This is a genomic window from Streptomyces sp. NPDC059718, assembly GCF_042733315.1.
GTDB lineage: Bacteria > Actinomycetota > Actinomycetes > Streptomycetales > Streptomycetaceae > Actinacidiphila.
On record NZ_JBHWGA010000057.1, the window covers coordinates 1 to 56,327 of the forward strand.

Below are 56,327 nucleotides of genomic sequence, written 5' to 3' on the forward strand. Positions count from 1 at the left end.
CCCGGTGCCCGGAGACGGGCACGCCGGGTTCGGGAGGCGGCTCGGGGAAACCCACTGGTGGAAACACCAGCAGGGCGCCCCGAGTCGACCTCACCTACCGCGCGGAACTGCTTCAAGCGGTTCAAGTAGCGTTCGACGACGTTGCGGCGCTTGTAAGTCTCGGTGTCGAACGCGGACGGGCGTCCGCGTCACCCACGGCGCCCGCCGCCTGCACCTGCAGATCGCCGCCACCTGGCCCTGGCGCCGCGACGTGGCGTCACGACCTGGCGGCCGCCTTCACCCGGCTGCGGACCCTGCCCCGGCCCGCCACCCAAGCCGGCACGGATTGTTGCTGCCCACCCCACGCATCGAGGCCCCTTGGAGAACCCGGCCTCTGCGCGCCGGGTCCTGGGCATGCCCCGCGACCGCGCACGGCCGGCAGGACATCACCGACGCCGTCGTCCCGGCTCGGCCGGAGCCGACCCAAAAGCGGTGGCCAGGTCGTGCTCGGTGATCTCGTCGGCGGGGCGGTGGAGTGTCCAGCGGTGGACCCCGCCGTCCATGGGCAGCACCTCGACGACGGTTTCCCACGGCGGGCAGCCGGGTTCACCACAGCCGAATTGGCGGATCATGACGGCGGTGTCGTCGTCCAGGCCGAGCAGGATGCGCACAGCGTCCCTCAGTTCACGCAGGTGCGGACTCGGCCAGGCGATTCCTGGGCGTGGTTCCAGGTGCATGGGAGATACCCCTTTGGTTCCGGGAAGAGTGGCAGGTGGCGTGGACGGCGGGCTCCGTCGTGGTGGTTCAGTCCGGTGGTGTGCCGGTGGTGGCCCGGTTCCGGATCGGTGGCATAAGGGGTGGTCGGGCAGCACGGTGTTGCGTGGCCACCGTCATCTGCCAGGTCACAAGGAGGAGCAGCGTTCCGGTTTCGGCGAGGAGGCTGAGGAGGGCCTGTGGTGCGGGCTGCAGACCGCGCTCGGTGAATCCGAACACTCCGACGGTGCGCGAGGCGACGAACCCGCCGAGGGCCCCGAGCGCGACGCCTGCCGCGGCAGCCCTCAGCAGCAGGGGTGGCGTCCCCCACAGAAGCAGGGCTGCGAGGGCGAAGGAAGCGCCGGCCTGGAGGAGGAACAGGGGGCCGATGAGGTGGATGAAGCGGTACTCGTCGAGGTAGAGCTGGGCGTGGATGTATCCGCCGGCGGCGAGGGTTGCGGCAGTCGCCCACCGAAAGACGGGGATGAGCAGTCTTCGGGTGTTCATGCCAGCCTCTGATCCTTGATGGCCAGTTCGCGGTCGCCTTGCCGGTAGCCGACGCTGCGGATGCCCAGTGCGTCCTTGAGCTGCCGGGCGGGGACGACCTGCGGGGTGGGCGCGGGGGCGCGGCCCGGCTTGGGCAGGGGGTAGGCGGTGGTGGTGGCGGAGTGGAAGGTGATGTTGCCCTCTGTCTTGGTGAACAGCTGGTGGACGTGCCCGTTGAGACAGGTAACGGAGGAAAAGCGGCGCAGGACGGCGATGACCTTGAGGGCGTCGTCGGTGCTCCAGCCCCACTGCGGGTACATCGCGAACAGCGGGATGTGGCTGAAGACCACGATGGGGGTGTCCGACGACAGTCCGGCGACGTCCTTGCGGACGAAGTCGATCTGCTCGTTGCCGAGGTGGCCGAGCTTCTCCAGGCTCAGGGTGTTGACCAGGGCGATGAAGTGCACGCCGTGGGTGTCGAAGCTGTACCAGCCGTCGCCGAGCGTGCCCATGCCGAAGGTCCGCCGGTAGGCGCGGCCCGCATCGCCGATGGAGTCGTGCTCGCCCGGTACGGTGAAGACACGGTCTGTCTTCATTCCGGCCATCATCTGCTTGACCTGGTCGAACTGTCCGGTCGTGGACAGGTGGGTCAGATCGCCGCTGTGCATGACGAAGTCGGGCCTGAATCGCAGCGAGTTGACCTGGTTGATCGCTTCGGTGAACGATCCGGCCACGTCCGTGTTCGCAGGCCCCTGGAACCCGATGTGGCTGTCGGAGACCTGCACGAACCGCAGCGTGCCGCTTCCCGCGGCGGCGGAGGCGGCACCGGCCCCGGCGTTGGTGGCCCGGACGTCGGCGTTGGTGGCCCGGGCGTCGACGATGTGGCTGATCACCTCTCCACCGGCCACGGTCAGTACCACCGCGCCACCGAACCACCCTGCGTGGCGGATGAGTTGGCGACGCGTCATACCGTGTTCCGTATCGGACCGGCCCGTGTCGTGGTCCGGCGCTGCGTCGTGACTGTCGTAGGAGTCGGTCATCGGGTCACCTCCACGGTGGCGGTCATGAACGGATGGATGGTGCAGAGGTAGGCGTAGGTGCCGGGTTTGGTGAACGTGTAGCTGTAGGTGGCGTGGGTGGCCAGGGCGGCGGACTGCAACGGGCCGCCCGTTGCGGCGCTGGTGACGGTGTGGTCGTCGGTGTCCTGGTTGGTCCAGGTCACCGTCGTACCCACCTTCACCTTCAACGTGGCCGGGGAGAATGCGAAGTTCTTGATGGCAACGGCGTTCCCGGTCACCGGCGCGGCCGGCCCGCCCGCGCTCGAGTGACTCGTGGGCATACTCATGCTGGGCATCGGCGAGGCGCCGGGAGGGGTGCCCGCCGCCTTCCCCGGCCCTGTGGCACCGGGCATCCCGGCCGTTCGGTGCTGACCCGGACCGGGTGTGAGTACGCCGGCTCCGGAGGACGAGGGATGCGGCGACTGAGCGCATGAGCTGAGGAGCCCGAGCGCGCCGACGGTGGCGATGGTGGCGACGGCCAGCCCGGCCGCAACGCGTGATCGCCGGCCTGGTGTGCGGAAGTTCAGATGCATGGTGTTGGTTCCTGACTGGTCGGGCGGAGCGGAGGCTGCGACGGCAGGGCGCAGACAACCGCGGGGATGTGTGGTGGATGCCGTGTTCACGGCCTGTTTCGACCGCTGCACGCGGCCGGCGCCGAGCAGAGCCGTCGCCGTGGTGTGCGCCGGGTACGGGCCGAGGCCACGCGGTGGCGCCGGCTTCGATGTACGAGGGCACGGCGACCGTGGCCGGCGCCGGGAACGCATGCGTCGCATGGTGCGTCTCGGTCGCCTGCGATCCGTCCTTGGGCACGTGGGGAATCGATGAGGAACTGCGGGAAAGTCGGCTTCTGCCCGGCTCCACGGACGGCGAGGGCCATACGGTTCGACGTCCATGCACTTTGGTGAAGTCTTGGCATCGCCGCAGACCGGTCGGCCCGCCCGGGCGCTGTGCACGAAGGATCCCGGTGAACGTCGCGGCACCAGCCACCGGCACACCCCCCGCGGCACTCACACAGTGCTGCCCGCGGCTCCCGTGGCACTCACACAGTGCTGCCCGCGCCTCTCCGTGCGTTACAGAAAAAAGCTGTACATCTGCGCGCCAATCGACTTATGTCCCGGAGTTCCGAAAACGTGACCCAAAGACCGATCCGGATCGCTCCGCGCGCCGTGTATTTGGTAAAGGGACTCTTTCGACCGCAGAGGAGGAACCGCTGCGCACTCCCGTACGCGGAGCACGCAGGGCCCCTGTTTCCCTACGTGCTGCGAGCGACCTCAGGAGATCGGCAATGGGCGGAGGACGTGGTGCAGCAGACGCTGCCGCGGGCGTGGCAGCATCCCGCCGCATTCGATCCCGCACGCGGCCCGGCCCGGGCACGGCCGTGCACCCTCGCCCGGCATCCGGTCATCGACGCCTACCGGGCCCGGCAGGCCAGGCCTGCCGAGGCCGGCCGCGACGTACCGGAGCAAGCCGCCGAGACGGCACCCGGGTGATTGCCGACGCCGTGCCGACACCGGCCCCGGACCACCGCGCGGTGCCGCCGAAGACCCACTACCGGGGCCGGACCACGGTGAAGGCCGCACGGGTGCCGGGCATCGCGCCGGGCACCGTGAACCAGCGGACGTACCCCGCCCTGCACGCCCTGCGACCGGCGCACCGGGAGCGGGGGCTCGAGCCATGACCGTGGCGTGCAGGAGGTGGCGCCCATGAGTGCCACGCACCACGCCCTCCGGCTGGCGCTGGGGGGATACGTCCTGAGCACACTGCCCCCGGCAGAAAGGGAACAGGTGCGCGTCCACCTCACGCAATGCGACGAGTGCCAGGCCGAACACATCCGGCTGTCGGGACTGCCCGCGCTGCTGGCGACGGTGACCGCGGCCGAAGCCGCGGGCCGCACCGCGCCGGCCGCGGACGGGGAACCGTCCGACCGACTGGTGGCACGGGCAGCCAAAAACACGCTCGGCCCTTCGCCCGCGCGGCCTGCGGCGCCGGCCACGCCGGCACCACAGACGGGTGCCCTGGACAGGCTCCTGGGACAGGCCGCAGCCCGACGCCGCAGGACCTGGCGTCTGCAACTGGCCGGCGCCGCCGCCTGCCTGACGTTCATCGCAGCAGCGGCCGGCGGCACATGGCTGGCGGCCATCGGATCCCTCAGCAGTCAGGCGACGCCGCCCGGGCCGACCGCACCGGCCGCCTGGCGCACGTTCTCCGCAAGCGATCCCGCCACCGGCGTCTCGGCCACAGTGAAGGTCCACCCCTCTGCCTGGGGCAGCGTCCTCAAGATCTCCGCCAAAGGCGCCCCCGCCGGAACCACCTGCCGACTCCAGGCGGTCGGGCCCGACGGCACCAGAACGGACAGCGCCACCTGGCGCGCGGGCCAGTACCCACCCGGCACCACCATCCCAGGCACGGTCGCCATGCCCCCGGGAACCATCGACCACTTCGAGATGCTCGCAGGCAACGGCCGCAAACTGGTCACCATCCGACCCTGAAGCATCGACGACCACCACCATCACTCCGTGCCGCCGCCACGCCCGCACCACCTGCCATCGGGGAGACAGTGCCGGCACCGAGCCAGTTCAACGACCCGGTCACCAGGCTGCGGCCCCCTCCCATCACACGGCCTCGGCAGCAGTGGGCCGGCCACCACGGGCCGGCACCTCCCGGCGCAGTTCAACAGCCCGGGCGCCGGACTGCGGCCCCCTCCCATCACGCGGCTCCGACAGCGGCAGGCCGGCCACCACGGGCCGAGACCCCCCGGGACAGTTCAACAGCCCGGTCACCAGGCTGCAGCCCCCTCCCATCACACGGCTCCGGCGGACCGGCCACCACGGGCAGAAGCGACCTCTCGGGAGCCGGGCACCCTCACTGTCGGCTCCCGCGAACCGGCCCGGTCCTGGGTCGGCTCGATGCGTAAGTGCACCGACGATCGAGCGAGGGGAGGGAGCCACCGGTGTCCTGCCCGGCCGGATACGGCATCGATCAAGCTCTGACACCGGCGCATGGGCCCAGCCAGGTCGCCGTACCGATTCAACCCGCAAGAAATCACGTAAAAGGAGCGAATGGCCCGAACCGATGGGCATGCGCCGTCCGTGGAACTCAATGAGCGCGCCCATTTAAGGACCGGCCCACCGACCGCCCCGACGTTGCCGGCGGTCTCCCCCGTTCCGAGCTCCGCACCTCCACGGAAGAGCCAGAAGACCATGTTTGCGACCGATTCCCCCCGCCCGAGCTCGCTGCTCGACCAACCCTGCCGCCGCCAGGCGTTGCTCACCCTGCCCGCGCAGGAGGCGCTCGTCTCCGCCGCTCGTCACTTCGCGGCCGATCTGCTCGAGACTTGGAGCGTGCCCACAAGCGAGCGGGACTCTGCCGTTCTCATCGTCGATGAACTCGCCACCAACGCCGCCCAGTACGGCCGCGAGCGCATGACCCTGATGCTCGTCCTCGACCACGGCACTCTTCACATCGTGGTCACCGATTCCGGCACGACCGTAAAGCGCCCCCGCCGCGACATCGCCCCCGACGAACACGGCCGCGGCACCGGCATCGTCCAAAACCTCGCCCAGTCCACCGAAGTCCACCAAACACGCAGCGGCCGCGAGGTCCGCGCCTGCCTGAGGTGCCCGGCATGACCGGCCCGGACATTCCGCGCGAGCTGCGACACCGGGTCACCCGAGCACCCCGCACATGGGCCTCTCCGACCCAGGAGCCCCGCCCCGCCGACGGCCGCCCAGACCCGGCCCAGGTTCCCCTGCGGTCCGCGGCACATCCACCGGCCCTCGACCACGGCGGCTCCGACCACGACAGGGTGCCGTCTCGACGCTGCGGCGCCGGCCCTTGCGTACCGGCGCAGTGGTGACCATGGACCTCACCCCGAACAGCCATGAGGACATCGGCGCCCCGCCTGCGCGCGAGGCGTACACCAATGCGCCCGATCTGCACCGCGAGATACACCAGGTACTCGCTCTCGAGGCCGAACGCGACGGCCGCGGGGCACAACCCGTCACCGGCCCCCCGCTCAACGCGACCGCCGCCGAACGGGCCCGGCTCCTACGCCGAGCCGCCCTCATGGACCGAATCGCCCTGAACGACCCCCGCCCCGGCCCCCTCGCAGCAGCCGCAGAAACCGCCGCACAACTCCTCCTGCACGACCACCGCCATCCCGACCTCGTAGCCGGCCCACACCACCCCGACGCGACCACACCCACCCCCAACCGCCGCTTCTACGTCCGCCAGGAGTACGCCGCCTGGACCGCCGCCGGACGCCCCGGAACCTGAACCGACACCCACCCGAGAAGGAAGAAGGACACATGACCCGCAAGGACATCGACACCCGGCACGCCCCCGCAGCAGCCGGCCGACTCCACTCGCCCCGACTGCCCCGCCCGACCGCCACGCGTGAAGATCGCGCCCGGCAACAGGAACGATCACGACAGTCAAAGCCGATGAACGCACCGTGGCCGAACGCGAAGACGCACCCGCTGTTCCGGGTGCCCGAACGCAGTCGCTCCCAGGGGCAGCAGCTGGGGCTCCCATCCGGCCCAAACGCCCCCGCACACTCCGCGGGCCGGGCAGCCGGCGCAGGTGGCCATGCAGGTCACAGGCGGCGAACTGCGCCTCGCCACAAGCCCGCCTCCGGTCCGGCTCCCTGCGGTTGCGGCGGCGACGGGCGGGGAACTCTTCGCCCCATCGGCGGACGGGCAACCGTGCCGGACGCGCCCGCCCGCGGCAGCGGGCCGTCGTCCACGGCCGAAGGTGCGTGCCTCCCGCGATGTCTACCGCCCGCAAGACCCGGTCGCGAGCCGGACGCTTCCTCGGGCAGCGGCCGAGGCCCTGAGCGCGCCCGCAGAGCGCCGGGGCCATGGTCCTGGCAGCACGACACGATGCGCCGCGGACGCCCCCGTCCCCACCACCGCCTCGCACGAACAAGCGGCACGGATCGCCGAGACAGGCACGAAGGCCGACACGTTCGAAGGGGCGGTGTGACGATGTTCCGCAACGCGCTGGAACCCTGGCACCTGCTGATCCTGGTCGCGGTGCTGGTTTTGATCTTCGGCTCGAAGAAACTACCCGACACGGCCCGGGCGCTCGGCAAGTCCATGCGGATCCTCAAGAGCGAGACCAAGGCCATGAACGACGACGGCGCCTCAAACGAGCCGCGCCCCGAGCCTGAACCTGCACCGGGAACGGGAACGGGAACGATCCCGGACGCTCCCGAAGACAGCGCCACCGCCCGCAGCGCGCCAGCGGACAGCACGACCAGCCGCTGAGACTGAGCCCGGTCGTGCGCGCCCTCGGCACATCCCCGCACGAGACGCTGCCCCGAAGACCTGCCGGCCCGCTCACCTCTCGCGCTGCCGGGCCGCCCGCATCACTGTCCGCGGTTTCGCCCGGCGCCCGGGCCGAAGCAGTGCCGACCCGGACAACCGCCTCCCGGACGCGCCACCGGCCGCAACCGGCGCCACGGCGAGCCGTACTGACGCAGGGCCGGTAATCTCCGGTCCGCCGCACGAGATGAGGACGTGGCGTGCCCCAATCGGCCCGCAACAAGGAAAAGGATCCCGAGCGGCGGATGCCGCTCGCGGAGCACCTTCGTGAGATCCGTAACCGGCTCGTCAAGGCCCTCCTTGCCATTCTGGTCGTCACGATCGCCGCGGCCTTCCACTACAAGGGCATCGTGAACTTCTCCACCAGGCCGGTATTGGACTCGGTCGGCTGCCCGACGTCCTTCGCCGATCTGGCCAAGCGGACCGCAAACACCACCTGCGCGCGGATCACGATCAATGGTCTGCTCGCGCCCTTCACCCTGACGCTGAAGGTGTCCCTCATGGCCGGCGTCGTACTGGCCTCGCCGGTATGGCTGTACCAGCTGTGGGCGTTCGTTGCCCCCGGCCTGCACAAGCACGAGCGGAGATACGCCTACGCATTCGTCGGCGCGGGCGTCCCGCTGTTCTACGGCGGCGCCTTCTTCGCCTACAAGGTGCTGCCCACGACCGCGAAGGTATTGATCGGCTTCACCCCGCACGGGGTGGACAACCTGCTGCCGCTGGACGGTCTGCTCGACCTCGTCACCCGCATGGTCGTCGTCTTCGGCCTCTCCTTCGAGATGCCGCTGCTGCTAGTGATGCTGAACCTCACCGGAGTGCTGTCCGGCCGGCGGATAATCGGCTGGTGGCGCGGCATGATCATGGGAATCACGGCCTTTTCGGCTGTGGCGACGCCGAGCACGGACCCGCTGACCATGCTGGCGCTGGCCGCGCCGATCTGGGTGCTCTATTTCGCCGCCGTTGTCTTCTCCCTTCTCAACGACCGGCGCAAGGCCCGAAAACAGGAAGCAGAACCCGGCGACCACGAGATCTCCGACCTCGACCTCACACCGCAGGACATCGGCGAGGTGGAACCAGTGTCCACCAGCCAGACCCTGCCTGCGCAGCCGGACACCGACGACCGCTTCGACGGTGAGACGACGTGACCTGAGGGGCCTTCAGCAGGGACGAGGACTGGCGCGGTGGCCCGTGAAGGCGATGCCAATTCAGATAGGGGTCAATCCGGGCCGGAACAGGCCGAGGCCGGGTGAGAGGGCGTGCCGGTGCTGAGGTCAGACCTCGGTGGACATCCCGGTGCCGACCTGCTTCAGCCTGCAACCCGCAGCAGACACGCTTTCAGGAAGCCGGTCAGCAGGTGCCGGCGTCGGCCATAGTGGAAGAACTCACAGGTGGCCGGCCCGCACGCCGTCTGCGACGGCTTCGCCCAGGACTTCAACATCGGGGGCTCCTACTCGTACTCGACCGGGGGGTGAGGTGAACATCCGTGCCATCGGGTGTACAGCCGCGGGCCTGGTTCTTGGTCTGCTGCCGTTGCCGGTGGTCGCCGCGTGCGGCAAGGAACCAAAGCAGCACTTCCCGGACGCCTTCCCGGGCACGCACACCGATGTGAGTGCGCCTCATGCGTATCGTGACTTCGGCCTCGATGTGCCGCCGTCGGCAAGGTCGTGGGGTATTACGCGTGGTCTGCGGACGACGAGTACCCGATGGCGGCGGTGACGCGGATGCCCTGTTCCGCGGTGCCGGGCTTCGTATGCGGCAGCGGACTGCATAAAGCCTCCTCGCAGAAGACCGACATCACTGGTGCCCAGGTCTTCGCGCGGGACCACGGCCGGGCCGACGAGGACAAGGACGAGCGCTACCTCCGTGACACAGACGCCGTGGCCGTCGTGGTCCACCGGACGGGCACGGAATGCAGGGTGTACATCCACGCGTGATGAACGTGCGGTCGGGCTGAGGCCCAATGCCCAGCGCGAGTCAGCCGGTGAGCCGGCCACGTTGGTGGCCGATACAGCGCGCTGCCGTCGCCAGGGTCTGCACCGCTCCTGGGCCCCGTTGGCCGCTTTGGTGCCGGCAGCGTTACTGACGTCGGCTCTTCGGGGTGACAGCTCGTTGGGTTTGCTGACGGTTGGTCGCCGCCGGTTGTAGGCCGTGGTGTGTGCGGGTACGCGGATGGGGGCGGGTGACGACCGAGGGGCGTCAGCCCCGGGAGGCGCCATACAACGCGTACGTCGAGGAGGCCAAGCGGCGCCGCGGATGAGCGGCCTTCGGGACCGGGAAGGCCCCCACGGACTCACGCTGTCCCTGGGGGCCTTCCGTACGCGTCACCGGTTGATGCAGACGTTGCCGAACGCGGGGTTCAGGGCCGCAACAAGGTTGAGGCTGTTGCCGCAGATGTTGATCGGGATGTTGATCGGGACCTGGACATTGTTGCCGGAGAGAATGCCGGGTGACCCGGCGGCGAAGCCACCCGCGTTGGAGTTGGCGAGCGCGGTGCCGGCCGATCCGGTGGCGACCGCACCGGCGGCGGCGATGACCAGGGCGGCCTTTTTGACGCTGTTCATGAGAGCTGTTCCTCCTGTGGGGACGCGGCCCCCCCTCGAACCGGGGGGCCGCACCGTGAGCAACGCGGAGGCCGGGGCAGTGACACGGGAAGGTAGTGGAAAACCTTCGTATGGCGGAACCTGCATGTCGTGCAAGGGACCGGCCTCGGGGCGCGGCGCTCCGGGGACGGTGGTCACGGCCGGGCCGTGGCGTTGGCGCCCTGGCGGCAGCCGCTACTACAACCGGAGGCGACCAACCATCAGCTAGACCAACGAGCCGTCACCCCGAAGAACCGACCTCAGTAGGCGCGCTCGTCTGCGTTACACCGCTGGGTGGTCTTCGTCGGAGGCTTGCGGATGATGTCTTTGTCACCCGGCCCACAAGGCATGTAGGAGAAGCCGTCTGCCGTGTCCGGGTCATAGTGGACGACCGCGCCTTGCGTCTCGAGCATGGCTCGCCATGACTCCAGACGCTTGGCCCTGTCCTCGTCGAGTGACAGGCCGGCTCGCCGACGGGCTTCTACGCGCAGCATGATCACCGGGTACAGCTGACGATGCTCCCTGGATTGACGCGCCCCGCCCTGCACCACTTCACCCCCGCGCAGGCACGGGGCATCTCATCCAATCTGGAACGATCGGTCATTCCAAATGTTAGGCTCGATCACACCCTCCGCGCGCTTCGGGTGGCTCACCTTCCGGGCGCAACGAAGGGTCATTCCGTAACGACCGGTAAGGAAAGTGGTAAGCATGTCAGGGCTGCAGTCGAAGGTGATCGTTGCGACCGACGGTACGGCCGGAATGGGTGAGGCGTTCTCGCGTCGCGCCGCCTCGGACGCCCGACACCCGGCGCCAGGGCAAACACCCGGATCAGGCGGGACCCCGTTCACCACTCCAGGGACGCAACCACCTTCCGTCTCAGTATCAGGCTGTCCAGCCCAAAGGGGGAACTCCAATGTGGACGGAGTCCGCGATTCGGCGCTGTCCCGACGCCGACTCGGCCACGCCCCGCCCATTCGGGATAGATCGCAGGATCTACGATAAAATTATCTTGTGGCCGCATATGAGAATCTCGTCATGGCCAGTCAAGGGGATTCCGTCTGGATCACCCTGAATCGGCCTGAACGCCGAAATGCCTTGAGCTGGGAGCTGCTTCGCGAGTTGCAGAAGGCACTGACCGAGGTGGCGGGCTCGCCGGCGGTAGGGGTTGTTCTGGCGGCGAATGGACCGGTTTTCAGCGCCGGGCATGACTTCTCCGACGTGCTCGCACAGGACGCCAAGGGCATTCGGGAGCTGCTGCATCTGTGTACGGACGTCATGCGGCTTCTTCAGTCCGCACCGCAAGTGGTGGTGGCCAGAGTGCATGGTTTGGCCACGGCCGCAGGTTGTCAGCTCGTGGCATCGTGTGACCTGGCGGTGGCGGGTGAGTCTGCCGGATTTGCACTTCCCGGCGGCAAGGGGGGCTGGTTCTGCCACACGCCTGCCGTGCCGGTGGCCCGCTCCATCGGACGCAAGCGACTCATGGAGATGGCCCTCACCGGCGAGGTGATCGGTTCCCGCACCGCCCTGGAGTGGGGACTGGTCAACCGAGTGGTCCCCGACGGCGAACTGGACGAGGCGGTCGAGGAACTCCTCGCCCGGGCCAGTCGTGGCAGCGCGGCCAGCAAGGCGCTGGGGAAGCGAACCCTCTACGCACAGCTGGACCGTCCCGAATCCGACGCTTATGAGATCGCTTGCGAGGTCATGGCTGATGCCTCTCAGACCCCGGCAGCTCGCGAAGGCATTGCATCCTTCCTGGAGAAGAGGCCGCCGGTGTGGCCCGAGTGACGAATGAACGGAGCCCTGAGACGACGATGCAGGATTCCACGTCGGTGCCGATGCTCATCATCGGCGGGGGGCCGTTTGCGCTGTCGGCGGCCGCGCTCGCCGGTGACCGAGGCGTCGATGCGGTCGTGGTCGGACGGCCGATGGGGTTCTGGTCCGAGCACATGCCGCAGGGAATGCTGCTGCGTTCGGGCATCGACTGGCATCTGGACGCCACCGGCGTCTACACCCTGGAGGCGTATCTGCGGGAACGGGCCCTCTCACCCAAAGAGGTTGATCCGATACCCGTGGAGCTCTTTCGTGAGTATGCCGACTGGTTCCGCCGCGCCAAAGGCATCACCCTGAGGCAGGACCTGGTCACGCGCCTCACCCACCGGGACGGCACGTTTCACGCAGAGCTCGACAGCGGCGAGCGGATACGCGCCGATGTCGTGGTCGCCGCGCCGGGTATCAGCTACTTCACCCGACTACCCGATTGGGGCGGCTCGATCCCGTCCGGCCGCGCGTCCCACAGCTGTGACCTGGTCCGCTTCGATGCCCTGTCCGGGCAGCGTGTACTCATCGTCGGGGGCCGCCAGAGTGCGTATGAGTGGGCGGCTCTGATCGGTGAACACGGTGCGGCTCGCGTCGATGTGGTGCACCGCCATCCCATGCCCCGTTTCGCGTCGGTGAGTTGGACGTTCTTTGACGACTACCTCGAGGCCACCATGCGTGGTTCCGGATGGTGGCGCCGCTTGCCGATTCCCGTGCAGGAAGCAATCCTGGCGCAATGTTGGGAGGCCGGCCGCGGCACGCTGGAGCCGTGGCTGCCGGCGCGGCTCGATGCGGCCGACGTCCGGATCTGGCCGGAAACCACAGTGGTCCTGGCGGAGCCCACAGTGGACGGCGGACCGGTGCGGATCACGATGTCGAACACCCAGTCCTTGACCGTGGATCAGGTGATCTTCGCCACTGGATACGCGGCCGAACTGGCCCGCGTCCCGTTCCTGGCGGACCTGGTGGAACGCATCAAGATGCGAAATGGCTCTCCAGTGCTGGACGAAGCCCTCCAGAGCACCGTTCCTGGACTGTATCTCACCGGCTTCTCCGCGGCGCAGGATTTCGGGCCGTTCTTCGGTTTCGTCAAGGCCGCTCCGGCATCCGCCGCCCTGATCATGCGCGACATCCTGGCACGTACGGGCTGAAGTGACGCTCCAGTCTGCATCGAAGCTCACATGGGCATGGGCCCATCTCGAACACGCATATGTGCGAGCCGGTGCCGCGTCGGCGTTTCGCTGCGACCGTCGCCGACTGTGGGCCCACGGCCGGCCGACGACCGCAGAACCGCGGAACGCTTTGGTGACGGCTCGGTTGGGGGCGTTGGCCTGCGTGGGAGCCGCGAACTCCTCGGGGCCCCGCTGTGCCGCCGCCGGATCCATCCACATGACTTGCCAGAGGTGGCCGTCGAGGTCGAAGAAGCTGCGCGACTACACGAAGCCGTGCTCCTCGGCGCCATCCGCCTCAGAGCCGCCTGCGGCGAGCGCAGCGGCAGCCGACCGTGTCAACCTCGTCGCGGGATGACACGCTGAGTCCACCGGCGCAAGCGCCGACTGCTTCCACTGCTCCCGCGGACGGCCGAACCACACGTCGACACGTCTGAACTTCATACCCATGGCTCCACCCCCGGCGCGCACCGCAGCGTGCCACGGACGATGTCGCCCAGGGTGGCCATGATGGCGGTGGTGTTGCGGGCGCGGATCGGGCGGGGGTCCTCACCGAAGACGACGTCGCGGATCCCGTGGACGGAGTTCACGATGGTCCAGTGGTCGTGGGCCCAGGTGGCGAGCTCGGCGGTCAGGAGCTGCCCAGCCCGAGGAGGTCGTCGAGCAGGCCGTCGCCCGATGACCGGGAAGGCGACGACGATGGAGGCTGCGACGGCGGCGAGTCCGGGGCGCCCGGTGCCCGGCCCGGTTCGTGGCTCGCCGCGGTGTCGTGTGGCCGCGGCCTCTCCCCCGTCGTCGCCGAGGCCCGCCCCTCGGCCGAGGCCGAGCCCGACGGCGGCAGCGGGACCGTGCCCTGGACGTCCAGGCTCTTGGGCGTGCGCTCCTGGTACTTCTTCAAGGCCGCGGTCAAGTCGTCACCCAGTGCCGGGACGCCGGGGATCCAGCCCGTGTCGATGATGGAGAGGCCCGCGGAGACCGGTTGCGGGTCGGCCCGGTCGACGTCGTAACCGGCTCCGCGACGGGTGTCGTACAGCGGCGCGGCTGGCGGGATCGTGCCCCGGGACAGCGGCCAGACGACGGCGCGGAAGCGGCCGGGCCGGACGTAGGCGAGGAAGCCGTAACCATCCTTGCCGTCCACCCGTCCGCTGCCCTTGAGCGCGGCTTTGCCGTTCGGGGTGATGACGAGCCAGTCCAGGGCCGTCGATGTCAGGCGGGGACCGCCCGGGAGGCTGAAGGAAATCATCCCTTGGGGCGAACTGGAGTCGGTGGTCAGGTATTTGGCCAGGGCGGCGAAGGATGCGGTTCCCGAGTCCGCGCCGCCGGCCGGCATGCCGCGCGGTGAGGCGAGGGTTCCTGCCGAGGCCAGGAGGCCCCCGGTCGGGTCGTAGACAATGAGCATGACCTTCGCGGTGTCGCGGCCGCCGTCGTCGTCGGCGACGCTGACCGACGTGTCGTACATGCCGGGGTCGGAGAAGGCATGGCTGCGGTTGCAGGAGTGAGCCGCGGCGCCGAAGTCGTCCGCCTCGCCGCCGCCGTCCCAGCCGACGTGGCAGGTGTGGGTGTCGTTGCTCCCGGGATCGGTGAACGTCGCCCGGATCGCCGTCTGCCGGCCCGCGCGGGAGACCGACCACGGTGCGGGACGGGTCAGGTGCAGGGTGGGGGCGACGTTGCTCAGGCGTACGGTCGCACTGTCGCCGACCGGCGGGTTGACGCCGTCGGAAGCGGTCAGCGTCACCGTGAACGTGCCGTCGTCGGTGCAGGTGAAGGAGGACCGCGCCGCGTTCCGGGAGCCGAAGCGGCAGGTCGTTCCCGAGTCCACATCCGTGCCGGGGCTGTAGGACCACCGCACGGTCGGCGCCCCATGGTCGTCCGTGGCCGAGCCCCGCAGTGTCGCCGCGGATCCCTCGTCACCGCGCGCATCGGGACCGGCGTCCACGGTGGGCGGCGCGTCGATGGGGTGGGAGTCGCCGGAAGGGCTGGTCGGTACGGTCTGGGCGTCCAGGTCGAGATCGGCGTGCACCAGGTCGTGATCGGAGTACGTGGGGTGGACGCCGATGCCCGGCGGCTGGATGCCCTTCAGCAGGATGTAGTCGAACTTCTTGCGCGGCGGCCCCGCGTCCGCGGTGGCCTTGCAGTCGGACTGGGGGCCGATCTCCGGTGGGAACGGGCCGCACGCCGGGTCGGCGTCGTGGAAGTCAGCGGCGCCCATCATGCTCATCTCGGGCGACGAGGGTACGGCGTTGAAGTCGCCCAGCACGATGGCGCGGGAGTACCGGCCGGCGTCCGCCAGCAACTGCGAGAGCTGCTGATTCCGTGCGGCGCCCTGCCCCGCCTGCGCCAGATGGGTGGCGAAGACCCGTACGGAGCGGCCGTCGACCGTCGTGGTCACGCCGACGTACCCGCGAGGCTCCGTGCTGGGCGGGTTGGTCGGGCGGTACACGTGCGGCTGCGCCTGGGTGATCGGCGCTGCGGACAGCAGCGCGCTGCCGAACGAGCTTCCGCCGCCCTGGCCGGGGCCCGCACAGCGTCGGGCGATGCTGTACACGCTGTTGTGCTGCACGTAGTACTTGAGCCCGTACTTGAAGGAGAGGACGTCCGCCACAGCCTGTGTCTGCCGTACGCAGACTTCTTCGAGGGCGATCACCTGCGGCTTGTACCGGGCGATCTCGGCCGCGATCCGAGCGGGCTTGTCCTGTACCTGCAGGTTCCCGCAGTGGAGGATCGGATTGCAAACGTTGAACTGGGCGACCCGGTTGGGCCACTGCTTGTCGGCCTGCGCGGCGGCCTTCGCCCGCGTGGCGGATCCGGCCCGTGCGGGAGCCTCGGCCTGCGCTGACCGAGCCTGACCTCCGGCCTGGCCCCCGAGCTGATCGGTACGTGTGTCCGGCGCGGCACCGGCCTGGGGCGACAACGTCGCCATGATCGCTGCGAGGACCGCCAGGACGGCGGTCAGCCGCCCAGCTTGACGATCGATTTCCCTCCGCATGGACTCGTTCCCCCGAATGTCTCGTCAAGTACGTCCTGTCACCTGAATCTCACGCGGGGAATACACACCTGAGGGAGTGTCCATGTCAACAGTGGCATGGAAATGGGCACACCATCGCCATGTACGTACACAAGGCAACCATCCAACCGCCACGGCCCCGGAGTGTTCCCGGGAGGTCCGGTGAAAGAGCAGCTACGCACGCACGGTGTACGTCTCAAAGGCCCTGGCGCCGTAGGTCGGCGCGGGGCCGCTCCATGAGGACTGAACTGGTCGCAAGCAGGGACTGACACCCCAAACTGGCGATCAAACTGTCACCGGCAGCCAAGCAGGCCCAGTCTCCCTTGACCCGCCAGCGCATTGTTACCGCCCGCGTCTGCGCCGGCACGGTCACAGCTCTGAATGAAGCTTGCGGTTGGTACCGGATCGGTTGATGTCCAGGCTGAGAAACGACGTCAAAGGGGTGCCACTGTTCCAGAAGCCCAATAGGTCGATGTCGATGAGCGTCAACTGCTGCTTGGCTGCGAACTTTCGCGCTGGCTGGGTGTACTTGCAGGAAGCGACGAAGACCGGGACGTCCGCCTCGTGCTCGGCTCGGGCAGTGCCGTTGAACGTCTGGATATCCCGGCTGCCAACCGAACGGCGCCGGGCGTAGCGCTTGCACTGGATCACGAGTTTCCTGCCATCGGGCAGGTAGCCGATGACGTCGGCGCCCAGGTCGCCGGCGCCGCCTACACGGCGGACACTGGTGCAGCCGTCCCGGCGGCACAGCATGGCCACGTACTCCTCGAATTCCTGGTCGTTCATCCGCCAGACCGCATCCAGCGTTTGAACGGCTTGCAGTCGTGCCTGTTCGGCCAGCCGGATCCGTTCGGCGGCAGCCTCGCGGCGGCCCGCCCGCACCAGCCCGGCCACCACCACAGCTCCAGCCACAGCAGCCAACGCCACCGCCACCCAGATCACAACCATGACCCGCCCCCTCCCCCAGCGGCGCCGGTTGGCTCCGCGCCCTCACGCTCCTGTCCCCATCCGCCTCCCGGTCTATCCCGGGGAAGAGCAGGGCTTGCGCCGTCATCAGAGGAACGTCAGGGATGCGGCCCTGTGTGTGACCGGCCAATCTCCTGGATGCTCGCGTGTTTCAGTGCCTGCTTTCGTCGGGTGCGACGCCCGTCCAGATCCGGGCTTCGGGAATTGCCTCAGACCGTCACCGGACCGTTCCTCTTCAGGGATGCCCGCAACCCCAACTGGGGCAATCTACCGCTGACTTCATGCCCCCGTCCGCAGCGCCGGAGGGGCCTCGAAAGGCGGCGAGAGACTGCAGGTCCAAGGGCCCTACTCACTCTACTCGATGGCTTCGTTACCACTCTACGAGGGCAGAACAAGTCTGCCGTGGGAAGCTCGATAGGGGCTGTTCACACACGACAACAACGCACGTTGACTCGCGGGTAGGTAGTATCCGGCAGCAACACCCGATACTCGAGGAGCGGCTGTCGTGTCCAACAACAAGACCATTCAGGGCCGGTATGCGACGCGTCTCGCAGAGGACCTGGACAACAACGCCAACGAGCAGGAAAAGGTTCGCGTGCAGTTGGCGGAACTCCAGAACCGGCTGGCTCAGCTCGAACAGGAGCGGGCATGGCTGACCCAACTGCAGGGAACCGTGGCCGGTGCGCAAAGCGCGGCTGCGCCGGAGCAACCGGCAGGTGAAGCGTCTGCCGGCGATGAAGCCGACGAGCCGAAGGTGATGCCTTCGGCTCAGCCGGTGCCCCGTCCGCGCGGGCGGAAGAAGCCGGCGGGTGACCCGCCGGCCGGCAAAGCCAAGAAGAAGACGGCGGCCCCCAAGGCGGGCACGAAGCCCAAGGCAGCCACCTCGCGGTCGAGCACGGAGCCGACACTGCGCAGCCTTGTCGTGGACATACTGACCGCGAGCAGTGAACCCCGCATGGTCAGCGAGTTCGTCGATGCCCTGGCGAAGCAGCACCCCGATCGTGCCATGCCGAGTGCTCCCGTGGTGCGCAACACCCTGGAGTCGCTGGTAGCCAAGGGCCTCGCCGAGCGTGCCCGCCGGCAGGGCAGCGTCTTCTACACCCCCCTCACCCCTTCGGCCGCCGACGCCGGCGATGTGGCGGAGACCGCAGCGCCCGACACCGCAGAACCGGTCCCGGCAACAGCCTGACCTCAAGCACCTGTGGCAGGAGGCAGCGTGCCTCCTGCCACAAGCGTGGGGGCTGCCTGCACTCGTCTCTTTCGCTTCTTCTCAGCTCCCCTTGTTTGCCCGATAGTTGTGCCCCTGGATTCCGCCGTTCGCGGGGTGTGTTGGCGGGATGAGTCGCCCCCAGTGGCATGGAAGTTGGTTGGGTCTGCGGGACGTCATGAGCAGCGCACGGCCCGGGCAGGATGGGAGTCGCTGTGCAGTGGACGGACAAAGCAGAAGCCTTCGCCGCGGTCATAGGCAGCGCGGTGGCGCTTGTCGGTCTGGTCAGTGTGGTGGTGCAGCTACGGCATCTGACAGAGGGCTTGCGCTCCTCCGCTCGTCAGGCAACGTACGGCATCGGGGTCCAGATCAAGTTGACGCTGATCGAGTACCCGCACCTGCGGCCGTTCTTCTTTGACGATGCGCCGGTCCCGGCCAACCATCCGGACGCGAGCAGGATCGCCTCGCTTGCCGAGCTCTACTGCATCTACTTCCAGGAGATCTTGGAACAGTCTCACAACGTGAGTCCTCGGAACCGTGCGGCCTGGCACTCTCTCGTGCGTTCCATGTACGAGTCGAGTCCCCCCATACGCCTGCAATTCGAGCGGCGACTGTCCTGGTACGCAACCGAGCTCCGCGAGGTGGTGGAGCGTCTTCAGCAAGAGCAGGGGCAAGGCGTATCCGTCCCTGGTGGGTCGCAGCCTTCGGATGACTTCGCTGGTCCCCCGGGTCACACTGCCGGTCAGCAGGCCCCATGAAGGATCACTGTGTGGCAGGCGGTGGCCGGCGTTGGGAGATCGGCCTGCGGCAGCAGTGCAGGCCGGATCCCGCGGACGCTGTGCTTACGCAAGCTTGAAGGGGCGGTCCACAGTCGGCTGTCGCAGTAACAGCAGGCAGAGTGGGCCGCGCGAGGGGCCGGCATGACACCAGGTCCCCCGCGATCACTCGCGGGGACCTGGCCCTGCACGGAAGGGTTATCCGAATGGCATCCACGCACCGGCCATGCGGCCATCGGCGAGGTTACCCACGCCGACACGGCCAGGACTGCCGGGGGGGTGCCCGCGAAGGCCGGGCTGGCGGAGCATTGTCGGGAAGCCCGGATCCGGCATGGCCTGAGCCTCCGGCTCACGCCTACGTCCCGGAGACTCGTGGGGTGTCAGCGTGAGAAGCGACGACCTGCAGCCTGCAGCGCACCAGGCCACCTGCCCGGTCCGTGAGCATCCTGCCGCTGCCCCTCGCCTCCGGCCCGTGCTGCCAATCCGTGCCCTCGGCGTTCAGCGTCGCCGATCGTCAGGGTGCATGTGACGGGGGCGGCCACGCACGGCTTCGCCCGGTGCCGTGGCAACCGCCGCAGGCCGGCCTTTCCGCCGTCGAAGTGACGGTGGGAAGGCCGGCCGTGCCCCTCCATGACCGTTACGCCGCGTCCGGGACCGTGGCGGTGGCGCGTCGGGCCAGGAGTAGTTGCACTCCTACCGCGCCGGCCCAGAGCGCGATGCCGATGGCCGTGGGGAAGAGCCCGTCGAGCTGGTCGGAGATGAGGATGCTTCCGGCGGCGAGTGCGTAGCCCACACCACCGACGACGCCGGGAATCGCGACCACCACGTTGCCGACGGCTCGCGTGAGCGCTCCGGCCAGCGCGAGTGCCGCGACGCCAAGGCCGAACACGGGCATGGCGATGGTGTCGACCACCACCAGCGTGTCGGTGACCGGTGCGTCGCCGCCCACGGCGAGGCGGTCGGCCTCGCCCGCGGCAAGCAGGTGCAGCAGCAAGGCGACCGACGCCAGCACCGAACCCACGGCCGCAACCACGGCCGTACGCCGCGCCCACGGCGCGTCCTGCGGCCGACCGTGTCGTACGAGCGCGACCAGCCCGGCCGCGATGAGCGCGGTGCCCGCCAGCAGCAACGCCTGCGACGGGTACCAGGCCCCGTCCTCGAACATGACCCGCAAACGCTCCTTGGCGCCGCCGCCGGGCGCGTCGGCCTTGGGGTGTATGCCGCCGCCAATGAGGAAGGCGGCACCGCCGGCCAGCAGCAGCCACCCGGCGATCGTCGCCTTGACCCGGGGCGCGCGCACCGGAGTTGACGTAGTCGACATGGGACATCCTTTCGGACTGGGGAACCACTACCAGAACCGTAGGAATCCGGGCGCACAGGTGCATCGAGGCGTGCCCTCAAAACGAATAGGGTCAGCCCTCAGGCGGGAGCGGCGCCGTTGTGCGAGCATGCATGCGTGCGCGGGAACGCCGTCATCGTTGACGACCACGCCGAGTTCAGGGCGCTGGCCGCCGCACTCATGTCGGCGGCCGGGCTCGAGGTGGCGGCGTTGTGCCCGGACGGGCGGTCCGCGCTGGAAGCCGTCGCCGCGGTTCGTCCGGAGGTGGTTCTTCTGGACATTCAACTGCCGGACGTCAGTGGATTCGACCTGATACCGCAGATCACGACCTTGAGTGAAGGCGTCACCATCGTGCTGGTCTCCACGCGTGACGTGACTGACTATGGTCGGCGGCGCGTTGCGGACTGCGGTGCGGCCGCGTTCGTCTCGAAGGCCGACCTGTCGGTGGCGACTTTGGCCGCGGTACTCGGCGGGCCATGACCGAGCATCGCCGCCCCCGCATCGCCCCGTTGGGCCTCGGTCTGATCTCCGGTGCTCTCGTCGCCGGCGGCTTCGCCTGTGGCGTCTTCCTGCCCAATCTCCACAACGGGCTGATCGCGGCGACGTTCACGGCTGTCGGGGTGTTCGTACTCGACCGGCGGCCGGGACATCGTGAGGGGTGGCTGTTTCTCGCGACCGGGGTGGCGCACGCGGTCATGTTCTTCGGACGACAGTACGCGGCGGGGTCACCCGGCGTGGCGAACCCGGGCGCCGTGTGGCTGGGCTGGTTGGGTACTTGGCCGCTCGCACTGGTGCTGGCGCTGTTCTGCGTGACCCTGCTGTGCTTCCCGGACGGCAGTCTGCCCTCGCCGCGTTGGCGGGTCGTGGTGGTGGCGATCGCGCCTGCCGCCGTGGTGCTCTCGTTGAGCTCGGCGGTGTGGCCGGTCGAGTACGCGGACAACGGTCTTGCCGTCGCGCATCCGTTTCACCTCGCCGGCCACGAGACAGTCCAACGGCTGTGGAATGTGCTCGGGCCTGCGGCCTATCTGCTGTTCCAGCTTGTGTGGGTGATCGGCGCCGTCGTCCGCCTCCGCCACGCGCGCGGGGACGAGGCCCGGCAGTTGCGCTGGTTCGCGTACGCCGTGGTCATGGGCGCGCTGGCCATGGGCGTCGGGCTTGTCGCGTTCCGTACCCCTGCATTGGGGTTGCTGGCAGTGCCGCTGGTGGCCGTCGCAGCGGCCGTGGCGATAGTGAAGTACCGGCTGTACGACATCGACCTGCTGATCAACAAGACCGTGGTGTACGGCGCCATGGCCGCCCTTATCACCATGGTGTATGTGGCCGTGGTGGCCGGCATCGGTCGGCTCATCGGCATTGCCGACGCCAACGGCCCGTGGTTGCCTCTTGCGGCCACGGCAGTCGTCGCGGTGGTTTTCGAGCGGGTGCGGCGGCAGGTGCAGACGGGCGCGGACCGACTCGTGTACGGGCGGCGGCCCACGCCGTACGAGTCGCTGGCCCGACTGTCGACCCAGGTCAGCCGCGGCGGCCAGGACGCCGACCTGTTCACCGGTCTCGCCTCGACCATCGCCGACGGCGTCCGTGCCGCCGAGGTCACCTTGTGGGTGGGCGACGAGGCGGAACTCGTGGCGGTGGCCAACTGGCCTCCGGCAGCCGCCCCTGGTCTGCCCGCCGTCACCGCGCCGACCTCGCTCGTGGCATTGGCCGACGGCGGACGCACGCACGTGCGGCCCATCGATTGCCGAGGGGCCGTGCGCGGCGCAGTGACGTTGGCCAAGGCGCGTGGCGAAGTGCTGACCGTGGCCGAGGACCGGTTGCTGCAAGACCTGGTGGCACAGGCCGAGCTTGTACTGGACAACATAGGACTGGGCGAGGAACTGCGGCGCAGGCTGCATCAGATCTCGGTGCAGGCTGCCGAGCTGCAAGCGGCGGCCAAGCGCATCGTCAAGGCGCAGGACGAGGCACGCCGGCGCTTGGAAAACGATCTCCACGACGGGGCCCAGCAGCGCCTGGTCGTTCTCGCGCTCACCCTCCGGGCCGTCGCCGCGCAGGCGGCACACGACACGGTCCTGGCCGGCGCCATCGAGGACGCCCGCCGCGAGCTGACCCTCGCGCTCGCCGAACTGCGTGAACTCGCACGCGGCATCCATCCGGCGGTCCTCACCCGAGAAGGGCTCGGCGCGGCACTGGACGCCCTCGCCGATCGCTCACCGATCCCGGTCACGATCGACATACCGCTGGGCAGGCGGCTGCCGGGCGAGGTGGAGGCGACCGCCTACTTCGTCGTCAGCGAAGCCCTGACCAACGCCACCAAGCACTCGGGCGCCACGGCCGTCGTCGTCACGGCCCGGATCACCGGCGATCGGCTGTACGTGGAGGTGGCCGACGACGGCCGGGGCGGTGCGGACGGGCGGTGGGGCAATGGGCTCCAAGGCCTTCGAGACCGGCTGGCAACCCTCAACGGCCTGCTGACCGTGCAGAGCCCCGAAGGCAGCGGCACCCGGCTCCGAGCGGAGATCCCATGCGTGTGGTAGTCGCCGACGACGTCGTGCTCTTCCGCGAGGGCGTGGCCCGCATCCTGGCCGAGGCGGGCTTCGAGGTCACCGGCACGGCAGGCGACTCCGCCGAGCTGATGGCGCTGGTACGACACCAACCGCCGGCCGTCGCCGTCATCGACATCCGGATGCCACCGGGCCACAGCGACGAGGGCATGCAAGCTGCGATGCAACTCCGGCGCACGCACCCCGAGGTCGGGTTCCTGCTTCTGTCCCAGCACGTCGAAACCTCGTACGCCATGCGGCTGATGACCGAGTTCGAGTGCGGCGTCGGGTATCTGCTCAAAGACCGCGTCGCGGACCTGCGGACGTTCGCCAACGATGTGCGCCGGGTCGCGAACGGCGACTGCGTACTCGACCCCGAACTCGTCGCCCGCCTGCTCGGCCGCAAGCGCGTGCGCGATCCGCTGGCGGCGCTCACCGAACGCGAGCATCGGGTCCTGGAACTCATGGCCCGGGGCCGCTCCAACCTCGCCCTGTCCGCGGAGCTGCACCTGAGCCCCAAGACCATCGAGGCACACGTCCGGAGCATCTTCACCAAACTCAACCTGCCGCAGGACACCGCCGACCACCGCCGCGTGCTCGCTGTCCTCGCCTACCTCCGGGCCCACTGACCGCCCCGGCGGGACGCTCGCCCGGGCCTCGCCGCGACCCGACCGGGCAGGCCCATCCGCCCGGCGCGGACCGCGCCGGCGTTGGCCCGAGACGCCCCTCCGTGCCCCAGACGCCTATCCCGTCAGCGAGCGGCGCTCGCGGCGCCGGGTGCCATCGGGCCCGGGTTCCTAGTCGCCGTCGCCGCCCGTCCGGCTCATGCTCCGGCGTCGGCTCCTGTCCGATTGGCGAAGCAACTCGCCCGCGGCAAGCGTCACGGTCGCAACGACGCAGACCCAGCGGGGCCCGCCGCGCTCCGCCCACACCACGCATACGCAGCCGCCGACGACAAGCGCCAGCACGCCGAGCAACACCACAACGAACATGTACTCCCTCTCCAACAAAGGGCCCCGCCGACCCGTCACCTGGCAGACGCACCTCACGAGCCGTCGGTTCCCCTCCAACTCCCCGCCACGGGCCCGTCACCGTTCCAGCAGCCCCAGCAACGGCGGCCCAGACCAAGCGGCAGTAGGTGAGGCATCAGCCGTGCCGGCAGAAGGAGCAGGCGCGCCGGAAAGCGCAGCTTCGAGAGCACCAGCTCGATGCACAGGCGCGGATCCGCCGATGGGTGGGATTCCCCGGGCGGGCGCCAGCCACGGCGGGCGGTGCGCGGGCGACGCTGGTCTCGGCCACGGGGCCGGGCAAGACCATCACCACCGACACCGACCCGTACGGCTTGATCGGCAGGCAGAAAGCTGAACATGGCTGCGACGACCAGCGGCACGACAGCGAAGTTCACCACCAGGGCCGCGGCCAGGAAGCGCTGGTCCCCTAGGGAGCGCGGTAGTTCGGCGGCGGGGACCTGGAGGGAGGTCACGAACAGCAGCGCGCCGAGCACCGGGTTGATGGCATGCTCCAGCCCCGGGGCCGGTGGTGGGGGCCGGCCAGCCCAGCGAGCCACCGGCAGCCATCGCCGCGAGGTGGATGACGACCTGGTGCCGGTCCATCCGCTCGACCAGGCCACCGGACCCCCGCTGCGACACTCCGAATGCTCCCTCGTGCTTCCAACCACACCGGCTGCAGGCGCCAGCCGCTCACTCATCCTCACAGGTCACGCCACCCGACCCGGCACCGGCACCGGCACCGGCACCGGCACCGGCACCGGCAGGGTGGGTTGGGCTGATGGAGTCGGCTACCTACCTCGCACTGGACCGATGCGGCGCTGAATCATTGGTCATCAGCGGCTGGTTCTGCGTCGTGGGGCTCGAATTCGATGTAGTCGAGGGGGTCCTCGTCGCGGCGTCCGAGCGGGGGCAGGCCCTCGGTCGCGAACCGGCCTCGCAGCCACTCCAGCAGGGTCTTGGTGAGGTCGATGTCGAGCGGTGGGCCTTGGTCGGCATGGCGCGGTACAACGATCAATGGCCAGTCGTCCGGCGTGGCACCTTCGGTCAGCCAGCACAGTTGATCGCCGTCAATGGAGTCGGCGAAGGGCAGGAATCCCCCGGGCTCGGGATAGACAGCCAGGGGATGATACTCAGGAAACACGGCTCGCTGCCCCTGGTAGGTCTCCGCGTACCACTCGGCCCACGGTACGAGCGCGTACTGGCCCTCGCCGAAGGGCATGTTGAAGCGCAGCCAGCCGCACCAGGACCCGGCCCCGTACCGCTCCATCAGACGTACGTACTCGCCGGGCAAAGGTGTACCCAGCCGTTCGTACAGCCAGTCCCAGTTGTGCCTACCGAGCGCGGGTATTGTCGGCGGCGGGACGAGTGCGATCAAAGTCTCCAGCCCGCTGCCTGTGGTGAGTGCCGCCCGCTGCCGAGCGGTTGGCTCCGGTCGCCGAGGCGGCGGTGTCCACGCGGCGCGCTCCAGGTCGGTTTGCATGCCACTTCGGGCGGCCACCGGGCGCATGCCGTCGGTCACGAGCCGGGCCAGCGTCGGCACGAGCGGGGTCGCGAAGCGCCGCCAGGGGTCGCGGCCCGCGTTCTCGTCGTCCTGACAGTGCATGACGACCGGCCATTGGTCGGGGTCGTCGGATGCTGTGGTGTCCCAGTAGAGGGTATCGGCGGTCCGGGTGGCGCCGAAGGGAAGGACACCGGGGGCGTCACGTCGAGCCTGCTGGACCCAGGCCCCATAGTCGAACCAACCGCGGTTGACGCATGGCATGTGAAGCCAGAGCCAGGCGCCGATGTCGAGTGGGCCGTACGCGGCGGCGATGGCCTTGTAGTCGGTGGGCAGGCTCGTCCCCAACCAGGACTCGACTGCCGCCCAGTCGACAGGTACGGCGTAGTCGGCCGGCGGATCGCCGAAGATCTCGGCGAAGGCGTTGACGTGCGGGTCTGAAGCATTCACGGGTCTATAGGCCTTTACCGGGAGCGAACGGGTGTTGACCGGGAGGGCGGGGACGCACATGAGCTCCGTCCAACCTGCCGGAAGGTCAGGGTGGTTGGGCTGACCATGTGGTGAAGCGCCTGGTAGACGGGCTTTCGACCAAGAAAACCGTCTCCACCAGAAGCTTCGCATGCTTGTCTACCCATCGGGCGTCGGCGTGTCCAGGTCTGCCCTAGGCTTGCTGTCCACCCGTCTGCTGCAGCACCATCGCGCGATCGGCTCCCACTGGTGGCGTCCGATCCCCCGCTTTGCCCCTGGTCAACAGTTCCGAGGACCTGTCCGCCGGCCACGGGCGGCTTGGCTGGCCGGATGACCGACGCCACCAGCGCCACCGCGCTCCCCCATCCGCTTTCCCCGCCCGGAATGCCTCAGGATCGTGTCAGCATTCGGAGCAGTCGCCTCGCGCCGGCTTGTCCCGGCGGGTTCAGCTGCGCAGCCAGCCGAACAGTCCATTGCCACGGCGTTAGCGTTCCCACTCCGCTTCCGCCTCGGTTCGTTCCCGGTCAAGGCGGTCACGCTCACTGCGGCAGGACGGGCACTGCGCTCCGGGCACCAGGCCGTCGCCCTGCTCGTCGTCGTAATCGTCCAGATGGACGTCGATGCTGCAGGCCGGGCAGGGCCACATTGCTGCCCCGCGGCGGCGTTGTTCTCGCTTCCAGCCAGCCTCCTCGGCGGCGACGCGGGCTTGTTCGGCGGCCTGGCGGGCGGCACGCCGCTGCTCGTCGCGCCGGCGGTAGGCACGTTGGTCGTCGGAATTGGCCAGGGCGGCGGTGAGCGCCTCGTGGACGCTGTGGCCGAAGCGCCACCACACCGGGCGGTGTGGGCCGTCAGCGGCCAACTGGTCCCAGGTGGTGACCAGGACGGGCACCGTGACGTACTCTGCCGCCCGGACAGGATGACCATCACGTGCCGCGGCACCCTCACTCCCTCACGCCGCGCGCGCAGCGGATGCCGCCCCCGTGACCGTCCAGATCGCCATGCCCCACAGGCAGAGCGCGGAGATGAGGCCCACCACGAGGCGAACGGTCTTGTCCGGGCCGTTCGTGAGCCACACGGCCATGCCCGATGCTCCAGCCGCGATCAACAGGGCCGCCGGCACCCGCAGCCGGGGCTGCTCGAACACCGATGCAAGCGGGAGGAAGTGGAGCCCAACGACAATCGCGACCAGCGGGGGAATGAGCACTGGCACCCCGGCGCGAGCGCACACCACGGCGATGGCGACGATCAGCAGCCACTGGAGGCCGTTGATCTGGTTGAACCGCCGACGTCGGTCGGCGGGGAATGGCCCCCCTGCCGACGAGGGGAGAAAACGGCGCGCGGCAAGCATCAGCCCCAACGTGACGGTACAGCCGACCACGACCTCGACCAGTCGCGCCGTGCCGTCGAATGCGCTCGTGGCCAGCAGCCACCAGCCGAGCCCGAACAGCGCGAGGAACCCCACCCCTGACTTGAACATGATCGACACCCTAGGCGGAAGAGCAGCCCGCCGACCGGAGGATTCTCGAGTTGGCGCGCGCCTCGCCACCCCGACACCTCATATCCCGACAATCCCCTGGCTCAGCCGACGCTGCGGTCGGACCGCGACAGGGCAAACGTTGGCTGATGCGGCACCAAGGGCTGTCCCGTAACCGCTGGCTGGGTGCGGCGATCCAGTCTGGCTCGCCGGGATTCGACGACGGCGCAGGCGATCCGGATGGTCCTGTCCACCGACTTACGGCTTCCCCGGATGGCCCTGGCCCACCTCGCCCGGGCAGCTATCTCGGCCACCACGCCTGCAGAATGCCCGATTCGCACAGGCTGTCAGGGTGACCCGGCGACTGATACCAAGCCGCCAGCACGAGCCCGAGCAGTACCACTGTGGCAAAAACCGTCAATGCCAGGGGCGCCAGCAGGCCCCGGCGACCAGTCAACTTGCGCATCACAGCCCACAGCACGGTCGCGGCCGTCGCCGTACCGATCACCGCCACCACCAACCAGACGAACGGCTGGGCATGGCGACCGAGGTGGCAACTCGCCCAGGAGCTGAGCAGCAGCACCGCGGTCGCAGACCCAGATCCCAGAAATACCACCCAGCCGATCAACCAGGCGCCGGCGCTGTACTGCGGGCTGTTGGCCGCGGGGAAAGGCCGTACTTGCTCAGTACCCACGGATTCGCCTTTCGCCATGCCGGTGTGCGCCAGGAGCAGTCAGACCACGGCCGAGCCGCCCAGGGACGCGCGATGCTACATCCAACGCCCTTTACAGGTGACATGGTCTTGGCGTGGCTGGTGTGATCACGGCGTCGGAGCCCTTCTGGATAGCCCCGTACACCGGGCTGAGCCCGCGGCAGTTCGGCAAGCTGATCACGATGCTGCGTCGTGAGGGAGCCGATACTCCCCGGGCTGGTCGGCCCTGGTCACTGCCGCTGGAGGACCGGGTGCTGCTGGTGGCCGCGTACTGGCGGACCAACCTCACCCCGCACCAAGGCGGCGGCCAGTCCGGACCCACGCCCGCACGGAATGTCACAAGAAGGGCGAACGCGCGCGGGCGAGGTCATGGCTTGAGGAGGGTCTTGACGGCGCGGCGTTCGTCCATGGCCTTGTAACCCTCCGCGACACGTTCCAGGGGCAGGGTGAGGTCGAACACCTTGCCCGGGTTGATACGCCCCGCCAGGACGCGGTCGATCAGGTCGGGCAGGTAGCGACGCACGGGGGCGGGGCCGCCGCGCAGGCCGACGTGGGAGTAGAACAGCTCTTCCCCGTCGACGGCCACGTCGTGGGGGACGCCGACGAAGCCGACGTTGCCGCCGGGCCGGGCCGAGCGCAGGGCCTGCCGCATGGACTGGGCGGTGCCGACGCATTCAAGGACGGAGTCCGCGCCGATGCCACCGGTGAGGTCCCTGATCCGGGCGATGCCCTCGTCCCCGCGCTCGGTGACGATGTCGGTGGCGCCGAACTCCAGGGCGAGCTTCTGGCGGGTCTCGTGGCGGCTCATCACGATGATCCGCTCCGCGCCCATCTCCTTCGCCGCGATCACCGCGCACAGGCCGACCGCGCCGTCCCCAACCACTACAGCCGTGGAGCCGGGCTTGACCTGGGCGGCGTCGGCGGCGTACCAGCCGGTGCCCATCACGTCGGAGACGGCCAGCAGGCCGGGCCAGATCTCCTCGCCCGGCACCTCACCGGTGGCGACCAGGGTGCCCTGGGCGTTCGGGATGCGCACGTACTCGGCCTGGCAGGAACTCATGAACTCGCGGCTCAGGCAGTTGGACTGGAAGCCGTTGCGGCAGTTGGCACAGGTGTTGTCCGAGGTGGCGAACGATCCCACGACGAACTGGCCCGGCTTGACCGCGGTAACCTCGGCGCCGACCTCCTCGACGAAGCCGACGTACTCGTGCCCCATCGGGTGCGCCTCGTCCGTGGTGTCCAGGCCGCGCCAGGGCCACAGGTCCGAGCCGCACACACAGGTGACGGCCGTGCGGATGATCGCATCGGTCGGCTTGAGGATCTTCGGGTCGTCCAGGGTCTCGAAGCGCACGTCGCCGGGGGCGTGGATGACTGCTCCGCGCATCAGGAAAGTCCTTACGTTGTTGACGGGGGGCCTGGGACGGCCTGCGGGCCGCCATGGCCACAGGTGGACCGGGGGTGCGCACGATTGCGCCGTCGCCACGTGTGCATCGGCCGGCGGGGCACCCCGAGGATCGGCTGCGCCGCTCGGTGGTGCTTCTCCAGGAAACCGCCGATGCCGACGGCGAGGGAGTCACCAGTGAGGGGTGTACTGCTGGTACATCGCTCCCGTGACACGCAGGCCGTACGGTCGGGGATATGGACAACCGTGAGGAGGTCCGCGAGTTCCTGACCTCGCGGCGAGCGAAGATCACGCCGGAGCAGGCCGGCCTGCCTGCCGGGTCCCGACGGCGTGTGCCGGGACTACGCAGGAGCGAGGTCGCCACGCTGGCCGACATGAGCGTCGAGTACTACGCGAAGCTGGAACGCGGCAGCCTCGCCGGCGTCTCCCCCGCCGTCCTCGAGGCCGTCGCCCGCGCCCTTCAGCTGGACGACGCCGAACGTGCCCACCTGCTGCACCTGGCCCAGGCCGCCGACGGCTCCGACGCCCTCACCCGCCCCCGGCGCCGCACCACCCGGCAGTGGAGCCCGCACCGCAGCCTGCAATGGACCCTGGACGCGATCACGGCGGGGCCCGCGGTCGTGTGCAACGGCCGGATGGACATCCTGGCCGCCAACCCACTCGCCCGCGCCTTCTACCGCGACCTCTTCGCCAACACCGACAACCAGCAGAACCTGGCCCGCTTCAACTTCCTCGACCCGGCTTCCCGCCGGTTCTACCCCGACTGGGAGCTGTTCGGGGACATGGCGGTGGCCATCTTGCGCCGCGAGGCCGGCCGCGACCCCCATGACAAGGACCTGCACGACCTCATCGGGGAGCTGTCCACCCGCAGCGAGGCCTTCCGCACCCGCTGGGGCGCCCACAACGTCCGCCGCCATGGCACCGGCACCAAGCGGTTCTGCCACCCCTCGGTCGGCGACCTCACCCTCGCGTACGAGGCCCTGGATCTGGCCGCCGAACCCGGCCTCACCATGACCATCTACACCGCCGAACCAGGCTCCCCCAGCGAGGAAGGACTGCGTCTGCTCGCCTCCCTGGCCGCCACCGAGGATGTCCGCCCGGCAGCGCATCACCCCACCAGCTGAAGCTGCCGGCGATCCGGCGGCCAGCTGTGCTGCTTCGCGGCTGACGTCTCCCGCATGATCCGACGCAAAGGCTGAGGCTTCTGCCGCTGGACGGGTCGCACTCAGGTGATCATGCTGATCGAGGCGCCAGCCGACCACGATCCCAGCATGTGCGAGGTCGCGGGCCTGGTATCAGCGGGCAGTGCGCTCCGCGGCCGGCCGCTCGGGATGAACCTGGAAGCCGCGCAGTCTGGTTCCTTGTGAATGATCGCCACGGTGTGCTGGAACGTTCCGACACCCCGTCCACGCGGCAAACCCTCATCGGCCCCAATCCTCCGCGGCAAAGCGGTTCAGCCAGGCCCATGCCAGGAGCCACCGCGTGGCCCGTCGCCGTTTTGGACGCCGATCCGACGCGGGTACGGCGGTTCCCGCGGCTGAGACCACAGGGATGGAGGGAAAGAAGCTTCCACCCCTTCATGGCTGCTGACGGTGCTGTTCCGCGTCCGTCTTCGCCGGGCGCTGCGCCGGCTGGGGCGCGGTCATGTCGAGCAGGAGCAGGGCGTCGTGGTCGGGGGTGCCGGGTTCGGCGGTGTAGACGCCGACGCGCTGGCCGGGGGTGCCTTCCAGCTGCATGGACTGCGAGGTGAGGGTGACGGTTCCGACGCGGGGGTGGTGGAAGGTCTTCTGCGCGGGCTTGCGGCCGGTGACCTCGTAGCGTTCCCAGAGCCGGGCGAAGTCGGGGCTTTTGACGAGGAGTTCGCCGACCAGGTTGGTCAGGTCGGGGGCGTCGGGGGAGGTGCCGGCGACGGCGCGCAGCCGGGCGACGCAGGCGGTGATCTGGCGGTCCCAGTCGGGGAACAGGGTGCCGGCGGCCGGGTGGAGGAAGAGGTAGCGGGCGAGGTTGCGGTGCTTGGCCGGCCAGTCCTCCAAGCCTGCGTACAAGGCGAGGCCGCCGGGGTTCCACGCCAGCATGTCCATGCTGCGGCTGATGACGTAGGCGGGGTTGGGGCGCAGTGATTCCAGCACCAGCTTCAGGTGCGGGCGCACGGTGCGGCTCGGTGCGGGTGGTGTCTCGGGCGCGTAGCGGGCGGCCCGCGCGGCCAGATCGCGCAGGTGCTGGTGTTCCTGGTCGTCCAGGCGGAGCGCGCGGGCGAGCGCGTCGAGCACGGACGGGCTGGGGCGCGTCTCCTTGCCCCGCTCGAGGCGCACGTAGTAGTCGATGCTGATCCCGGCGAGCGTGGCCAGCTCCTCGCGGCGCAGCCCCGGGGTGCGGCGCAGCCCCGGACCGACGGTGAGACCGGCCTGCTGGGGGCTCGTCTGGGTGCGGCGGGCGCGCAGGAAACGGCCCAGCTCCGCGCCTTCGCTACCGCCGGTGGAGTGCTCGGATGCCATGGCACCAGTGTCACACCGGGTGGCCGCGGGGTGGGGAGCCCTGTCATTACCCCCGAACGGCTCGCCCTGCCTGCGGCCGCGGAAAAGCACGAGGGTGAAGACACGACTAGCTGCGTCCACAGGCCTCACCACCACGGGTTGAACGATCACGAGGTGGTCTGCGAGCGGAGTGGGCACAGCGCGTAAGACGACGGAGAGCGGAGAGAGCGGATGCGGTACCTCAAGCTGCGTGACCTGGAGGTTTCCCGGATCGGACTGGGTGCGATGGGCATGTCGCACGGTTACACCGGTTCCGGCACCGATGAGGCGGAGTCCGTGCGGACCCTGCACCGGGCGCTGGAGCTGGGCGTCACGCTGATCGACACCGCTGAGATCTACGGCCCCTACACCAACGAGGAGCTCCTCGGGCGGGCGCTGAAGGGTCGCCGTGAGCAGGTGGTGCTGGCGACGAAGTTCGGCCTTGTGTCACACGCGGGCGAGGGGGCATGGAATCCGGACAGCAGCCCCGCCAACATCCGCACGGCCGTCGAGGGCTCGCTCAAGCGGCTGGGCACCGACCACATCGACCTGTACTACCAGCACCGTGTCGACCCGAGCGTCCCAATCGAGGAGACAGCCGGCGCGGTGGGCGAACTGGTCGCCGAGGGCAAGGTCCGGTTCCTCGGCCTGTCCGAGGCCGGTCCGGACACCATCCGCCGTGCCCATGCCGTCCATCCCGTCACTGCGGTGCAGTCGGAATACTCCCTGTGGACCCGGGGCGTCGAAGAGCGGGTGCTGCCGGTACTGCGCGAGCTGAACATCGGCCTGGTGCCGTTCTCGCCGCTCGGACGCGGCTTCCTCACCGGCACGATCCGCTCCACCCACCAGTTCGACGAAGACGACTTCCGGCGCGGCAACCCGCGCTTCACCGGAGAGAACTTCCAGCGCAACCTGGCGATCGCCGACGAGGTCCAGGCCGTCGCCGCCGGGGTCGGCGCCACACCCGCCCAGGTCGCGCTGGCCTGGCTGCTCGCGCAGGGCGACGACATCGCGCCCATCCCCGGCACCAAGCGCATGGCCCGGGTCGAGGAGAACACCGCGGCCGACGGCCTCATCCTGACCGCCGGGCAGATCGCCAAGCTCAGCAGTCTGCCGGCCGCCGCCGGCGAGACCCACACCGAGGCCCAAGCGCAGTTGCTCGAGCGCTGATCCGCCGGGCACCGCCCCCGGCCGGGAACGCCCGGCAGGAATCTCCCACCGCAACACACTTTTCCAGGCAGGAGCAGCTTTCATGCGCGCAGCAGTGATGTACGGAGCCGGCGACGTCCGGATCGAGGACCGTCCCGACCCGAAGATCCAGCAGCCCACCGATGCCGTCGTCCGTGTCGTCCTGTCCTGCGTGTGCGGCAGCGACCTGTGGCCGTACGCGTCGATGCCTGCCGCCGGGACCGGCCGGCCGATGGGGCACGAGTTCCTCGGTGTCGTGGAGGAGACCGGCTCCGAGGTGTCGGGACTCCAGGCGGGCAACCTGGTCGTCGCACCGTTCACGTACTGCGACAACACCTGCGACTACTGCGCCCGGGGCCTGCACATGTCCTGCCGCAACGGCGGCCGGTACGGCTTCGACGACGTGGACGGCGGTCAGGGCGAGGCGGTGCGCGTCCCGCAGGCCTCCGGCACCCTGGTCAAACTGCCCGTCGACGCCGGCTCCGCTCTGCTGCCCTCGCTGCTCACGCTCTCCGACGTGATGGGCACCGGTCACCACGGCGCCGTCACCGCCGGTGTGCGCCGCGGCGACTCGGTGCTGGTCATCGGCGACGGCGCCGTCGGGCTCTGTGCGGTGATCGCCGCCAAGCGCCTCGGCGCCGAGCAGATCATCCTCATGGGCCGGCACACCGCCCGCACGGACCTTGGGCGCGAGTTCGGCGCCACCGACGTCGTCGCCGAACGCGGCGAGGAAGGCGCCGCCCGGGTGCGGGAGCTGACCGGCGGCGACGGAGTCGGCAAGGTCATCGAGGCGGTCGGCACCCGCCAGACCCTGGAGACCGCCCTGGCGGCCGTCGACGACGGCGGCACCATCAGCCGCCTGGGCGTCCCGCAGTACGAGGACGGCCCCGTCGGCCCGTCGATGATCATGCGGAACATCACCCTCACCGGCGGAGCCAGCCATGCCCGCGCCTACATCGAGCAGCTCCTGCCCGACGTCCTCAATGGCACCATCACCCCCGGCCGCGTCTTCGACCAGGACTTCTCCCTGGACCAGGTCCCGCAGGCCTACCAGGCGATGGCCGACCGCCGCGTGCTGAAGGCACTCATCACCCTCTGACCGTCCGTCCGTCCATCAGCCCGCTGTGGCTTCCGAGCGACAAGGAAGATCCCGTGCAGACCGTCACCCTCAACAACGGCGTGCAGATGCCGATCCTCGGCTTCGGCGTCTACCAGATCCCGCCGGAGCAGACCGAGCAGGCCGTCTCCGACGCCCTCGCCGCCGGCTACCGGCTCCTCGACACCGCGGCCGCCTACGGCAACGAGGAGGCCGTCGGCCGCGCCATCAAGGCAAGTGGCATCGCGCGCGAGGAGCTGTTCGTCACCACCAAGCTGTGGGTCCAGGACTCCCCCGCCCAGGACAACACCCGGCGCGCCATCGAGACGTCCCTGAAGACGCTGGGCCTGGACCACCTCGACCTGTACCTGATGCACCAGCCCTACGGCGACGTCTACGGCCAGTGGCGTGCGATGGAGGCCGCCAACCGGGAAGGCCTGGCCAGGGCGATCGGCGTGGCCAACTTCTACCCCGACCGGCTCCTGGATCTCACCTTCAACAACGAGGTCCCGCCCGCGGTCAACCAGATCGAGACGCACCCGTTCTTCCAGCGCACCGCCGACCACGACCTGATGCGCGAGCACGGCGTCCAGCACCAGTCGTGGGGCGGATTCGCCGAGGGCAGGAACGACCTGTTCGCCCACCCCCTCCTCTGCGAGATCGGCGCGGCGCACGGCAAGTCCGTGGCGCAGGTCGTACTGCGCTGGCTGATCCAGCGTGGCATCGTCACCATCCCGAAGTCGGTCAACCCCCACCGGATGGCGCAGAACATCGACGTCTTCGACTTCGAGCTCGCCGACGACCAGATGGCCGCGATCGCCGCCCTCGACACCGGCACGACGCTGTTCTTCGACCACCACGACCCCGAGATGGTCGCCTGGCTCAGCAAGCGCCGCCTGGACGGCTGACCGGCAGCAGCCCCATGCCCGAACCTCAGCTACCGCCAGTCGCGAGCCCCGACGCAGGCTCGGGGCATCCCCTGGCACCGCCCTTCCCGTCGGTTCACCGGGAGCTGTCCACCGTGATCACGCCACAGCACCGCACTGCCATGCCGAGCCGGCGCACCGTCCTGCGCCGGGCACTGCTCACAGGAGCCGCCGTTCTGACCGGAAGCCATCTGACGGGCTGCTCACCCTCCTCACCACAGCCGGAAACCTCCGCGCCCTCCCAGTCGGCTGCTACGACCGGAAGCAGCGGAAGGCGAGTCCTGCTGGTCTACTTCTCCCGGCCGGGCGAGAACTACTACCACGGCCGCCGCACCGACTTGAAGCTGGGCAACACCGAGGTCCTGGCGAGGAAGATCAGCAGCCGCATCACTTGCGACACCTACCGCGTCCAGGCCGCCGACCCCTACCCGCACGACTACGACGCGACCGTCCGGCGCAACGTCCGCGAGCAGGACACCGACGCCCGGCCGGCCATCGCCGGCCGCCTGCCCGCTCTCGACGGCTACGACACGATCCTGCTGGGCAGTCCCATCTGGAACGTCAGAGCGCCGATGATCATGACGACGTTCACCGAAGCCCTCGATTGGCGCGGCAAGACCGTCCGCCCGGTCACCACCTACGCCATGAGCGGCCTGGGAACGACCGCACGCGACTACGCCGCCTCCTGCCCCGGCGCCACCATCGCAGAGGGTCTTGCGGTCCGCGGCGAACAGGTCGAACGCGCCGATTCCGACATCGGAGCGTGGTTGCAACGCCTCGGGATTCCCCGCGCATGACCGCGCTCTCGGCGTGAGGGCTGCCCCCATGGGCCAGCGCAGTGGGGCTAACCAGTGGATACCAGCGACACGATCTCAGGGTCGAGTTGTACGTGAGGGCAGGTGAGAGCGCCTGATGCACGTCCCTCCTGGTGGGGCCGGGAGATCTGGTCGAAGAGCAGGTTCACTGCCGCTACGCCCATCTCCCGGTGGGGAACCCGTACGGCCGTGACAGGTGCCGCAGCCAGGGGCGCCAACGCGGTGGCGTCGTAGCCGACGATGGCAACGTCCAGGGGCTCTCGCGTGTTGTGCCCGGCGGCAAAGACCTGGGCCATGCCGATCGCCAGAATGCCGTTGGCGCAGAAGAGGCCATCCGGCCGTTCCTCGCGTGGCCTTTGGGCGATGTCCTCGGCGCAGGCGACTCCCGCGTTCAGGGTTCCGTTGGTTGCGCGAACGACCTCCAAGGCGATGCCGGGCGCGGAGCTGAGAGCCTCTAGGGCACCGCGGAGCTGGTCTTGGACCTGCCGGTCGTCGAGGTCGTCCGTGACGAAGCCAAGTCGTCTTCTGCCCTGGCCGATGAGGTGCTGCACGGCGATGCGCCCGCCGAGGGCGTGATCCGTGAAGACGGACGCCTGGGTGGTCGATGTCGCCTGTCGTGTGATGACGACACTGGGAACGCCGTGGGTGCGGATCCTGGCGAGTTCCGATTCGACGTCTCCGATGGGCGCGATGATGATGCCGGCCACTCGTTGCTGCTCGAACAGGCGTAGGTAGGACCGTTCGCGCTCCTCGGAGCTTCCATGAGCCATGAGGAGGTGCATGTTCTCCTTCGCGATCCGCTGCTCGATGGCGTGAGCAGCCTCGGATGCCCCCGCGCCGACGGGTTCGGCTGTGATGTACCCGATCACAGGGTTCGTTCCCGTGCGGAGCATGCGGGCTGCGTCGTTGGCGACGAAGCCGAGGGCCTCCACCGCCTGTTGAACGCGTTCCTGGGTGGCGCTGGTGAGTTTGTGCGGGTAGTGGAAGTAGTTCGAGACCGTGGAGGCGGACACGCCGGCTGCAGCGGCCACATCACGGATGGTCGGCTGGTTCAGCCGATTCTCCCGGGGTTCAGGGCGGCTTCCTGCCGCGTGGGGTGCGAGGCTCGCCGCTCGGTGAGGGGCGGCGAGCCTTGTGCGATGGCGTTGGTCGGGCTTCGTCGAGGTGCCGGGAAGCTACTGCCCCGCGTGTACGTCCCGGGCGACGAAGACGTAGGTTCCCGAGGGCACGTGGTAGACCGCCCGGTCACCCTCGATGCGCCGGAGGGTTGCGCCCTTCGCGACCTCGTGCGGTGTGCGGCCGCCCTTGGGAACCCGGACCTCGGCCGTGGTGTTCGCGGGCACGTCGACCTTCAGCCGGAAGGTGCCCTTCTTGAGGGACCACTCGGATGCCACCTGTCCTTGGGGCGTCTCATAGCTGCCTTGGACGTGGGTGAGGTCTCCGACGATGCGGGGGTCGATCACCAGGTACCGGTACCCGGCGGTGCCGCGGGCCTGGCGGATGCCCGCAAGGCCGCTGTGGAACCACTCCTCTATCTGCAGGAGGATCATGTGGTTCTTGGAGTTGCCCATGTCCCACTGCTCGGGATGGGTGGTGAGTCCCTGCGGGTTCGCGGTGGTCGGGGCCAAGAAGAACCCGTAGCTCGGGCGGGTGTCTTCCTGCAGCGCATCCCACAGGACGTCGTCGCGGCCCCCGTCCATCAGGGCCCTGACGATCGGGGCGAGGCCGATGGTGCCGCCGCTGAAGTGCGGTCCGCCGCCGAACGGCTGGAAGGCGTAGACGAGTTCGACCAACGCGTCCAGCACTCGCTGGCGTTCGCCCTCGGGGACCAGGCCTTCGTCGAGGGCGAGGGCCTGGGCGGCCTGGGTGGCACCGGTGGTGCCCGCGTTGCCCTGGCTGGTGTAGCGGCCGAGGGTCGTGTTGTAGAAGGCGTCGTTGAAGGCGGTCTTGATGTTGGAGGCGAGGCTCCGGTAGTCGAGGGCGTCGGCGTGACGGCCAAGGAGGTCGGCCATCTTCGCCATGCGGTCGGCGATCTGGTGGTAGCCCCACGTTCCGGTGATGCGGCCCGAGGTGTTCTCGGCGGCGATCCAATCGGCAAGGGCGGCGTCCACGATGTAGGCGTCGGCGCCGGTGCCCGCCTTCTGCGTCCTGATGTAGTTCATGAACGCCTGCATCTGCGGGTAGTACCGCGCCATGGTCTGGGTGTCGCCGTAGACCTCGTAGAGGAACCACGGCACGAGGATGATCCCGTTGCCCCAGTTGATCTCGTCGCCGAACCGGCCGGTGTAGCCCCAGTCGTACACGGGTGCCTTGAGGGCGACGTTGCCGATGTTGTCGCCTGCCTTGGACTGGCCCTCGGCCAGGTGGCGCTCCATGGTGCGCAGGTAGGCGTTGTAGCCGAAGTTGCGGTGCAGGGAGCCGAAGGGCTGGAGGTAGTCCGCGGGGTAGGCCAGTTTCTCCCGTCCGGGGCAGTCGGTGAAGGTGGACATCATGTTGCTCATGATCGAGTACCGCGACATGCGGTGGATGCGGTTGATGCGGTCGTTGGAGGTCGTGACGTTGCCGGCGGTGGGGGTGGCCGCGTGGAGCTGCAGGCCGGTGATGGTCGAGGCGGTGGGTGTGTAGCCCTCGGGTAGGCCGGTCACCTGGACCCACTGCATCCCGAAGTAGTTGAAGCGGGGGTGCCACGTTTCGCCGTGTCGGTTGCCGCGGGTGGTGTAGGTGGCGAACACGTTGGTGCCGCGGCTGCTGCCGCCGCCCATGATGGAGGCCTGGTTGACGGTGCCGTCCGCGGCCAGCGACTCGGCCGGCTTCATGGTGATGGTGGTGCCTGCGGGGACGGTGCCGTCCACGGCGAGCTCCGGCCAGCCGGCGATGTTCTGCCCGAAGTCGAACACCCACACGCCGGAGGTCGGCTGGGTGATGCTGACGGGGTGGATCCGGTCGGCGACCTTCACCGGCTCGCCGACGCGCCACACGAGCTCGGTCGTCAGGTTCGGGGGCGGCGCGATACCGGCGGGTGCCCATCCGGCGGCGCTGCCGTCGCGGCGCTTGGCCGTGGACGACAGGTCGGCGCCGGGGGCGTTCCATCCGGGCTGTTCGCGACGGGCGTCGTAGTCGGTCCCGGAGTACCAGTTGTCGGTGGTCGTCGGGCCGAGTGACGTCTTCCAGGAGTGGTCGGTGACGATCGTCTGGACCGAGCCGTCGGCCTTGGTCAGCTCCATACGGGCGATCAGCCGGGGGGAGACAGCGGCCCCGGCGCTGGGGTCGGTGCCGGCCAGGGAGTTCCCCGAGCCGGTGACGGCCGCGGCGGCCGCGTGCTGCTTGGTCAGGGCCGGGGTGAAGGTGATGCCGGTCCCGTCCGCACCGGCCGTGCCGATGCCGGTGATCGTGCGCGGCTCCAGGCGGTCGCCGCCGTCGCCGGTGTCGATGTTGATCGTGCCACCCACGTGGTAGCCGCTCACGCCGCTCAGCTTGACCGCGGTGTCCCCGGGTACGGCCGGGGCGGCCAGGGTGCCGCTGCCCTTGAACTGGCTTTGCCACCAGCCGTAGGGCGCGGTGCGGCTGGTGGCCGGGTTGGTGACGGAACGGGTGACCAGGGCCTGACCGTGGCCCACTTCGACGCCGAGGGTGTTCGCTCCGGTGCGGATGAGGGGGGTGACGTCGTACGCGCGGTATTCGACGGACAGCTGGTAGTTGGAGCTTCCCGGCGCGAGGACCTCGTCGGTGACGGCCTGTCCGTTGAGGCTGGCCTCGTGGAGGCCGACGCCTGCGATGTACAGCCGCGCCTGAACGACCTTGCCGCTGTGCCGGTTGTCCACGTCGAAAGCGCGGGCGAAGACCGGCAGAGGGTCGCCGACCTGCCGGCCGGGGTACTCGATCCACTGGGCCGGGTCCCAATCGGTGCGCTTGAGCAGCCCCATCTCCCAGGTTGCGGGGGTGCTCCACGGCGTCACCTCGCCTCGGGTGTCCCACAGGCGCACCTGCCAGACGACGCTCTGGCGGGACCTGAGGGCCTTTCCGCGCCAGGGGATGTCGGTCTGGGCATCGGAGTGGACCTTGCCGGAGTCCCACAGGTAGCGCCCGCGGGCCAGGTCTGTGGCGGTGGCTGCCGCGCGTACCTGGTAGGCCTTCTGGGTCCAGTTCGCCGGGGCGCTGGTGATCTGCCAGCCCAGACGGGGAGAGGGATCGTCGACGCCAAGCGGCTCGTCGGTGCGTCCGTCGATGCTGAGGTGTCCGACGGTCGCTTTGCCGCCGTGCGTGTGGGAGGTGGTGGCGGCCGCGGGGCTGGTGGCCCCGATCGGGAGGGCCAGTCCTCCCGCTCCGGCCACCATGATCCCTACGACGTGTCGGCGGCTCAGACCACGTGGTGCTTCGGACATCAAACAGACTCCTGTCGATTAGGGCATGTCACAAGTGGTGTACGGCGACTGGGGCTGCTCGGCGAGCAAGCCGCCTGAGGCCACCGCGTCGTGCGGAGTAGGAGGGCGATGGGGGTGGTGCTCCCCCGCGGTGGCGGGTCCGTGGTCACAAGGGGCCCGCGAGCCGTGCGGCCGCTGGCTGACGTGATGAGGCGGGCCAAGTCGGCGGCCGGCTTGGCTTGATGCAGAACACGGCGGGGGGCCTGGTCCCCGCCCGCGGGGAGGCGCGGAGACCAGGCCGATCATGGGTCAGCTGCGGCTGACGGTGATGTCGTACGTGCCGCCGGGGACGGTGAGCTGGGCGTAGCCGTCGGTGACGGTGCCCTGGTAGGCGTTGCAGCTTCCCGCCGTGCACACGGTGCGGCCGTTGATCTTGACGGTGGACTTGCCGGTGACCGGGACGGCGATCGTGCCGGTGGTGTTGCGGGGCGTGCTGGCGTGGAGGGTGAACTTCGAGGCGTTGGCCTTCGACTGCCAGTTCACCGCGATGTCGCCGTACTGGGTCGGGACGGAGCCTTGGGCCCACTTGAGGTTGCCGGTGTGGGGCTTGATGCTCCAGGTGGCGTAGCCGGCGTTGACCGGGGTGACGCCGAGGACCTGTTCGGTGAGCTGGACGGTCGGGGAGGCGGCCCAGCCGTGGGCGAGGCTGGCGGTGGCTCGGTTGACGCCGCCGTCGTTGTTCTTGAACTCCCAGAACGCGCCCGTGTAGAGGGGGTCGTTCTTGTCGACCATCGGTCCCCAGGTGCGGCGCATCAGGTCGAAGGCGCCGCCCGCGTCACCGACGGTGAAGCGGCCTGCGGTCTCCATGCCGTTGCCGAAGGGTTCGATGGTGTGGCCGGTCGGGTCGACCAGGCCGGGGCCCATGATCGCGCCGTGCGGGGTCCACAGCGTCTTCAGCGCGTTGAGCACACTGTCACGTCGGTCGGCGGGGACGAAGCCGTACTGAAGGGCCAGGGCGTTGGCGTCCTCGACGAGCACGTCGGGGTGGTCGATGCTCTGGCCGTAGGCGCCCAGCTGCGGGTTCCACAGCTTGGCGTTGACGGCTTCCTTGATCTGGTCGGCCTTGGCGTCGTGCTCGCCGGCGATGGTGGCGGAGCCGACCTGCCGCTCCAGCCAGGCCATCTCCTTGAGGAGGATGTAGTAGTCGATGCTGTACTTGGTGACCTCGCCGGTCTGACTGGCCTGCCAGTAGTCGCGGTCGTTGGACGCCACGAGGTGGTTGGCGGTCAGGGACTTGTCGTTGTAGGCGAGTTCGGCGCGCAGGGCGGGCAGGATCTTGGTGATGTAGTCCTTGTCACCGGTGTACCGGTAGTAGTCGATGGCGGCGCGTGCGCCGTAGCCGGAGTAGTTGTTGGAGTAGAACAGCGGAGAGCCGGCGGGGTTGCTGCCCTTGCGGAAGTCGGGTGAGCCGGGGATGGCTCCGTCGGCGCGCTGGGTGGCGAGCAGTACGTCGATCGAGGACTTGACGTAGCTGGCGCCTTCGTCGCCGAGGGTGCTGATCGCGGTCGGTCCCTGGACGAGCAGGTCGCCGGTCCAGATGCTGCGGTCGCGCTTGGCGCCGTCGTAGATCCGCTTGTCCGCCAGGCCGTTCAGCCCGGCGGGCTTGAGGTTCAGCTGCAGCGTGTAGGCACCGGAGTACCACATCTTGTTGAGCTGGTCGTCGTCGGACAGGAACCAGCCCTTGTAGTCGGCGGGGGTGGCCCGGACGCCCTGGAAGTCCACGCCGGCGGCGGAGATGGAGATGCTGCCGGGCGAGGTCAGGGTGAGCAGGGCGAAGCGGAAGCCGGGGTGGTAGTTGGCGGAGAGCCGGCCTGTGGCGGTGGGCTGCAGGGTGTCGATGCCGCCGACGCCCGCCAGCCCGCGGGACTCGTCCGAACTGGGCGCGCCCGGGGCGCTGACCGCCGCGGTCTGGGCGGGAACGTCTCCGGTCAGGGCGGGCTTGAAGGAGATGGTCTTGGCAGCGGCGTCGAAGGCGGTGACCGTGCGGGTCTGCGCGGTCGTACCGGTGCCGAAGGTGATCGTGTTGCCGGCCTCGAGGTTCGCCGTCGAGGCGACGGTCACCTGCGTGGCCCCCGAGGCTGCAACGGCCGAGACGGTGGTCGAGGCGGGCGTGCGGATGTAGCGGCGCGCCTCGGAGGCCGCCAGTGACAGCGTCGGATTGCCTTCGAGGGCGGTGACGTCGAAGTAGGGGGTTCCTGCGATGTCCTTGCCGAAGTCCAGGAGGACCGATGCCGGGGCGCCGCCGGCGACCGTGGTCAGGGTCGTTGCCTTCGGCTTGCCCTTGTCCTTGCCGTTCACCAGGGTCTTGGCGTGGGTGACGTCGCCCCGGGTTTCGACGTCGGCCGGCTTGACCTGGGGGCTGGACGGGGCCAGAACGTAGGAGTGCCAGTCAGGGTGCTTCGGCGTCGACGCCTCGGCCTGAACCCCGACCGAGCCCACGGTCGCGAGGACTGCCACGGCCACGACGAGGCGAGAGCGCCTCAGGCCGCGGGAGGTGCCGCCAAACTCCGGGCTGAATCGTTTCAACATGAGGGTGTGATCTCCCTTGAAAGAGGTGTTCAGAAAAGGTGCGCCCGAACGGCCGGGGCGGAGCCGTCGCCCCGGCCGGGGTCGGTGTCAGGAGCCGGACGTGTAGTCGGCGTCCATGGCCTGGAGAACCTTGTCCGGGGTGGACTGGGCGCTGAAGATCTCCTGCAGGCCGCTGAGCATGGTCTGCTGCACCTTGGGGTTGGGCCAGAGCTGGTCCATGAAGGGCACGGTCCGGTCGTCGTTGACGAACGTGGACAGCTCGGCCAGCGACGCGTCGGGGGTGAAGCCGGTGTCCGGCCGGGTCGGAAGGCCGCCTTGCGTCTTGACGAAGAGGTTCATGCCCTCGGGCGACATGACGAAGTCGACGAACTTCAGTGCGAGGTCCCTGTTCTTGGCCTTGGCGTTGACTCCGTAGCCGGTGCCCCCCGCGGCGGGCATGAAGAACTCCGAGGGGGTGTCGGTGGCCGGCAGTGCCTTGAGGGTGAACTTTCCGTTGGGGTTCTTGCCCTTGAGCAGGGCGATGACCCAGTTGCCCTGGACGATGCCGAGGGTCTTGCCGGTGGCGGCGAGTTCCTGGCTGGCCTCGTAGCTGGTCCCCAGCGGGTCCTTCTGGAAGCAGCCGGCCTTGTCCATCTGCTGGTACTTGGCCATGGCCGTAGTCCACGGCGAGTCCGCGAAGGTGGCCTGGCCTGCCTGCATCTTCGTATCGAAGTCGGGATCGGGGCCGTAGACGGTGGTGGCGGCCAGGGCGTACAGCACGATCTGGGTGACCCAGTTGTCCTGGATACCCAGAGCGAAGGCAGGGGTGCCCTTGGCCTTCGCGTCCTTGCAGAAGCCGAGCAGTTCGGTCCAGGTACCGGGCGGGGTGAGGCCCGCCTTGTCCAGGGCGTCCTGGTTGTAGACCGCGCCGATGCCGTTGAGCCCGAAGACCCCGTTGTAGGTCTTCCCCTCGTACTGGGACACGGTCTTGACCGCATCGGGCAGCTTGGAGGCCCACGGCCGGTCCGACAGATCGAGGAGGTAACCGGGCTTGGCCAGCACATAGGTGGCCGCCGGGTTGCCGTTGCCCGGCCAGACCGACATCACATCCGGACCGGTGCCGGAGGCCAGCTTGGTGCGGATCTGCTGCTGGTACTGGTCGGCACTGCTGACGGTGAGGCGCACGTCGATGCCGGGGTTGGCCTTCTCGAAGGCCTTGACGACAGGCTCGATGGACCCCTGGTCCTGCGAGGCGATCGTCAAGGTGGTGGAGGAGCTACCGCCCGCGGCGTTGGTACCGCCGCTACAGGCTGTCAGCAGGCCGGCAGCCGTCACTGCCGCTATCGCGGCGGACAGTCTGGTTCTGATCATGGTGTCTCCCGCGGGAAGTGGCGGCGATCACGAAGGGACCGGTGAAGTCAGCTCCGGGGCAACGGCGCTGATGACGTAGTGGCCGGATGCCAGTCGCAGGGCGGCTCCGGCCGGATGCGGTTCGACGGCGAGAACGCCCGGCCGGCCGGACGCGGGCGCTCCGCCTTCCCGGACGCTGCCGGGGTCGGGCGTGGGCATGTGCAGCGTGGCGGTGGCGCCGGGAGGAACGGTGCAGGTCACCGTGAGCAGCCCGTCGGCCAGGTTCCATCCGCAGGTGACGTGTCCGCGTGCGGTGTCCTGTTCGGCGCGGGCCCAGGTGAGCCGGCCTCCGGGCTGAGGGCGCAGGAGCAGTTCGCTGTAGGCGACCGAGGAGGGTGTCTGGTCGATGCCGGCGACGCGGCCGAAGAGCCAGTCGCCGATGCTGCCCAGGCTGTAGTGGTTGAAGGAGTTCATCGCGGCGGACTGGAATCCGCCGTGATCGGTCCACCCGTCCCAGCGTTCCCAGATGGTGGTGGCGCCGTGGCGGATCGAGTGTCCCCAGGAGGGGTATTCGTCCTGGTGGAGCAGGGCGTAGGCGAGGTCGGCCCGGCCGTGGTCGGTCAGGACCGGGCAGAGCAGGGCGGTGCCGACGAAGCCGGTGGTCAAGGTGGTGTTCCGCTTGTCGATGTCGGCGGCCAGGTGGCCGACGGCGGCTTCGACGAGAGGTTCGGGCAGGAGACGGAACGCCAGGGCGAGCAGGTATCCGGTCTGAGTGCCTCCTTCGATGCTCCCGTCGTCGTGGACGTAGGAGTCGATGAAGGCCGTGCGGATGTCGGCGTGCAGCTTTCGGTAGTGCGCTGCTTCCGGTGCGCGGCCCAGGACTTCGGCGGCGTCGGCGACGATCCGGGTGCTGTGGGCGAAGTACGCGGTCGCCAGCACATCGCGCGGGGTGGTGACGCCGACTTGCAGCCAGTCGCCGTAGGAGTTCCCGGTCCGGTGCCGCCAGCGGAGGTCGGGGTTGTGGCGGCGGATGTGTTCCACCCATGCGGCCATCGCGTCGAAGGAGCTTTCCAGTGCGCGCAGGTCGCCGTAGGTGCGCCACAGGTGCCAGGGGACGATCACGCCGGCGTCGCCCCAAGCCGGTGCGGCCTCACGGTCGAGGGTCATGACGGGGGCGACGTCCCGGAAGGCGCCGTCGTCGTCCTGTCCGTCGAGCACGTCGCGCATCCAGCGGGCGAAGAAAGCCGAGACGTCGGCGTTGCGGCTCGCGGTCGGGGCGAAGATCTGGGCGTCGGCGAGCCAGCCGAGGCGTTCGTCGCGTTGCGGGCAGTCGGTGGGGACGGCGAGGAAGTTGCCCCGCTGTCCCCAGGCGATGTTGAACTGCAGCTGGTTGACCGTGGGGTCGGAGCACTCGAAGGTGCCGGTCCACGGTGTGTCGTTGTGCAGGACGAGGGCGCTCACGTCGGCGGCGGCCAACTCGCCGGGGTAGTGGTCGATCTCTGCGTACCGGAAGCCGTGGAAGGTGAACTGCGGCTCGAAGATCTCGGTGCCGGTGCCGCCGGTGATGTAGATGTCGGTGGCCTGGGCGCGGCGGAGGTTGTCCAGGTACAGCTCGCCGTCGTCGAGGACTTCGGCGTGGCGCAGGACGATCCGCTGTCCCCGCTCGGCGTTGCGGATGGTCAGCTGGACGCGTCCGACCAGGTTCTGCCCGAAGTCCACGATGTACCGGCCGGGGCCGCGGTGGTGGACGGCGGTTGCCGGCAGATGGCGGGTGACGCGGATGGGGTGGTCGGGCTCGGCGACCAGCGTTCCGGGGTCGGCGTCGAGGACGGCGGCCGGGCGGAAGCCCGCGGGGTCGGGGCCGGGTGCGTCCCAGCCGGGGGTGTGGCGGCGGGCGTCGACGGTCTGGCCCATGAGCAGGTCGGCGGAGCGGATCGCGCCGTGCGCTTCGGTCCATTCGGGTCCGGTGGCGACCACCTGGCGGGAGCCGTCGGCGAAGTCCAGGACCAGCTGGGCGAGGAAGGCGGGGCGGTCACCGTAGTGTTGTGCGGCGCGGCGCGGGTCGAAGCCGACGTATCCGCTCCACCAGCCGTCGGCGACGATGGCGGCCAGGACGTTGGGGCCCTCGGTGACCAGGTCGGTGACGTCGTAGGTCTGGTACTGGAGCCGGCGATGGTATTCGGTCCAGCCCGGTGGCAGTTCGGTGTCGCCGACTCGGGAGCCGTTCAAGCGCGGCTCGTACACGCCGCGCGCGGTGGCGTACAGGCGGGCCCGCACGGGCCGGCTGGGTGCCTGGAAGGTTCGTCGCAGTTGCAGGGGCGGTGACTGCAGTGCCGAGCCTTCGGGGTCGTCGTCCTCGGGCGGATCGTAGTGGGGAAGGTTGACCAGGTCCCGGCCCACCCACTGGACGGTCCAGTCGTCCCGGTGCAGCAGGCCGGTCTCGAACCAGGACTGCGCGATGCCCCCGCGGGCTCCGGTCTCGTCCCAGACCTCGACGCGCCAGTGGTAGCGCGTGGCGGAGGTCAGGGCGGGCCCGTCCCAGCCGATGAGCAAGGTGTCCGACGAGGCGCGACGGCCGCTGTCCCACAGCAGACGGCTCGGGTTGTTCAGATCGGCGGAGCGCCTCACGACGGTGATGCGGTAGGCACTCTGGGCTGCCGCGCGGCGGCGGCTGTGGAGTTTCCAGGACAGTCTCGGGTGCCGCTCCCCCATCCCGAGGGGTTCGGTGCGCTGCTCTGTCTGCAGTGCGTAGGGGGTGAGGAGCTGCGGGTTCACTGCGTCGGTCATCCCTTCAGCCCTCCGGCGAAGCCGCTGATGATGCTGCGTTGCAGCGCGAAGTAGACGGCCAGGACGGGCACGATGCTGATCGCCAGGGCGGCGAAGACGAGGTTCCAGTCGGTGACGTACTGGCCGAAGAAGCCGGCGATCGCCACGGGCAGGGTCTGCTGGGTGCTGCCGCTGAGGTACAGCAGCGGGGTGAAGAAGTCGTTCCACACCGCGACGACGTTGAGGACGAGCGCGGTCATGGTGATCGGCTTGAGCATGGGCAGCACCACGTGGCGGAAGCTCTGTGTCGGTGTGCAGCCGTCGATGAGCGCGGCGTCCTCGAAGTCGTGGGGCAGGGCGCGCAGGAATCCGGTGTAGAGGAAGGTGGTGAAGGGGACCTGCAGGCCGGAGTAGAACAGGATCAGTGCCCAGGGGGTGCCCAGCAGGTGCAGGTCGCGCATCGTCTGGTAGAGCGGCAGCGCGGCGAGCTGGAAGGGCAGGATCAGTCCGAGCATCACCAGCAGGAACAGTCCGCGTGACCAGCGTGCGGTCGACCGGGCCAGCGGGTACGCGGCGAACGATGACACGGCCAGGATGACGATCACGCTGCCGGCGGTGACCAGCACGCTGTTCAGCAATGCGCCGCCCAGTCCGCCTTGCTGCCATGCCTGCGTGAAGTTGTCGAAGGTGGGCGAGGTGGTCGGCCGGATCGGCGAGGAGGTGTCCGAGACCGGCCGCACCGCCAGGTTGACCAGGACGTAGACCGGGAAGGCGACCACCAGGGCGACGGCGATCATGGCCAGCTCGAGCGCGAGGGTGCGCTTGCGGTAGCGGTTCACGAGGCGGCCCTCTCTCCGCGGGCCAGCACCACGTACTGCCCGGTTGACGCCACCGCCACAATGATCGTGAGGACGACCGCGAGAGCGATGCTGTATCCGAACTCGCCCAGGGTGAAGGCGTCTTTGTAGATCAGGGTGGACAGCGTGTCGGTGGCGTGGCCCGGGCCTCCGCCGGTCAGGGCGTAGACCTGGTCGAAGAGCTTGATCCCACCGATGATCGACAGCATCAGGTTGATGGTGAACGCCGGTGCCAGCAGCGGGCGGGTGATCGACCAGAACCGGCGGATCGGTCCGGCGCCGTCGATGTCGGCCGCCTCGTGGATCTCCTTCGGCACCGACTGCAGCCCGGCCAGGAAGATGACCATGGAGTAGCCGCAGAACTGCCACACGATGACCCCCACGACCGACCACAGGGCCAGTTGCGGGTCACCGAGCCAGTCCTGTCTGAGGGAGCCCAGGCCGACCGCACCGAGAAGGCTGTTGACGGCGCCGCTGGGGCCGAGCAGGTTGCGCCACAGGTAGGCGGTCACGATCGGGGTGATCACGGCGGGCGCGAAGAGCAGCACCCGAAGCACGTTGCGGGTCTTGATGAGACTGTTGACCCCCAGTGCCAGCAGGAGCCCGAACACGTTCTGGATGACGGTGACCAACACCGCGATCAGCACGGTGTGCCAGATGGCCTGCACCGCGTCCGGGTCCTCCAGCAGACCGGTGAAGTTGTCGAAGCCGACGAAGGAGAAGTTCGGGTCCAACCCGTCCCAGTCGGTGAAGGCGTAGTACACACCCCGGGCGCTGGGCACCAGGACGACGAAGGCGAACAGCAACATCGCCGGGACGGCGAACCACCACGGGGAGGTGGCGCGGCGCCGGCCGGGCAGGCGCCCGGGGCGTCTGGGGACGACAGCGGCCGGTGGCGGCAGCGGATCGCGCGAGGTAGCAGGCACTGGCGACGCCCCCCTTCTTAAACGTTTCAATCCGATGGGTAACGTTTCCCAAAACGTGCGACAGACCCTAGGGAGGGGGGCGACGTAACGTCAAGATGTCGGACGCGATGCACCGCAGTTGCCGAAGCCCGGGCAGGGTCTCTTCTGCTATGAGCTGCGGGAAAGTGCTGCTGAGCGGTACGGTTCGGCGACGGGAACCGCCCAGGTGTGCGATCTCATGCACTGGGCAACGTTTCCCACATGTGTCCTGGAGGGAGTCAGATGGAACCGCCCGCGCAGCCCAAGCGCGTCACGATCGTCGACGTCGCGCGGCATGCCCAGGTGTCCACGACCGCGGTGTCCAAGGTGCTGCGCAACGCCTACGGGACCAGCCCCCAGATGCGCGCGAGGGTCCGTCAGGCGATCGACGACCTCGGATACCGCCCCTACGCCGCGGCCCGGGGCATGCGCGGCCAGACCTACACGGTCGGCGTGATGCTGCCCGACATCCGCAACCCCTTCTTCCCCGAGATCCTCGACGGGATCACCGACGCCCTGTGGGACACCGACTACCAGGTCCTCATGGCCCCGGGACGCAACGGCGAGGAAGCGGAAGCCAAAGTCACCGAGGCCATGATCGACCGCGGAATGGACGGCATGATCCTCGTCGCACCCGTCTCATCGCGTCCCCACCTCGAGCGGGTCGCCGGCATGGTCCCGACCGTGGTCGTCGGCCGGCACGGCCAGTCCGCCGCCTACGACACCGTCTCCGACGACGACCTCGCTGGAGCCGCCCTCATCGTCGACCACCTCGCCGACCTCGGACACCGCCGCATCGCGCACATCGAGCACGACGAGACCGACCCCCGCCGCATCGCGGAGATGCCCAACGCCATCCGCGCCGACGGCTACCGGCGTGCCATGCGGGCCCGCGGCCTCGAAACCGAGATCAACATCGTCTCCACCACCTACACCCAGCAGGGCGGCTACCTCGGCGCACAGCAACTGCTCGCCCGCACCCCACGGCCCACCGCCATCTTCGCCGGCGCGGACATCGTTGCCATGGGCGTCCTCCAAGCCGTCTCCGAAGCCGGACTCAAAGTCCCCGACGACATCTCCATCGCCGGCTACGACAACACCACCTTCGCCGCCCTCGGCCCCATCTCACTGACCAGCGTCGACCAAGCCGGACGACACATCGGCACCAACGCCGCCCAACTCCTCATCGACCGCATCACCGACCGCACACGCCCCACCGCCCAGATCAAGTTCTCCCCCACCCTCGTCCCCCGCCACACCACCGCTCCCCCGCCCGACTGACCCACCCGCACTCCACCCGCCCCGCCACCGTTGCCCCAACTCATGGAGGCGGCCGGTGCACCGGCCGTTGAGAATCGCGACGATCGACACGCGGCCGGCGAGTTCGATCACGTGATCTTTGGACGGCGCTCGGGCGAGGTGGATGCTCGGAAGGTCGAGGCTCAAGGAGGAGGCATCGGCCGACCGAGGGTTTCTCGCCCGGCATACATGAACAGCCGGAGCTTTTCTTGAGCGTCATTGAAGTGGACGTCGATTCGCTCATTCATCTCCGCAGCGGCCCCCGGGGCCAGCCCTCCCGAAGAGGCGACCGTTTCATGTCTTTCCGCACAGTTCAATAGATCGCGCAGGCTGGCAATGCAGTCGTGGGCCCTATCAAACACCTCATCAGGCCCCTGCAGCCCCACGCCGTATGAAGCCACCACGGCGACTCTGTGCGCCTTCCGTCCCTCCATCCGCAGGCCGGCTACGCGCTCCGGCTCAAGAGGCACTTGAACGCAAGCCCTGTGGTAGTCAAGGGCCGCCCCCCGCGCCGTCAGAACCTTGCTGGCGAACTCCTGGTAGATCGCCATTCTGTGATCTCTGCTCCACCGGTGGTGCTCCAAACGGAGGTCAAGTTCCCGTTGGCCCGCTTGCCTGTGAGACTGCCGTTCTTCATGCCGTTCCAGAGCTTGCTGTTTCGCCCGTTCCGAGCGGAGGGCCAGGAACCCGGTAAGGCCACTTCCGATCAAGGTTCCGAGGATTCCTGTAAGTGAGAGAAGCAGCGAGTCCGCCATACTTCATGTTTGCGTCAGATGTCAGGCCGTTACGCCCGTGCAGCTGCTCGGCAACGCGTCGGAGGAGGCCGTGATCAGAAGGTTGGCCTGGCGGCCGAAGGGCTGATGTACTCCTTCGCGGATGTGTCCGTCTCCTCTTCCTCTCGGCAACGCTCGCGGAGAAGGACATCGACGTCGGCGAGCATGCGGACGGTACGGGGTTCCAGCCCCGAGAGAAGACGAAGGTTGTGGCTGGTCAACGTCCCCCGGGGGGCGCCACGGCCGCCGTTTACTCGCCATGCCGGCGAGGGACTGCGGACTCGCCGCCCATGCGGCGCGTTCGGCGTCACCGGGACGTACGCGCCCCCGACCGTCCGGGTAAACGGATCGTCGAGGGCGAGCGTGACGCGACAGGATGCTCCGCATGACATTGCCCACCCCCGAGCTGCACACCGCTCGCCTGCGACTGCGGCCGTTCACCGACGCCGACGCGGCGCCGCTCTACGCGCTGCACAGCAGCACCCACGTGCTGCGTTACTGGGACTCCCCGCCGTGGACCGAACCGGCCCGCGCCCAGCGCTTCATCGCGACCTGCCGGACGATCGAGGAGGAAGGCACGGGAGCCCGGGTGGCCGTCGACCGCATCTGCGACGGCGCGTTCATCGGCTGGTGCGGCCTGACCAGATGGAACCCGGACTTCCGCAGCGCGTCCCTGGGCTACGTCTTCGGCGCCGCCGCGTGGGGCCACGGCTACGCCACGGAGACCGCGCACGCCGTCCTGCGGTGGGCGTTCGACACCCTGGACCTGAACCGCGTCCAGGCCGAGACCGACACCCGCAACCTGGCGTCCGCCCGGGTCCTGGACAAGCTCGGCTTCGTCCGCGAAGGCACCCTCCGCGAGGACTGCGTCGTCAACGGCGACGTCTCCGACTCCTGGGTCTTCGGCCTCCTCCGCCGCGAGTGGCACCCGACGAGCACGCCGACGGCCGGCCGATAGGACCCGAGACTTGCCGGCTTTTCAGTCCACAACCTCCACCGAGGTCACCGTGACTCGCTCCGGCGAGCTCAACGACTTGGCTTGCCCCACCGATCCCGACCATCCGCACCGCTGGAGCATGGAGCGGCAACATTCTCATCTGTGTACTCGGGTGCTGTCGCTTCTCGTGCACATCGAACACGCTGCGGCCCGGGTGCCTTCCGAAGCACTGAACAATTGCTGTCGTCACCGGTGAACGAAGCCACCACGCACCTCTGGCACTGTTCGCCCGTGTCCCCGGGCAAGTGCCCCGGCCTCGCATGGACAGGGCATTATCCAAACCGGCCTCTCTCCTTCGGCGTACCACTGGGCCGGTGCCCGGGGAGTCCTGACGCGCCTCTGCCGTCCAGTCCATCTGCCAGGGCGGGTGGGGAAGGTCGTCCGTCACTGGCCGGGCTTGACCGTGGCTGCTTCACGCCGCAGGCGGCTGTACTCGGCCAGGAGACCGGCCGACTCCTCGGGATCCTCGCACTTCGCGGCGCGAGCTTCGAGGTCGTTCAGGCGTGCGGCAAGACGGGGGTCGCGGGCGATGGCGTACTGGGTCCACCACAGGCGCATGAACGCGGGCACAGGGGTGAGGTTGAAAGCGTCCCCGATCACCCGGCGCCAGTGGGCCTCGAAGTCCGGCAGGAGGTGCGGGGCGTGATCCTGAATGGCCAGACGCAGAGCTTGCGGAGTCTGTTCGGGCATCGGTGGCACCCGGGGCTTGTCTCCCCCGGATCCGTCCACATACACAGGCTGGGCGGTCATGGTGTGGGGGCTCCCGGTCTTCCTGCCTGGCGCTTTAGGTCGCGTCCTGGCCGACGTCGGAGGCCGGCTGCTGTGCGGCGCGCTGCTGCTGCTCAAACCACTCGGCGGGCACCAGGTAGGCGACGGTCTTGCCCTTGCGGGTGATCGCGGCGGCCTCACCCGCGATACGGGTGCGGTCGAGGATCTCGCCCATGGCCTTGCGGAGGTCGATTGTCGTGTACGTCCTCGTCTCCATGCTCACCACACTACCCGAACTATCATAGTTGTGATACTTGCCGTTTCCGGACCCGCCGGCCCCCCACCCCGCACCCGCCGTGACCAACGGTGGTTGCAGCCAGCGACGACAGCCGCGCCGATCGGGCGCGGGTGCCTGAGGTTCGCGGGCGGCGTCTTGGACCGGAGCTACAGGGTCCCTACCGGAAGGACCGACCCCAGGGACTTGCGGGAACACGGACTGTGCAGGGCGAGCCGTTCCGGGACCGAATGCGCATCGGCATCCCGCACACGAATGCAGCCCCGCCCCCTACCCCGACAATGTCGAGCTGCTCTGGGGAGGGCCGCCGCCATCAGGCGCATGGTTGCGCTGCCGAAAGATCGGGACAAGGATGCGCAGGGAGTTCGAGCGGTAGTTGCGGGTGCCGTCACGCGCGCCGGATGATCAGCACAGCCGCGTCGTCGATGTGGTCTACCGCAACCATGGCGTCGAGGATTCGATCAGCGGTCTCCTCGGCGTTCAACCCATCGTGGGCGGCTTGCGCCGCCAGCGTCGCGACTCGCTCCAGCCCGGCTTCCAGCGTCAAACTCGGGCCTTCGACCACGCCGTCGGTAACCATGATCAGCGCGGCATTCTTGTCCAGGGTGAAAGTTCCCTCGCGGTAGACAGCGTCGGGTAGGACTCCGAGCACCGGGCCGCCCGGCAATTCACGGATACTGTGGCTGCCGTCGTCGTATGCGTACAGCAACGGCACATGGCCCGCGCTGGAACCCGTGACCTGTCCGTCGCAAGGGTCGATATGCAACATGGTGCAGCTGGCAAATCGCGCCGCGTCCATCGTGATGAGCAGCTCGTTCGCGCGCGTCAGCACGGTTGCAGGGTCCGGTTCGCAGGCGGCGATGGCGCGCATGGAGGCACGCACCTGTCCCATGGCTGCGGCGGCGTTCACGTCGTGCCCCTGGGCGTCGCCGATCTCGAAGGCGACCGCGCCGTCGGGCACGACGAAGGCGTCGTACCAGTCTCCGCCTATATCCAGCCCGTCCCGGCTCGGTCGGTAACGGGCGGTGACTTCCAGGCCCGGGAGGTGCTTCGGCAGCGTCGGAAGCATGGTCTCTTGGAGCGCCACTGCCAACTCCACTCGAGCTTCTCGAGACCTGACGCGCCTCAGCGCCTGGCCCGCAAGGTCGGCCAGGGTGCTCATGAGGGCGCGCTCATCCGGAGACGAGCGATGCTCGCCGTCGTAGGTCACTGCCCAGCCCCCGAGCGGCTCACCGCCGACCGGGCTGAGGGAGGTGATCGAGACGGCGCAGCCGGATTCGAGCTGCTCGAAGTACGGCACCATGGCTCCGTGCGGCCAGCGGCGTGTGTACTCCTCCTGGTTGCGCATGAACTGTGGCTTGCCCGTTCGGATCGCATAGGGCAGTGGGCTCGGATCCTCCAGCGACACGCCGTTTACGGCGGCCACCAGCATCGGTATCCCGGCATCAGAGGAGACGCACAGGCGGCCTTCGGCAACGAGCGCCAACGCGGCGCCGGTGCCACCAAAGGTCGCGGCGAGGCGTGTCAGGAGGACCTGCTGTACCTCCCGCTCTGTGGCCGCAGTGATCAATGCGGAGGAAAAGGCCGTTATCTCGGCAGCTCGCTGTCGTGCAGCACTCAGCGCGACCAAGGCTTTGCGTCGGCGTGCTTCCCGCTTGGTGTCGTCGCGGATCACCCCGAAGACCCGCAGAGGGCCGCCATACCCCAGCTGGACTCTACGGGTCTGGCAAGCCAGAAGGTGCCAGCCATCACGCTCGGTGAAGAACCTCAACGTGATCCAGGGGGACTGGGCGGCGGTCGAACGCACGAGCCGCCGTAGAGCCGCCCGATCATCAGGGTGGACTCGCCGAACCACGCTGTACACCGATACGGAGGCCTCCGGGAACAGCATTGCCAAGGCGGGTGCGCCACCTAGCCACTCCAGCTGCTGCTCCTGGGGTGAATACATGCACACACCGAGGTTGGCGGCCTTGGCCGCCAACCGGAACGGGATCACAAGACTGCCCAGGTCGTTCCCCGCGTTCAACGAGTGCACCCACAGCAGTTTCTCGCCGTCCGCAGGATCCCTCGTCAGTCGCGCCTCGACCAGGCAGACCAGCCGTGCTGCACCCGGCCCAGGGAACTCCAGCACCCGCATCACGACGGTCATCGTCGTGGCGGCGTGGGTCACGAGGCTTTCGACCGCAGTCAGCTGGCTTTCGGGCAACAGATCACCCAAGTTGCGACCCACGCACTGCTCCGCCGGCCTGTCCAGTACCTTTGCCATGGCCGCGTTGAGGCTGTGGATGGCACCGTCCAAGGTCAAGAGAGCCGAGGGGGTAGCCCTTCGGAGGAGATGGTCCGAGGCGTCCATCAGTGGCTCCCTGACACTTAGCGAAACCGCTTCTTCACCCATTTTCGCGCATTTTGCTCCATGATCTCAGCAAACGGATTCTCCGACGGCGAACGTCGCGCAGCGACGTCAGGGAAAGACCTGCCGGGAGCGCGGCGTTACCGTGCCGTTTTCGGCGGGAGGCCGCGGCCGACAAGCTCATCAAGGTGGCCGAGCACCTCGTCGGTGGCAGATCGAGCGGCGAGACGTTTCTGGTCCGCGGTATGCAGCCGGCAACCGTCGCGGCAGTCCTCGGGATGCGGCCTCAGGATTGGATGGCGCTCGTCCGCGGATGCGCTCAATTGAGCACGATCTTCTTGCCGCCCGCCCGTCCGGCGGACATCCTGGGGAAGGCGGCTGTGCCGTCCCGCCACGGCGGCGGTTCCGACTCCTGCCGGCCGTGTTGGCCACTGCGGCATCCACGATCGACCGGGACGCCGCCCGCATCCTGCTGCCCACGGCAAAGAAGCACTTCCGGCGGCTGGTTCGGGTCTGGCACTACGGGGGACGCCGACCACCTCACCGACGGACCACCCGGCACCTCGCAGTTGTCCTCGACATCGTCTGTCCCAGCGGCGACACCCAAGGCTTCCAAGTCCTGCCCCGCCGCTGGGTCGTCGAGGTCCGACAAGCACAGTGAACACCGCCGGTCATCCGTTAAGTCGACACACCTTCTCCTGATCGCTCTGGTAGGCGGCGAGGAGAAAGAGCCAGACCTCGCTGACGGTCGGGAAGGGTGCGATCGCGTGCCTGAGTCGTTTGAGCGGGATCTCGCCGGCGACCGCGATGGTTGCCGAGTGCAGGAGCTCGCTGACGCCGGGGCCGACAAAGGTCGCTCCGACGAGGACTTCCCGGTCGAGGTCGACGACCAGCCTGGCGTGGCCCTGGTAGCCGTCGGCGTAGAGCTTGGCGCCCTGGACGGCGTTGAAATCGAGGTCGACGGT

Annotated in this window: 51 protein-coding genes and 3 pseudogenes (1 of these 54 running past the window's edge); 23 read left to right on the plus strand and 31 right to left on the minus strand. The window is 69.0% G+C overall.

The annotated features are described in order from the left end of the window. Positions 1 to 95: 95 nt before the first annotated feature. The 5 genes and pseudogenes from ACFV3E_RS39690 to ACFV3E_RS39710 all read right to left on the minus strand — a co-directional run. Positions 96 to 185, minus strand: a pseudogene (locus ACFV3E_RS39690) (IS5/IS1182 family transposase); the annotation flags it as partial. A 240-nt stretch (positions 186 to 425) separates the two neighbouring features. After that, positions 426 to 716, minus strand: a complete 291-nt coding sequence (locus ACFV3E_RS39695; RefSeq protein WP_500540350.1) for a hypothetical protein — start codon at positions 714 to 716, stop codon at positions 426 to 428. A gap of 67 nt (positions 717 to 783) precedes the next feature. Beyond that, positions 784 to 1,239 (minus strand): hypothetical protein, encoded by a 456-nt coding sequence (locus ACFV3E_RS39700; protein WP_500362234.1) that lies wholly within the window; start codon positions 1,237 to 1,239, stop codon positions 784 to 786. After that, positions 1,236 to 2,186 carry a metallophosphoesterase family protein gene (locus tag ACFV3E_RS39705; protein WP_500540352.1) on the minus strand — a complete coding sequence of 317 codons (951 nt, stop codon included), beginning with the start codon at positions 2,184 to 2,186 and terminating at the stop codon, positions 1,236 to 1,238. The genes ACFV3E_RS39700 and ACFV3E_RS39705 overlap by 4 nt, the downstream gene beginning before the upstream one ends. Before the next feature lie 68 nt (positions 2,187 to 2,254). Then, entirely contained in the window at positions 2,255 to 2,563 is a 309-nt protein-coding gene (locus ACFV3E_RS39710) for a plastocyanin/azurin family copper-binding protein (protein WP_500362236.1), read from the minus strand. A 1,011-nt stretch (positions 2,564 to 3,574) separates the two neighbouring features. On the opposite strand from ACFV3E_RS39710, the gene ACFV3E_RS39715 reads away from it, so the two are divergent. The 8 genes from ACFV3E_RS39715 (at position 3,575) to ACFV3E_RS39750 (ending at position 9,534) form a co-directional block, all read left to right on the plus strand. After that, positions 3,575 to 3,766 carry a sigma-70 family RNA polymerase sigma factor gene (locus tag ACFV3E_RS39715; RefSeq protein ID WP_500540354.1) on the plus strand — a complete coding sequence of 64 codons (192 nt, stop codon included), beginning with the start codon at positions 3,575 to 3,577 and terminating at the stop codon, positions 3,764 to 3,766. An 11-nt stretch (positions 3,767 to 3,777) separates the two neighbouring features. Beyond that, complete coding sequence (locus tag ACFV3E_RS39720) at positions 3,778 to 3,954, plus strand: hypothetical protein (protein ID WP_500540356.1); 177 nt, start codon at positions 3,778 to 3,780, stop codon at positions 3,952 to 3,954. Positions 3,955 to 3,961: 7 nt separating this feature from the next. Further along, positions 3,962 to 4,765: an anti-sigma factor family protein gene (locus ACFV3E_RS39725; protein ID WP_500540358.1), complete on the plus strand. Its 804-nt coding sequence runs from the start codon at positions 3,962 to 3,964 to the stop codon at positions 4,763 to 4,765. 711 nt (positions 4,766 to 5,476) lie between these two features. Further along, positions 5,477 to 5,905, plus strand: a complete 429-nt coding sequence (locus ACFV3E_RS39730; RefSeq protein ID WP_500540360.1) for an ATP-binding protein — start codon at positions 5,477 to 5,479, stop codon at positions 5,903 to 5,905. 229 nt (positions 5,906 to 6,134) lie between these two features. Continuing rightward, positions 6,135 to 6,551 (plus strand): hypothetical protein, encoded by a 417-nt coding sequence (locus tag ACFV3E_RS39735; protein ID WP_500540362.1) that lies wholly within the window; start codon positions 6,135 to 6,137, stop codon positions 6,549 to 6,551. 710 nt (positions 6,552 to 7,261) lie between these two features. Next, positions 7,262 to 7,543: a Sec-independent protein translocase subunit TatA gene (gene tatA, locus ACFV3E_RS39740; protein ID WP_500540444.1), complete on the plus strand. Its 282-nt coding sequence runs from the start codon at positions 7,262 to 7,264 to the stop codon at positions 7,541 to 7,543. Positions 7,544 to 7,845: 302 nt separating this feature from the next. After that, entirely contained in the window at positions 7,846 to 8,745 is a 900-nt protein-coding gene (gene tatC / locus ACFV3E_RS39745) for a twin-arginine translocase subunit TatC (protein WP_500540446.1), read from the plus strand. A 558-nt stretch (positions 8,746 to 9,303) separates the two neighbouring features. After that, positions 9,304 to 9,534 (plus strand): hypothetical protein, encoded by a 231-nt coding sequence (locus ACFV3E_RS39750; protein WP_500540363.1) that lies wholly within the window; start codon positions 9,304 to 9,306, stop codon positions 9,532 to 9,534. 387 nt (positions 9,535 to 9,921) lie between these two features. Here ACFV3E_RS39750 and ACFV3E_RS39755 read toward each other — a convergent pair whose 3' ends face one another. Further along, positions 9,922 to 10,161 (minus strand): chaplin, encoded by a 240-nt coding sequence (locus ACFV3E_RS39755; protein WP_500540364.1) that lies wholly within the window; start codon positions 10,159 to 10,161, stop codon positions 9,922 to 9,924. Between the two features lie 278 nt (positions 10,162 to 10,439). Then, a complete protein-coding gene (locus ACFV3E_RS39760) occupies positions 10,440 to 10,679 on the minus strand; it encodes a hypothetical protein (protein WP_500540365.1) in 240 nt (79 codons plus the stop codon). 511 nt (positions 10,680 to 11,190) lie between these two features. Between ACFV3E_RS39760 and ACFV3E_RS39765 the strand changes: the two genes are divergently transcribed. Beyond that, positions 11,191 to 11,964, plus strand: a complete 774-nt coding sequence (locus ACFV3E_RS39765) for an enoyl-CoA hydratase-related protein (RefSeq protein ID WP_500540366.1) — start codon at positions 11,191 to 11,193, stop codon at positions 11,962 to 11,964. Between the two features lie 50 nt (positions 11,965 to 12,014). Further along, entirely contained in the window at positions 12,015 to 13,145 is a 1,131-nt protein-coding gene (locus tag ACFV3E_RS39770; protein ID WP_500540448.1) for an NAD(P)-binding domain-containing protein, read from the plus strand. A gap of 458 nt (positions 13,146 to 13,603) precedes the next feature. On the opposite strand, the gene ACFV3E_RS39775 is transcribed toward ACFV3E_RS39770, so the two are convergent. From ACFV3E_RS39775 to ACFV3E_RS39785, 3 genes are all read right to left on the minus strand, one after another. Continuing rightward, a complete protein-coding gene (locus tag ACFV3E_RS39775; RefSeq protein ID WP_500540367.1) occupies positions 13,604 to 13,753 on the minus strand; it encodes a hypothetical protein in 150 nt (49 codons plus the stop codon). 41 nt (positions 13,754 to 13,794) lie between these two features. Further along, positions 13,795 to 16,149 carry an endonuclease/exonuclease/phosphatase family protein gene (locus ACFV3E_RS39780; protein ID WP_500540368.1) on the minus strand — a complete coding sequence of 785 codons (2,355 nt, stop codon included), beginning with the start codon at positions 16,147 to 16,149 and terminating at the stop codon, positions 13,795 to 13,797. Between the two features lie 387 nt (positions 16,150 to 16,536). Beyond that, complete coding sequence (locus ACFV3E_RS39785) at positions 16,537 to 17,115, minus strand: restriction endonuclease (protein WP_500540370.1); 579 nt, start codon at positions 17,113 to 17,115, stop codon at positions 16,537 to 16,539. 523 nt (positions 17,116 to 17,638) lie between these two features. Between ACFV3E_RS39785 and ACFV3E_RS39790 the strand changes: the two genes are divergently transcribed. Beyond that, on the plus strand, positions 17,639 to 18,322 hold the full coding sequence (locus tag ACFV3E_RS39790) for a hypothetical protein (protein WP_500540372.1): 684 nt from the start codon (positions 17,639 to 17,641) through the stop codon (positions 18,320 to 18,322). Between the two features lie 233 nt (positions 18,323 to 18,555). Beyond that, positions 18,556 to 19,098: a hypothetical protein gene (locus ACFV3E_RS39795; protein WP_500540374.1), complete on the plus strand. Its 543-nt coding sequence runs from the start codon at positions 18,556 to 18,558 to the stop codon at positions 19,096 to 19,098. Between the two features lie 655 nt (positions 19,099 to 19,753). On the opposite strand, the gene ACFV3E_RS39800 is transcribed toward ACFV3E_RS39795, so the two are convergent. Continuing rightward, entirely contained in the window at positions 19,754 to 20,437 is a 684-nt protein-coding gene (locus ACFV3E_RS39800) for a hypothetical protein (RefSeq protein ID WP_500540376.1), read from the minus strand. Positions 20,438 to 20,572: 135 nt separating this feature from the next. On the opposite strand from ACFV3E_RS39800, the gene ACFV3E_RS39805 reads away from it, so the two are divergent. Genes ACFV3E_RS39805 through ACFV3E_RS39815 form a run of 3 tightly spaced genes read left to right on the plus strand, consistent with a single transcriptional unit; the run spans position 20,573 to position 23,621 of the window. Next, positions 20,573 to 20,935: a response regulator gene (locus ACFV3E_RS39805; protein ID WP_500540378.1), complete on the plus strand. Its 363-nt coding sequence runs from the start codon at positions 20,573 to 20,575 to the stop codon at positions 20,933 to 20,935. Continuing rightward, on the plus strand, positions 20,932 to 22,986 hold the full coding sequence (locus ACFV3E_RS39810) for a sensor histidine kinase (RefSeq protein WP_500540380.1): 2,055 nt from the start codon (positions 20,932 to 20,934) through the stop codon (positions 22,984 to 22,986). Before ACFV3E_RS39805 ends, ACFV3E_RS39810 begins: the two co-directional genes overlap by 4 nt. Continuing rightward, a complete protein-coding gene (locus tag ACFV3E_RS39815; protein WP_500540382.1) occupies positions 22,974 to 23,621 on the plus strand; it encodes a response regulator transcription factor in 648 nt (215 codons plus the stop codon). The genes ACFV3E_RS39810 and ACFV3E_RS39815 overlap by 13 nt, the downstream gene beginning before the upstream one ends. A 168-nt stretch (positions 23,622 to 23,789) precedes the next feature. On the opposite strand, the gene ACFV3E_RS39820 is transcribed toward ACFV3E_RS39815, so the two are convergent. The 6 genes and pseudogenes from ACFV3E_RS39820 to ACFV3E_RS39845 form a co-directional block, all read right to left on the minus strand. Further along, positions 23,790 to 23,984: a hypothetical protein gene (locus ACFV3E_RS39820; RefSeq protein WP_500540384.1), complete on the minus strand. Its 195-nt coding sequence runs from the start codon at positions 23,982 to 23,984 to the stop codon at positions 23,790 to 23,792. 332 nt (positions 23,985 to 24,316) lie between these two features. Next, a pseudogene (locus tag ACFV3E_RS39825) lies at positions 24,317 to 24,605 on the minus strand (arsenic resistance protein); the annotation flags it as partial. A gap of 220 nt (positions 24,606 to 24,825) precedes the next feature. After that, positions 24,826 to 25,950, minus strand: coding sequence for an SMI1/KNR4 family protein (locus ACFV3E_RS39830; protein WP_500540386.1), 1,125 nt, complete (start codon positions 25,948 to 25,950; stop codon positions 24,826 to 24,828). 502 nt (positions 25,951 to 26,452) lie between these two features. Next, positions 26,453 to 26,857, minus strand: a complete 405-nt coding sequence (locus ACFV3E_RS39835; RefSeq protein WP_500540388.1) for a hypothetical protein — start codon at positions 26,855 to 26,857, stop codon at positions 26,453 to 26,455. Between the two features lie 60 nt (positions 26,858 to 26,917). Continuing rightward, positions 26,918 to 27,445, minus strand: a complete 528-nt coding sequence (locus ACFV3E_RS39840) for a hypothetical protein (protein ID WP_500540390.1) — start codon at positions 27,443 to 27,445, stop codon at positions 26,918 to 26,920. 298 nt (positions 27,446 to 27,743) lie between these two features. Continuing rightward, positions 27,744 to 28,136, minus strand: a complete 393-nt coding sequence (locus ACFV3E_RS39845) for a hypothetical protein (protein ID WP_500540392.1) — start codon at positions 28,134 to 28,136, stop codon at positions 27,744 to 27,746. Between the two features lie 113 nt (positions 28,137 to 28,249). On the opposite strand from ACFV3E_RS39845, the pseudogene ACFV3E_RS39850 reads away from it, so the two are divergent. Beyond that, a pseudogene (locus tag ACFV3E_RS39850) lies at positions 28,250 to 28,453 on the plus strand (helix-turn-helix domain-containing protein); the annotation flags it as partial. A 68-nt stretch (positions 28,454 to 28,521) separates the two neighbouring features. On the opposite strand, the gene ACFV3E_RS39855 reads toward ACFV3E_RS39850, so the two are convergent. After that, the gene (locus ACFV3E_RS39855; protein ID WP_500540394.1) at positions 28,522 to 29,538 is read right to left on the minus strand and encodes a zinc-dependent alcohol dehydrogenase family protein; all 1,017 of its coding nucleotides are present in this window, start codon (positions 29,536 to 29,538) and stop codon (positions 28,522 to 28,524) included. Positions 29,539 to 29,792: 254 nt separating this feature from the next. On the opposite strand from ACFV3E_RS39855, the gene ACFV3E_RS39860 reads away from it, so the two are divergent. Next, positions 29,793 to 30,680, plus strand: coding sequence for a helix-turn-helix transcriptional regulator (locus ACFV3E_RS39860; protein ID WP_500540396.1), 888 nt, complete (start codon positions 29,793 to 29,795; stop codon positions 30,678 to 30,680). 453 nt (positions 30,681 to 31,133) lie between these two features. Here the strand turns inward: ACFV3E_RS39860 and ACFV3E_RS39865 are convergent, their stop codons facing one another. Beyond that, a complete protein-coding gene (locus tag ACFV3E_RS39865) occupies positions 31,134 to 32,051 on the minus strand; it encodes a helix-turn-helix transcriptional regulator (protein WP_500540398.1) in 918 nt (305 codons plus the stop codon). 210 nt (positions 32,052 to 32,261) lie between these two features. On the opposite strand from ACFV3E_RS39865, the gene ACFV3E_RS39870 reads away from it, so the two are divergent. The 4 genes from ACFV3E_RS39870 (at position 32,262) to ACFV3E_RS39885 (ending at position 36,076) form a co-directional block, all read left to right on the plus strand. Beyond that, complete coding sequence (locus tag ACFV3E_RS39870) at positions 32,262 to 33,239, plus strand: aldo/keto reductase (protein WP_500540400.1); 978 nt, start codon at positions 32,262 to 32,264, stop codon at positions 33,237 to 33,239. 82 nt (positions 33,240 to 33,321) lie between these two features. Continuing rightward, the gene (locus ACFV3E_RS39875; RefSeq protein ID WP_500540402.1) at positions 33,322 to 34,356 is read left to right on the plus strand and encodes a zinc-binding dehydrogenase; all 1,035 of its coding nucleotides are present in this window, start codon (positions 33,322 to 33,324) and stop codon (positions 34,354 to 34,356) included. A 53-nt stretch (positions 34,357 to 34,409) separates the two neighbouring features. Further along, on the plus strand, positions 34,410 to 35,261 hold the full coding sequence (locus tag ACFV3E_RS39880) for an aldo/keto reductase (protein ID WP_500540404.1): 852 nt from the start codon (positions 34,410 to 34,412) through the stop codon (positions 35,259 to 35,261). A gap of 113 nt (positions 35,262 to 35,374) precedes the next feature. After that, complete coding sequence (locus ACFV3E_RS39885) at positions 35,375 to 36,076, plus strand: flavodoxin (protein WP_500540406.1); 702 nt, start codon at positions 35,375 to 35,377, stop codon at positions 36,074 to 36,076. Positions 36,077 to 36,123: 47 nt separating this feature from the next. Here the strand turns inward: ACFV3E_RS39885 and ACFV3E_RS39890 are convergent, their stop codons facing one another. The 7 genes from ACFV3E_RS39890 to ACFV3E_RS39920 all read right to left on the minus strand — a co-directional run bounded on the left by ACFV3E_RS39890 (position 36,124) and on the right by ACFV3E_RS39920 (position 48,922). Further along, positions 36,124 to 37,125, minus strand: coding sequence for a LacI family DNA-binding transcriptional regulator (locus ACFV3E_RS39890; RefSeq protein WP_500540408.1), 1,002 nt, complete (start codon positions 37,123 to 37,125; stop codon positions 36,124 to 36,126). Positions 37,126 to 37,269: 144 nt separating this feature from the next. Further along, the gene (locus ACFV3E_RS39895; protein WP_500540410.1) at positions 37,270 to 40,476 is read right to left on the minus strand and encodes a family 78 glycoside hydrolase catalytic domain; all 3,207 of its coding nucleotides are present in this window, start codon (positions 40,474 to 40,476) and stop codon (positions 37,270 to 37,272) included. Positions 40,477 to 40,764: 288 nt separating this feature from the next. Next, entirely contained in the window at positions 40,765 to 42,972 is a 2,208-nt protein-coding gene (locus ACFV3E_RS39900) for an alpha-L-rhamnosidase C-terminal domain-containing protein (protein ID WP_500540412.1), read from the minus strand. Positions 42,973 to 43,131: 159 nt separating this feature from the next. Further along, a complete protein-coding gene (locus ACFV3E_RS39905) occupies positions 43,132 to 44,394 on the minus strand; it encodes an ABC transporter substrate-binding protein (RefSeq protein ID WP_500540414.1) in 1,263 nt (420 codons plus the stop codon). A gap of 27 nt (positions 44,395 to 44,421) precedes the next feature. Further along, positions 44,422 to 47,160 carry an alpha-L-rhamnosidase gene (locus ACFV3E_RS39910; RefSeq protein WP_500540416.1) on the minus strand — a complete coding sequence of 913 codons (2,739 nt, stop codon included), beginning with the start codon at positions 47,158 to 47,160 and terminating at the stop codon, positions 44,422 to 44,424. Then, complete coding sequence (locus ACFV3E_RS39915; protein ID WP_500540418.1) at positions 47,157 to 47,978, minus strand: carbohydrate ABC transporter permease; 822 nt, start codon at positions 47,976 to 47,978, stop codon at positions 47,157 to 47,159. Before ACFV3E_RS39915 ends, ACFV3E_RS39910 begins: the two co-directional genes overlap by 4 nt. Next, positions 47,975 to 48,922, minus strand: coding sequence for a carbohydrate ABC transporter permease (locus ACFV3E_RS39920; RefSeq protein WP_500540420.1), 948 nt, complete (start codon positions 48,920 to 48,922; stop codon positions 47,975 to 47,977). Before ACFV3E_RS39920 ends, ACFV3E_RS39915 begins: the two co-directional genes overlap by 4 nt. A 261-nt stretch (positions 48,923 to 49,183) precedes the next feature. On the opposite strand from ACFV3E_RS39920, the gene ACFV3E_RS39925 reads away from it, so the two are divergent. Next, complete coding sequence (locus tag ACFV3E_RS39925; RefSeq protein WP_500540422.1) at positions 49,184 to 50,221, plus strand: LacI family DNA-binding transcriptional regulator; 1,038 nt, start codon at positions 49,184 to 49,186, stop codon at positions 50,219 to 50,221. A gap of 161 nt (positions 50,222 to 50,382) precedes the next feature. Here ACFV3E_RS39925 and ACFV3E_RS39930 read toward each other — a convergent pair whose 3' ends face one another. Further along, positions 50,383 to 50,790 (minus strand): hypothetical protein, encoded by a 408-nt coding sequence (locus tag ACFV3E_RS39930; protein WP_500540424.1) that lies wholly within the window; start codon positions 50,788 to 50,790, stop codon positions 50,383 to 50,385. Positions 50,791 to 51,397: 607 nt separating this feature from the next. Here ACFV3E_RS39930 and ACFV3E_RS39935 point away from each other — a divergent pair. After that, positions 51,398 to 51,970 carry a GNAT family N-acetyltransferase gene (locus ACFV3E_RS39935; protein ID WP_500540426.1) on the plus strand — a complete coding sequence of 191 codons (573 nt, stop codon included), beginning with the start codon at positions 51,398 to 51,400 and terminating at the stop codon, positions 51,968 to 51,970. Between the two features lie 423 nt (positions 51,971 to 52,393). On the opposite strand, the gene ACFV3E_RS39940 is transcribed toward ACFV3E_RS39935, so the two are convergent. From ACFV3E_RS39940 to ACFV3E_RS39955, 4 genes are all read right to left on the minus strand, one after another. Continuing rightward, positions 52,394 to 52,759, minus strand: coding sequence for a hypothetical protein (locus ACFV3E_RS39940; RefSeq protein ID WP_500540428.1), 366 nt, complete (start codon positions 52,757 to 52,759; stop codon positions 52,394 to 52,396). A 34-nt stretch (positions 52,760 to 52,793) separates the two neighbouring features. Further along, complete coding sequence (locus ACFV3E_RS39945; RefSeq protein ID WP_500540430.1) at positions 52,794 to 52,994, minus strand: type II toxin-antitoxin system Phd/YefM family antitoxin; 201 nt, start codon at positions 52,992 to 52,994, stop codon at positions 52,794 to 52,796. Between the two features lie 406 nt (positions 52,995 to 53,400). Beyond that, positions 53,401 to 55,365: a SpoIIE family protein phosphatase gene (locus ACFV3E_RS39950; protein WP_500540432.1), complete on the minus strand. Its 1,965-nt coding sequence runs from the start codon at positions 55,363 to 55,365 to the stop codon at positions 53,401 to 53,403. A 668-nt stretch (positions 55,366 to 56,033) separates the two neighbouring features. Next, a protein-coding gene (locus tag ACFV3E_RS39955; protein WP_500540434.1) for a dihydrolipoyl dehydrogenase family protein crosses the window boundary here: on the minus strand, positions 56,034 to 56,327 show its 3' portion. 1,185 nt of this gene lie beyond the right edge of the window; 294 of the gene's 1,479 nt are visible here — the last part of the coding sequence; its start codon lies off the right edge, out of view; its stop codon occupies positions 56,034 to 56,036.

Bases quoted from the DNA above. Each gene is read 5' to 3' on its own strand.
- ACFV3E_RS39695 (WP_500540350.1), bottom strand. From the start codon at position 716: ATGCACCTGGAACCACGCCCAGGAATCGCCTGGCCGAGTCCGCACCTG.
- ACFV3E_RS39700 (WP_500362234.1), bottom strand. From the start codon at position 1,239: ATGAACACCCGAAGACTGCTCATCCCCGTCTTTCGGTGGGCGACTGCC.
- ACFV3E_RS39705 (WP_500540352.1), bottom strand. From the start codon at position 2,186: ATGACGCGTCGCCAACTCATCCGCCACGCAGGGTGGTTCGGTGGCGCG.
- ACFV3E_RS39710 (WP_500362236.1), bottom strand. From the start codon at position 2,563: ATGAGTATGCCCACGAGTCACTCGAGCGCGGGCGGGCCGGCCGCGCCG.
- ACFV3E_RS39730 (WP_500540360.1), top strand. From the start codon at position 5,477: ATGTTTGCGACCGATTCCCCCCGCCCGAGCTCGCTGCTCGACCAACCC.
- ACFV3E_RS39735 (WP_500540362.1), top strand. From the start codon at position 6,135: ATGGACCTCACCCCGAACAGCCATGAGGACATCGGCGCCCCGCCTGCG.
- tatA (WP_500540444.1), top strand. From the start codon at position 7,262: ATGTTCCGCAACGCGCTGGAACCCTGGCACCTGCTGATCCTGGTCGCG.
- tatC (WP_500540446.1), top strand. From the start codon at position 7,846: ATGCCGCTCGCGGAGCACCTTCGTGAGATCCGTAACCGGCTCGTCAAG.
- ACFV3E_RS39750 (WP_500540363.1), top strand. From the start codon at position 9,304: ATGGCGGCGGTGACGCGGATGCCCTGTTCCGCGGTGCCGGGCTTCGTA.
- ACFV3E_RS39755 (WP_500540364.1), bottom strand. From the start codon at position 10,161: ATGAACAGCGTCAAAAAGGCCGCCCTGGTCATCGCCGCCGCCGGTGCG.
- ACFV3E_RS39770 (WP_500540448.1), top strand. From the start codon at position 12,015: ATGCTCATCATCGGCGGGGGGCCGTTTGCGCTGTCGGCGGCCGCGCTC.
- ACFV3E_RS39780 (WP_500540368.1), bottom strand. From the start codon at position 16,149: ATGCGGAGGGAAATCGATCGTCAAGCTGGGCGGCTGACCGCCGTCCTG.
- ACFV3E_RS39785 (WP_500540370.1), bottom strand. From the start codon at position 17,115: ATGGTTGTGATCTGGGTGGCGGTGGCGTTGGCTGCTGTGGCTGGAGCT.
- ACFV3E_RS39800 (WP_500540376.1), bottom strand. From the start codon at position 20,437: ATGTCGACTACGTCAACTCCGGTGCGCGCGCCCCGGGTCAAGGCGACG.
- ACFV3E_RS39810 (WP_500540380.1), top strand. From the start codon at position 20,932: ATGACCGAGCATCGCCGCCCCCGCATCGCCCCGTTGGGCCTCGGTCTG.
- ACFV3E_RS39815 (WP_500540382.1), top strand. From the start codon at position 22,974: ATGCGTGTGGTAGTCGCCGACGACGTCGTGCTCTTCCGCGAGGGCGTG.
- ACFV3E_RS39820 (WP_500540384.1), bottom strand. From the start codon at position 23,984: ATGTTCGTTGTGGTGTTGCTCGGCGTGCTGGCGCTTGTCGTCGGCGGC.
- ACFV3E_RS39840 (WP_500540390.1), bottom strand. From the start codon at position 27,445: ATGTTCAAGTCAGGGGTGGGGTTCCTCGCGCTGTTCGGGCTCGGCTGG.
- ACFV3E_RS39855 (WP_500540394.1), bottom strand. From the start codon at position 29,538: ATGCGCGGAGCAGTCATCCACGCCCCCGGCGACGTGCGCTTCGAGACC.
- ACFV3E_RS39860 (WP_500540396.1), top strand. From the start codon at position 29,793: ATGGACAACCGTGAGGAGGTCCGCGAGTTCCTGACCTCGCGGCGAGCG.
- ACFV3E_RS39865 (WP_500540398.1), bottom strand. From the start codon at position 32,051: ATGGCATCCGAGCACTCCACCGGCGGTAGCGAAGGCGCGGAGCTGGGC.
- ACFV3E_RS39870 (WP_500540400.1), top strand. From the start codon at position 32,262: ATGCGGTACCTCAAGCTGCGTGACCTGGAGGTTTCCCGGATCGGACTG.
- ACFV3E_RS39875 (WP_500540402.1), top strand. From the start codon at position 33,322: ATGCGCGCAGCAGTGATGTACGGAGCCGGCGACGTCCGGATCGAGGAC.
- ACFV3E_RS39895 (WP_500540410.1), bottom strand. From the start codon at position 40,476: ATGTCCGAAGCACCACGTGGTCTGAGCCGCCGACACGTCGTAGGGATC.
- ACFV3E_RS39905 (WP_500540414.1), bottom strand. From the start codon at position 44,394: ATGATCAGAACCAGACTGTCCGCCGCGATAGCGGCAGTGACGGCTGCC.
- ACFV3E_RS39910 (WP_500540416.1), bottom strand. From the start codon at position 47,160: ATGACCGACGCAGTGAACCCGCAGCTCCTCACCCCCTACGCACTGCAG.
- ACFV3E_RS39925 (WP_500540422.1), top strand. From the start codon at position 49,184: ATGGAACCGCCCGCGCAGCCCAAGCGCGTCACGATCGTCGACGTCGCG.
- ACFV3E_RS39930 (WP_500540424.1), bottom strand. From the start codon at position 50,790: ATGGCGATCTACCAGGAGTTCGCCAGCAAGGTTCTGACGGCGCGGGGG.
- ACFV3E_RS39935 (WP_500540426.1), top strand. From the start codon at position 51,398: ATGACATTGCCCACCCCCGAGCTGCACACCGCTCGCCTGCGACTGCGG.
- ACFV3E_RS39940 (WP_500540428.1), bottom strand. From the start codon at position 52,759: ATGACCGCCCAGCCTGTGTATGTGGACGGATCCGGGGGAGACAAGCCC.
- ACFV3E_RS39945 (WP_500540430.1), bottom strand. From the start codon at position 52,994: ATGGAGACGAGGACGTACACGACAATCGACCTCCGCAAGGCCATGGGC.
- ACFV3E_RS39950 (WP_500540432.1), bottom strand. From the start codon at position 55,365: ATGGACGCCTCGGACCATCTCCTCCGAAGGGCTACCCCCTCGGCTCTC.